Consider the following 55,712-nt stretch of genomic DNA (forward strand, 5'->3'; position numbering starts at 1 on the left):
GTCGACCTGCAGCAGGTCGGTGGTGGTGTCCTGCGGCGCACCCTGGATCACGCCGGTCGCGGCCCCGTCCTGCAGGCCCTTGATCACGTCAGCCGGGGCAGCGCCCTCGTTGGCCTCCAGGTACAGCGCACCCGCGCCGGCCACGTGCGGGCTGGCCATCGAGGTGCCGTCCATCGCCTCGGTGCCGCCGCCCGGGACGGTCGAGGTGATGTCCACGCCCGGGGCGTAGCCCTCGACGGTGGCGCCGAAGTTGGTGAACTCGGCGGAGGTGTCGGTCTCGTCGGAGGCCGCCGTGGTGAACACGCCCTCCGCGCTGGCCGGGGAGACGTTCTCGGCGTCCTGCGACTCGTTGCCCGCGGCGACGGCGAGGAACACGCCCTTGTCCACCAGGCCGGTGGCCGCCTCGTCCAGCGCCGGGTCCTTGCTGCCGCCGAGGGACATGTTCGCGACCGACGGGCCGTCCGCGTTCTCGGCGACCCAGTCCAGACCCGCGATGATGTCGTCGGTGGTACCGCTGCCGTCGTCGCCGAGGACCTTCACGCCGACCAGCTCGGTGCCGGGGGCGACGCCGTAGGTCTTCGAACCGATGGTGCCCGCGGTGTGGGTGCCGTGGCCCTGCACGTCGCCGCCGTCGCCACCGGTGGCGTCGAAACCGATCGAGGCGCGGCCCTCGAAGTCCGGGTGGTTGACGGCGAGTCCGGTGTCGATGACGTACGCGGTGACGCCCGAACCGGTCTGCGCCGGGGCGTAGGTGTCGTCCAGCGGCAGCTCCGGCTGGTCGAGGCGGTCCAGGCCCCAGGATTCGGTCGCCGCGGCGTGCGGGTTCTCGACCTGGATGCGGAAGGACTGCGAGACGCCCTCGACGGCGGGGTTGGCCCGGACGTCGTGCAGCTGCTGCGGGCTCAGCGTCGCCGAGAACCCGTTGAGGGTGTTGTTGTAGACGTGCTTGGTCTGCACGCCGAGCTCCTCGGCGACCTCGGCGGCGTTGACGCCGTCCTTGAGGTTCACCACGAACGAGTCACCCGCACCGGCGGCGTTCGCCGTGTGCATGGTCAGCGGGGCCAGGTCTTCCTGCGGGGCGGCGGCGAGCGCGGGGACCGCGGCGACCACGAGCGCCGCGGCCGACAGACCGGCTCCTGCACCGAACAGCGTTTTCTTCACTGGGATTCCCTCCGTCACGAACCGACACGTTTCCCGGCGGACGAACCGCCTGGCAGCGAAGTCGATCGGTAATTGACTCGGATGCCCCAGAACGTATCGACCGAGTCGACCGCGAACAAAGAGGTGGCTAGAAAACGCCACCCTTCACGACGTGCGCCGACTTCGTCGGAGTCCCCCCATATTGACAGGCTTCATCTGGAGTTTTCCTGAATGCTGGGAGGCTTTCGGGCCGAAGTGCGACATGCCACTCGACGAGACTTTGCCATCATTCCCACGACGCGAATGCCGATGAACCACCCAAGGCGGCAACGCGCGGGAAAAACGTGGAAGAAGTCGTGGTGAACTGACGTTTCGTCAGCTCAGCGCGGGCGCACCGGGTCGCGCGACCGAGGCCGACGCGCGATCACGGCACGATTTCGCCCCGCCCACCGTCCTGGATTGCCGGTCCGCGGCGCGAGTGACGGTGCGCGTCCGGTTCGGCCACCTTGAGTGCCCGAATCCCGCGATGTGGCACAGCGGACCGGCATTCTTCGCATTTCGTCGTGTTCCGGGTATCGAACACCGTCCGGCGCACGGGCGGTTCAATCCCGGCCGCGCCGGAACAGGCGGCGGATCGGATCGTATCTCCGGTCGGCGACCCGCTCCTTCAGGGGGATGAGCGCGTTGTCGGTGATCTGGATGTTCTCGGGGCACACGTCGGTGCAACAACGGGTGATGTTGCACAGCCCGAGGCCGTGCTCGGCGCGGGCCTCGTCGGGCCGGTTCGCGCGGGTCTCGTCGCGGGCGTCCAGCGGGTGCAGCTCCAGCTCGGCGATCCGCATCAGGAACCGGGGCCCGGAGTAGGCCTCCTTGTTCTCGCCGTGGTCGCGGATCACGTGGCAGACGTCCTGGCACAGGAAGCACTCGATGCACTTGCGGAACTCCTGCGAGCGCTGCACGTCCTCCTGCGCCATCCGGTACTCGCCGGGAGCGAGACCGGCGGGTGGCTCGAAGGCGGGGACCTCGCGGGCCTTGGCGTAGTTGAACGACACGTCGCAGACCAGGTCCTTGATCACCGGGAAGGTGCGCATCGGGGTGACGGTGATGATCTCGTCGGTGGCGAACGTCGACATCCGGGTCATGCACATCAGCTTCGGCTTCCCGTTGATCTCCGCCGAGCAGGAGCCGCACTTGCCCGCCTTGCAGTTCCACCGCACCGCCAGGTCGGGGCAGGTGGTCGCCTGCAGCCGGTGCACGAGGTCGAGGACGACCTCCCCCTCCTCCGCTTCGACGACGTGATCGCGCAGCTCGCCGCCACCGGCGTCGCCGTGCCACACTCGCAGGTGCGCCAGGTAGCTCATCCTCGGCCTCCTCAGCCCGCCGCGGCGGCGAGTTCCTCGTCGGTGAAGTACTTGCGCAGCTCCTCGGGCGCGAACAGCGCGAGCAGGTCGGGGCGCACGGGTTGCTGGCGCTGCTCGTCGACCCGAATCCCGTCCCGGCCCAACGAGCAGACCAGCAGGGTGCGCCGCCAGTCCGCGACCATGCCCGGGTGGTCGTCCCGGGTGTGGCCGCCGCGGCTCTCGGTGCGCAGCACCGCCGCTTTCGCCACGCACTCGCTGACCAGCAGCATGTTGCGCAGGTCGAGGGCGAGGTGCCAGCCGGGGTTGAACTGCCGGTTGCCCTCCACGGCCAGGTCGCGGGCCCGCTCCCCGAGCCCGCGCAACCGCCGCAGGGCGTCCTCGACCTGCTCGCCGGTGCGGATGATGCCGACCAGGTCGTTCATCACCTGCTGCAGGTCGGCGTGCACGGCGTAGGGGTTCTCCTCGGCGGTGCCGGACTCGAACGGTCGCGCCGCGCGCGCCGCCGCGGCCGCCACGTCGGTGTCCCGCGGCTCCGGCCGGCCCTCGCGCGCGACGTGCTCGGCGGCGCCGATCCCGGCCCGGCGACCGAACACCAGCAGGTCCGACAGCGAGTTCCCGCCGAGCCGGTTCGAGCCGTGCATCCCGCCAGCGACCTCACCGGCCGCGAACAGGCCCGGCACCCCGGAGGCGGCGGTGTCCGGGTCGACCTCGACGCCGCCCATCACGTAGTGGCAGGTGGGCCCGACCTCCATCATCTCGGCGGTGATGTCCACGTCGGCCAGCTCGCGGAACTGGTGGTGCATCGAGGGCAGTCGCCGGGTGATCTCCTCCGGGGTGAGCCGGGTGGCGATGTCCAGGAAGACCCCGCCGTGCTCGGAGCCGCGGCCCTGCTTGATCTCGTTGTTGATCGCGCGGGCCACCTCGTCCCGGGGCAGCAGCTCGGGGGGCCTGCGGTTGCCCTCCGGATCGGAGTACCAGCGGTCGGCCTCCTCCTCGGAGTCGGCGTAGGAGCCCTTGAACACGTCGGGGACGTAATCGAACATGAACCGCCGCCCGCCCGAATCGCGCAGCACTCCCCCGTCGCCGCGCACGGATTCGGTGACGAGGATGCCCTTCACGCTGGGCGGCCAGACCATGCCGGTCGGGTGGAACTGGACGAACTCCATGTTGATCAACGCGGCCCCCGCGCGCAGCGCCAGCGCGTGCCCGTCGCCGGTGTACTCCCAGGAGTTCGAGGTGACCTTGAAGGACTTGCCGATGCCGCCGGTCGCGAGGACCACGGCGGGCGCGCGGAAGAGCACGTAGCGCCCGCTCTCCCGCCAGTAGGCGAAGGCCCCGGCGATCCGCCCGTCCGGGGCGTCCTTGAGCAGCTCGGTGACCGTGCACTCGGCGAAGACCTTGAGCCGCGCCTCGGGGTCGCCGTGCTCTGCGGCGTCGGCCTGCTGCAACGAGACGATCTTCTGCTGGAGGGTGCGGATGAGCTCCAGCCCGGTGCGGTCGCCGACGTGGGCGAGGCGCGGGTACTCGTGCCCGCCGAAGTTGCGCTGGCTGATCTTCCCGTCGGCGGTGCGGTCGAACAGCGCGCCGTAGGTCTCCAGCTCCCACACCCGTTCGGGGGCCTCCCGGGCGTGCAGCTCCGCCATCCGCCAGTTGTTCAGGAACTTCCCGCCGCGCATGGTGTCCCGGAAGTGCACCTGCCAGTCGTCGTGCGGGTTGGCGTTGCCCATCGAGGCCGCGATGCCTCCCTCGGCCATCACGGTGTGGGCCTTGCCGAACAGCGACTTGCACACCACCGCGGTGCGCAGTCCCCGCTGCCGGGTCTCGATCGCCGCCCGCAGCCCCGCCCCGCCCGCACCGATCACGATCACGTCGTAGTCGTGCTGCTCGATCTGCATCGGCCGCCTCTCAGTTGAACAGTCGGGGATCGGGGAAGGCTCCGGCGGCGACGAGCAGCACGTACAGGTCGACCAGCGCCACCGACAGCAGCGAGGCCCAGGCCAGCTGCATGTGCCGAGCGTTGAGCGCGGTCACCTTGGTCCACGCCCAGTACCGGACGGGGTGCCGGGAGAAGTGCTTGAGCCGACCGCCGACGAGATGCCGGCACGAGTGGCAGGACACCGTGTACGCCCACAGCAGCAGCGCGTTGACGACCATGAGGAGGGTGCCGAGCCCGACGCCGAATCCGCCGTCGGCGCCGCGGAACGCGATCGCGGTGTCGTAGGTGAGCACGGCCGCTACGACCAGCGCGACGTAGAAGAAGTAGCGGTGCAGGTTCTGCAGCACCAGCGGGAAGCGGGCCTCCCCGGTGTAGCCGCGGTGCGGTTCGGTCACGGCGCACGCGGGCGGGGACGCCCAGAACGAGCGGTAGTAGGCCTTGCGGTAGTAGTAGCAGGTCAGCCGGAACCCGAACACGAACGGCAGCACGAACACCGGTGGCGGCACGAACGGCCCGAGGGCCGGGAACCACTGCCCCCAGTGGCTCGCCCCGGGGACGCAGGCGGCGCTCAGGCACGGCGAGTAGAACGGCGCGAGGTAGTGGTGCTCGGGCACCCAGTAGGCCGTGTTCATGAACGTGCGGATCAGGCCGTAGATCAGGAACAGGCCCAGCCCGATCGCGGTGATCAGCGGCGGCAGCCACCACCGGTCGGTGCGCCGGGTCCGCGGCTCCGGGGAGGGCGGCGGGTGCGCGGGTGGGGCGCCGGATGGATCGAAACCGGGGAGTGCGGACATGGCTGACCTCGTCGTCGGTGTCCGGTGCGGCTTGCGGCCCGTCCCTCGTGCTCGCCGGTGCTGCGCGGGCGCACCGTCGCGCCCGCGCGCGGGAGCCCGGCCGGACTCCCGCGCGGCGGCCGGTCAGTGCGGTTGCCTGCCCCCGACCCCCTCGTCGTCGGCATCGCGCCACAGCGCGGGGTCGTAGGGCGTGTCCGGTACGAGGACCGTCTCGCGGCCGGACGGCTCCGAGCGCGGCGCGGGCAGCGCCGAGAGCTCGGCGAGATCGATTTCGAGCCGCTCCACATCGTTGCTCAGGCGGCGCACCGCCGCAGCGTCGCCGTAGCGCGAACGGAGGGTCCCGACGCTGCTGCGCAACTGCCCCAGCACCCGCCGCACGTCGGTCAGTTCGGTCGTCGAAGTCATGGGCGAACACCTCTCGCACGGGTCGTCGCATCGACCTGTCGAGGGTGCCGCGCGACGGCGGAATGTGACAAGGGCCACAAGGCTGACTTCCAGGATTTCCCTCGACCGGGCAGCCGCGAGCGAACCCCCGGTGACAGCGCTCAGGACCTCGGGCCCCGTCCGGCACCGCCGTCCCGGCAGCACCACCGCTCGCGGCGGACGCGCACCGCGATGAGGGCACCCGCGCTCGGCCGGGCCACGAGATCCGGGCGGGCGCGGCGGTGCGGCTCACCGCGATCGCGGTCGGGCGCGCCGCCGGGGCGTCCCGCGTCGAGCAGACCCCGCTCCCGGGCAGCGCACCCGCCGCGGCTACCGGCGGTGGCGCCGTCCGGGGCGGGCGCGCAGCCGCCGGTCAGCAGCCGCCGCCGTCACCGCCGCTGCTGCCGCCGCCGTCGCCGCAGCCGCCGTCGAAGCCGCTGCCGCCGTCGGAGCCGCCGTGGTGGTGCGTGCCGTGGTCGCCGGTCCCGACGAACGGCGCGGCCGAGTAGGAGCCGCGGCGCGCGGCCGACCGCCTCGGCGCGTTGAACGAGATGACCAGCACGACGGCCAGCAAGACAAGTCCGATCACTGCGATGCTCATGACCATCAACCCCCAGCGTGCCGGGTTCGCTGCGCCCCGCCGGGGTCCCGGCGCCCTCGCCAGCAGGTGCTCGGAAGCTATCACCGCGCGTCGGCCCGCAGACCCGGTTCAGCCGGAACCGCCGCACCATCGCGACCTCGGCTCAGCCGGCGCCCTCCCGGTGCGGGCGTCCCACCCAGAGCACGTCCCGCGCCCGGGTGAGCGCGACCAGCTGGGTGCGCTCATCTCGTTCTCGCTGATCGCGACGCCGCTCGTCCACGCCAGGACCGGCGGGGATCTCGGGCACGAGCACGGCGCGGAATTCGAGGCCCTTGGCCCGGTGGACGGTGCCGACCCGGACCTTGCCGTCGCGCTCGCCCTCGTAGTGCTCCAGGTCGCGCGCCGCGAACCCGGCCGCGCGCAGCACCTTCAGCCACCGAGTCGTGCTCACCTTGCCGAACGTCAGCACCGCGACGTCGTCAGGTTCGACGTCCAGCCGGCGCAGCGCCCCGACGAGAGCCTCCTCGTGCTGCTCCGGCGCGCCCGTCCACCAGATCACGTCCCCTCCGCGAAGCGTCGCCACCGCCTCGCGCAACGAGAACCCCGCGGCCCCGTCGAGATCGTCGACCTGGTTCGAGGCGTCGAACCGCTTCGCGCACTCCAGGATCCGGGAGGCGTTGCGGTAGTTGGTGCGCAGCACCTCACCCCTGCCCCGGATCGGGATGCCGGCGTCGGAGAGCCGCCAACCACCCGGGTAGATCTGCTGCTGCCCGTCCCCCACCAGCAGCAGGCGGTTCGGCCCGTCCCCGGCCAGCGCGTGCAGCAGCCGCAAGCCGACGAGCGTGATGTCCTGGACCTCGTCCACGACGACCCCCGCCAGCGGGCGGTCCAGCCCGCGCCGTTCGAGCTCGGCGTGCGCCGCGGTCAGCACGTCGTTGAAGTCGAGCACGCCCTTGTCCGCGCGGATCCGCTCGTAGGTCTCGTACAGCTGCCAGACCAACGCCCGGTCCGCACCGCGCTCGATCCCCATTCCCCGGCCCACCCGGTTGAGGGCCTGGTACCGGGTGAGATCGGCGATCCCCCGCCCCTTGATCACGCGGTCGATCTCGTCCTGCCAGTAGTCGGGACGCGGGTTGAGCTCCGCGAGCCTGGTGTTCTTTCCGAACTGCGACCAGGCCAGCGCGAAGCAGCTCGCCACCGGTCGCACGTCCACCGCCCGGCCGCGCTCGTGGAGGAACTGCTTCGCCCAGCGGTGCACGGTGCTGAACTCGACGCGGTCGCCGATCTCCGGGGCGAGCCGGTGGAACAGCCGCCGCGCGATCGGCGGCAGGTTGCGCGCGTAGGTGGTGAACAGCAGCGGTCCGACGCTCCGGCGCGCCAGGTGCACCAACCGGTGCAGCGCCACCGCGGACTTGCCGGTGCCGGCCGGGCCGCTGATGCGCGCGGGTCCGCTGTAGTCGCGGCGCACCATCGCGGCCTGCTCGTCGTCCAGGAAGGTCAGCCAGGCCTCGAACGGACCGTCCAACGCGGCGTCGAAACGATCCCTGGAGAGGTCGGCGACGTCGAACAACTCCGCGTCGGGCTCCGCGGGGTCCCGAGCCGCACCCGGGGTGAGCGGGGTGAAACCGGCGCGCGCCCCCAGGTGCTCGACGAGCGACTGCGCGTCGCGCCGACCGAGCCTGCGCTCGCCGCGCCGCAGCACCCGGTCCAGCTCGGTGTCCGCGACCGTGAGGTGGTGCCCGATCGACGGGTTCGCCGGTCCCCGACCGGTCGGCAGCACCACGACGGGTCGCACCACCGCTTCGGTGACCGATCCCGCAGGCGCGCGGGCACCGAGGAAGAGTTCGGCGCACCTCCGCACGGCGGCGCGGACGTCCTCCCACTCGGGCTCCTTGTCCCGGAGCGCGATCGCGAGCACGCCCAGCGGTCCGATCAGCAGCACGTCGGGTTCGGCGGCCGGTGCGTCGGGGAAGGCCTCGTGCACGCAGGTGTGCCATCCCCGGCGGCTCTCCACCAGGAACCGGGTCAGCACCCGGCGCTTCCAGCTCGGCAGTTCCGGGTAGGCGGCGACCGCGCGCTCGGCCGCGCGACGGAACCGCTCCTCGCGGTGATCGGTACTCATGCCCGGGCACCTCCGCGTCTCCCGCCGGTCGACTCAAGATCGAACCTAGCGGGCGTGCGCCGGACGGGTCAGCGCCGCGATCGGGGGACCACCCGTTCGCCGCAGCAGCTCGGACCGGTCGGCGCAATCCCGGCTCAGTCGCCGCCGCCTCCGGAGTCGATGCTCTCGCCGACTCCGTGCACGGAGCTGCGGCGCTTCGGGCGCCGCCGGGAGTTCCGGACCACGAGCAGCAGCAACACCACGACCAGGGCTCCGAAGACCAACCACTCCACGGAGATCACCTCTTCCCGCTCGGTTCCACCTCCCCCGAGACGACCACACCGGGCCGGGGCGGGGCGAGGCGCGCCGCGCGGGTCCGGGGGAACCCCCCGGGAAGGATCAGAATCCGTGCACGAGCTGGCGGGCGGTCCGGTAGGCGTGCCGGACCGCGTCGCCCTGGTGGGCGGTCGTCTCCGGGCAGCGCTCGGAGCGCAGCTCCCACTCGGGCGGTTCCGCCGCGCCGGACGCCGCCCAGGCCGCCTGCTTCGCCGCGCCGAGCGCGACGTACTCGGCGTGCTCCGGGATCTCCACCGGGACCCCGAACAGCGAGGGCGCGATCGCACGCACCGCCGCCGACTCGCTCGCCCCGCCGATCAGCAGCACCCGGCGCACCTCCACCCCGACGCGGCGCAGCGCGTCGATGCCGTCGGCGAGGCCGCACAGCATTCCCTCGACGGCGGCGCGGGCCAGGTTCTCCGGAGTGGTGTTGGCGCCGCGCATCCCGGTGAGGGTGCCGGTGGCGTCCGGCAGGTCGGGGGTCCGCTCCCCCTCCAGGTAGGGCAGCAGGGTCAGCCCGCCCGCCCCCGGGGCGGCCTCCAGCGCGAGCCGGTCCAGCCCGGCCAGGTCGGTGCCGAGCATCGTCGCGGCCGCGCTGAGCACGCGGGCCGCGTTGAGCGTGCACACCAGCGGCAGGTAGCGGCCGGTGGCGTCGCAGAAGCCCGCGACCTGCCCGCTCTCGTCCGCGCACGGCTGCTCGGCCACCGCGAACGCGGTTCCGGAAGTGCCGAGGGACACGACCACGTCTCCCGGCCCGGCCCCGATGCCCAGCGCGCCCGCCATGTTGTCGCCGGTCCCGGCGGCCAGCACGGCGCCCTCCAGCGGGGCGAATCCGGTGCCGCGCCCGGCGGAGCCGGCCGGGTCGAGCACCTCGGGAAGGCGCGGGGTGCGTCCGCCCATCGCCTCCGACAGCAGGTCCGGCAGCCAGGAACCGGTTGCCGGGTCGAAGTAGCCGGTGCCGGAGGCGTCCCCCCGGTCGGTGCAGGCGCGCTCGGGGCGCCCGGCGAACAGCCACGTCAGCCAGTCGTGCGGGAGCAGCACCCGGTCGACGCGGTCGGCGTGGTGCGGTTCGTGCTCGGCGAGCCAGGCCAGCTTGGTCAGGGTGAAGCTCGCGACGGGAACCAGCCCGGTGCGCGCGGCGAGCCCGTCGGCGCCGTGCCGCTCGACGAGCGCCCGGGCCTGCGGAGCGGAACGGGTGTCGTTCCACAGCAGCGCGTCCCGCACCGGCTCTCCCCGCGCGTCCAGCGCGACCATGCCGTGCTGCTGGCCGGCGACCGACACCGCCTCGATCGGCCCGGGGGACGCGGCGGCGGCCTGCTCGACGGCCTCGCGGGCCGCGGTCCACCACGACCACGGGTCGACCTCGGTCCCCGCCGGGTGCTGGGCCTTGCCTTCGGCGACGACCCGGCCGGTCTCCGCCTCGGCCACGACCGCCTTGGCGGACTGGGTGGAACTGTCGATGCCGAGAACGAACACGGGGCGGCCCCTCACCTCACGTCGCGAGTGCAACGGCGAAATCTTGCCAGACGGCACCGCGAGCTCAGGGCTTGCGGCCGAGTCCGCAGAGCACGAGGTCGTGCGCGGGCACCCGCGGCCGCATCCGCGGACCGTCCGGCCACCAGTCCACCGGCCGCACGAGGCCGGGTTCGGCGAGCTCGGTGCCGTCGAAGAAGCGGGCGATCTCGTCGTGGTCCCGGAACCACCCGGTGCCGAGTTCGGCGAGCATCAGCTTCTCCAGGTGCGCGGCTACCTCGACCTGCGCGGGATCGGCCGGGCGCACCAGGTGGCTGAGCGCGAGGTAGGACCCGGGCGCGAGCGCGTCGACGTAGCGGGCGACGACCTGGTGCGGAGCCGCGGCGTCACCGACGTGCTGGAGCGTCGCGGCCTGCAGCACCGCCACCGGTCGGGAGAAGTCGATGGCGCGCTCGATCTGCGGCAGCGCCAGCAGATCCGCCGGGCGCGTGAGGTCGCCGAACGCGAAGTGGGTGCGGTCGTTGTCGACCAGCAGGGCCTTGCCGTGGGTGAACACCATCGGGTCGTGGTCGACGTAGACGACGACGGCGTCCGGATTGGCGCGCTGCGCGACCTCGTGGGTGTTCTCGGCGGCGGGCAGCCCGGAGCCGATGTCGAGGAACTGGTCGACTCCCGCGGCGCCGGCCAGGTAGCGCACCACCCGCAGCAGCCACTCCCGGTGGTCCCGGGTCGCGACATCGAGCCCGGGGGAGACTTCGAGCGCGGCGTCCACGACGGCGCGGTCCACGGCGTAGTTGTCCTTGCCGCCCTGCAGCGCGTCGAAGCACCGGGCGACGCTGGGGTTCCGGGTGTTCAGACGCCGCACGTCGAGCGGTCCGGTCTCCGGGTCCGAAGCCGCGATCCCGGACCGGGCCCAGCTGAGCCGGGCGGGATCGGCACCGGAGCGATCGGGCATCGAACACCTCGCAGCAGGATCGCGGCACTTGCGCCGACACGCAGTATAGGCGGCGGGCGGCCACAACTGATCGTCCGGTCGGCCGCCGCGAGGAGATCGAATCGTCCCCGATTCCCGGTAGGCTTCGACCAGCCTTCAGAGGGAGCCCGGGTTGCAGGTCACGATCACGATCAACGGCACCGAGCAGCGGCACGACGTCGAGGACCGCACCCTGCTCGTCCACCTGTTGCGGGAGGACTGCGGCCTCACCGGCACGAACACGGGCTGCGACACCAGTTCCTGCGGCGCGTGCACGGTGCTGCTGGACGGGGAGTCGGTGAAGTCCTGCACCGTGCTGGCCGCGCAGGCCGACGGCCACGAGATCACCACGGTGGAGGGGCTCGACTCCGGCGACGGGCTGCACCCGGTGCAGCGGGCCTTCCAGGAGCGCCACGGCCTGCAGTGCGGGTTCTGCACGCCGGGGATGGTGCTGGCCTCCGTGTCGTTGCTGCGGGAGAACCCCGCTCCGACCGAGCACGAGGCGCGCGAAGGCCTGGCGGGCAACCTGTGCCGCTGCACGGGTTACCAGAACATCGTCGAGTCCGTGCTCGCCGCGTCCCGCGCGGAGGGTGCGCGATGATCCCGGCCGAAGTCCGCTACCACCGGGCCGGATCGGTCGACGAGGCGTTGCGGCTGCTCGCCGAGCACGGCGAGGAGGCGAAGCTGCTGGCGGGCGGGCATTCCCTGCTGCCGCTGATGAAGCTGCGCCTGGCCGTGCCGGAGGTGCTGGTCGACGTGGGCGGGCTGCGGGAGCTCGCGTTCGTCGAGGACGCCGGGGACGCGGTGCGGATCGGGGCGCTCACCCGGCACCACGACCTCGCGACCTCGGCGCTGCTGGCGCGGGAGCTGCCGCTGCTGGCGCGCGCCGCGGGGACCGTCGGCGATCCGCAGGTCCGCCACCGCGGCACCCTCGGCGGCTCGCTCGCGCACGGGGACGCGGCCGGGGACCTGCCCGCGGTGGTGCTGGCGCTGGACGGGGTGCTGGTGCTGACCGGCCCGGGCGGGACGCGGGAGGTGCCCGCCGCCGAGTTCTTCGTGGACTTCTTCGAGACCGCGCTGGCGCCGGACGAGGTCCTCACCGAGGTCCGGGTGCCGAAACGGGCCGGGGGCTGGGACTTCCAGAAGTTCACCCGGCGCGCCTCGGACTGGGCCGTGGTCGGCGTCGCGGTCGCCGGGGACGCGGTGGCGCTGGTGAACATGGGGGCGACTCCGCTGCGCGCTCGCGCCGTCGAGGCCGCGCTGGCCGCCGGCAGCACCCCCGCCGAGGCAGCCGAACGCGCCGCCGAGGGCACCTCGCCCGCGGACGAACCGACGGCCTCGGCCGAGTACCGCAGGCACCTGGCCCGCGTCCTGGTCCGCCGGGCCCTGGAGAACTCCCGCGCCTGAGGGCCGGATGCCCGGCAACTTCCCCGCACGAGCGCGGTCGAGCTCGTGCGGGGTTCGCGATCCGCTGTCGGCGACGTGCGCGCGCCGGGCGAGGTGCACCGGGGCGATCGCCCGCGACGGTTCGGTGGTCCGGTTGGTGAGGCGCGCTGGCCGATCCTCGGTCGTCCCTGGCGGAGGCGCGTTCTTCGGGCGGTTCTGCCGCCGCTGTGCCCGCGCACCGCGAGCCCCGGGAGCGTTCACCGATCCGGGCTCCGGGCTCCATCGCGCAGGACTCGCACCTCGACTTCGGGCGCGGCCCGCGCTTCTGCTCAGCGCGGGAGGAGGCGGAGATCGGGGTCGGCACCTGGGCGGCGGCACCGCGCGGACGAGCGCGCATTCCGGAACCGGAACGGCCAGGATGGCGGTGAACGCGTCCGGGGCTCGGGGTGACCGGCGAATGCGCTCCCCGGCTTCCGAAGAGGGCCGCGGGAGCGGTGCGGCCGAGCGGCCGATCCCGGACTCTCGGAGGCGCCCGGGACCGATGAGGGATACCCCCAAGGTGCGCTTCGAGCGGTTCTCGGAATTCACGAGTCCGAGGCGGTCGAATCACTCCGATTCAGCCGCACCCGTCCGATCGCTTCCGGACATGACCTGCGCTTTCACTCGCCCCGGCGCTGATCGGCCCGATGCCGGGCGGACGAGACGCCGTTCCGGAGCGATGTGCTGGAGCCCGCGTAATGTCGGCCCCGCGCTGCGGATGAGATTTCTGGCGGGAATTCCGCTTCCGGGGAATCCGCGCGCGCTCATCTTCGATGTCAATCCGATTCGTGGAGGATTCATGACCAATCGCCGCACCCGTTTCGCCACCGTGCTCGCCGCCAGCGCCGCCGTGCTCGCCATGCCGCTCACGGCCACCGCCGCCAGCGCTGCCACCACGGCGGCGGTCAGCCCGGGCACGCTCTCGCTGTGCTCCGACGGGTCGTACTCCACCCAGGTCGAATTCCCCGACCGGGGCGGCTTCTCGACCTTCGTCGTGCCCGCCGGGCAGTGCCACGACACCACCGGCCTGAGCAGCGCGGGCATCGAGCCGATCACCGTCGTGGGCCTCACCGACGGCGGCCAGCGGTTCCAGGTGGGCAAGGGCTCGTTCAACGCCAGCAAGGGCGGGATCGTCAAGTCCTACGGCACCCCCGGGGACGCCTGGGCCATGACCCCGCAGGTGTGATCATCACCTGCTGAACGACCCGCGCGGTCGTCTCGGCCGCGGTTGGCGAGCGAACGGACCGTTCGTCCCACTCCGCTGGTCGAAGGAGCCGTTCACTCCGAGAAGTCCGCCGAGCCGAGGGAGCGGGGCGAGCGGACCGTTCACCCCGACCCGCCGGACCAGCGGTCCGCTCACCGGATTCGAGGTCCGGCCAACGGACCGTTCGTCCGATCCTCTTGGTCCAACGGTCCGTTCACCCCGATCCCGGGTTGTGGCGAACGGACCGTTCGTCCAATCCGGACTGGCGAGCCGTTGCCCGGAACCGGCTGCGGGGTGAACGGTCCGTTCGCCCCGGCCCGCCGAGCGGCCCCAGCGCCTCGCTCTCGGTGAACGGACCGTTCGTCCCACGGCGTTGGACGAACGGTCCGTTCACTCACGGGCGGCGAGCGACCAGGAAGGTGCGGGTGGTGCGGACGGTGAGGTCGTCGCGGCGGTGGAGGCCGTCGGCGAGGAGGGTGTCGAGGACGTCGAGGTCCGTCGCGTCGAGGTGGTCGGCGAGGAACGGGCGCATCCGGGTGAGGACGAGCTCGGCGTAGCGGGCGGTGCCCTCGGGAAGCGGGGAGCGCAGGTCGATCTCGACCGCGCGGTTCTCCACCAGCCCGAACCCGGCCCCGGTCAGCAGAGCCGCCCAGTCCGAGCTGATGTGCGGGAGGTCGTCCGCGCGCCGGGCGGCGAGCACCTCGCGGCAGCGCTCCTCCAGGCCCGGGCGGCCGACACCGAAGTCGTCGGGCAGGAAGCGCGGGAACCCGTCCAGCTCGGCCACCGCCACCAGACCGCCGGGCCGCAGCGCACCGAAGACCTCGCCGAGCAGCCGGCCCGGATCGGCCAGGTGGTGCAGCGAGGCGGACGCCCACACCAGGTCGGCCGGGCCCTCGGTGCGCGGGAACGCGGCGTCCAGGTCGACCTGCTCGGTGCGGATCCGCTCGGACAGTCCGCGCCGCGCGCCCTTCGCGGTGAGGTGGTCGAGCATCGCGGGTGAGCTGTCGACGGCGATCGCCGTCGCGTCCTCGAAGCGTTCGAGGAGGGCGAAGGTGCCGGTTCCGGAGCCGCTGCCGAGGTCGAGGATCCGCCGCACCGGTTCCTCGGCCAGCTCGCGCAGCCTGGCGGTGAGGGCGGTGAGGTGGTCGTGCAGGACCTCCGCGTCGAGGTCGAGCATCTCGATCTGGAGGTCCTCGGCGCCGTGGTGCTGGGGTTCGTGAGCCATGGCTCCACGCTAGCGTCGCCTTGCCCCGATGGCATACGTTATTGCGCATGACGCAAGACGGTGAGCTGGACGCCCTCGTCCGGCAGCGGATCAAGAGCCTGCGCACGGCGCGCGGCCTGTCACTGGAGGAGCTGGCAGCGCGCTGCTACCTGAGCACCTCCACGCTCAGTCGCATCGAGACCGGGCACCGGCGCATCAGCCTGGACCAGCTGGCGCCGCTCGCCCGCGCGCTCGGCACGACGCTGGACCAGCTGGTCGAGTCGGCCGCGGACGAGGACGTGGTGATCAGGCCGGTGCACGACGAGCGTCGGGGCGCGACGACCTGGCTGCTGAGCCGGGACTCCGGCCCGCACGGCATGACCGTGGCGAAGATGCGGCTCACGAAGCCCGCCTCGCGCGAGACGACGGAGCTGGGGGTGCACCCGGGCAAGGACTGGTTCATGGTGCTGTCCGGGCGGGTGATGCTGCTGCTGGGCGAACGCTCGATCGTCGTCGAGACCGGGCACGCGGCCCAGTTCTCCACGATGACCCCGCACGCCTTCGGCGCCCACGACGGCCCGGCGGAGATCCTCACCCTCCTCGACCACGACGGGCAGCGCACGCATCTGCACGAGTGAGGGAACAACCGCGCCTCCGGCGGAGGCGTCCGGGCGGGCGACGTCTCACGGCCGGACGCTGGAGCGGAGCGCGCGCACCGGGCCGGGTTGCGCGGCGGCGAGCACGCGGAGCCGCCCTCCTCCAGCAGCGGCCCGGCCCCCGGCCCCTGCGGGACGAGGGCCGTCCGAGGAGAGCCCTCGGGCCAGCGATCCGGCCGAGCGCGCGGACGCCCCCCGGGAGGCCCGGCCACCCCGCGCGACGCGCGGGATGGCCGGTATCGATCTCGCCGCTCGCCCCCTGGCGAAGCGGCCGGAACAGCGCGATCGGTTCGGGATCTCACCCACCAGCGCCCCGGACCGGAGACGGTGAGGGTGGCGGGAGAATCGGACGATCCACCCGAGATCGGCGAATCGCGAATTCTCGTCGCGAATTCCGGCGAAGCCTGACATCACCGACGAGCGCGGCCGATCCCGGAATTCGCGGGAAGTGCGGCGTCGCCGCCGATGCGGGGCGGAACCGATCCCCGGGGATCGGTTCCGCGGCGCCCGCTCCCGGAGCCGCAGGTCAGCTCGCCTGCATGAAGGCGACGACGGGCAGCCCGCCCTCGTAGTCGCAGCTCACGCCGAGGTGCTGGGTGCCCTGCTTGCTGACCAGCGAGCAGTCGTAGTCCCCGTAGACGTCCTCGGCGTAGGCGTCCTCGCCCTGCAGCTGGGAGGGGTCGAGCCGCAGGTAGAGGCCGATCGCGTTGAGCGCGTCCTCGGCACCGGCGTGAGCGCCGTTCACGTCCCTGGAGTAGACGTCGTAGTAGGCGCCGCCCGGCGCCCGCAGCGCCCCGTGGGCCACGTCCGCGGGCTGGGGGCCGGGCACCTCCGGGTGGCTCGCGGCGGGTTGCGCGCCCGCGAAGCTCGCGGCGGATTCCGAGTTCGCGGCACCGGCGAAGCCGGCGAGTCCCACGATCCCGGCGAGGGAAAGGCCGGCGGCGAGAACGGAACCCGTGATGGCGATGCGGCGCATGATTACCTCCGAAATTGTCGCGTGCTCGGTGATCCACCCTGAAGACGCGAGATCGAGCGACCGGTTGCTCGGAGTGACTCGGATCACCCCGGAGGCGGTAATTCGTCCCTTCCGATCAATTCCGCCGGAATCCGCGGCGGAACTCGGAATTCCGCAGCTCAACCGTTGGCCACATTCGCACCGACCGGGCGGAGCCCGTGCTGCTGGCGCCGGTCCCGGTCGGCTCATGTCCGTCGGCGAGGTCGTCGCCCCGCGCCGAGGCCCGAACGCTCGACGGGCCGGGACGAGGGAAGGCGACGACCTTCACGGCCCGCTGCCGCCGCGCGCGGAGGAATTCGCGACCAGCGGCTCACGTTCCGGGCCGCCGCGGCGTCTACTGGGAGTGGTGATGAGACCGTTCGAGCAGATCGTGGAGATCCACGGGCCGGTGGTGCTGCGGGTCTGCCGGGCCGTGCTCGGGCCCGTCGAGGCCGAGGACGCCTGGTCGGAGACCTTCCTGGCGGCGCTGCGCGCCTACCCGGAGCTGGGCGCGGACGCCAACGTGGAGGCATGGCTGGTGACCATCGCGCACCGCAAGGCCCTCGACGCCGCCCGAGCCCGCGCCCGTCGCCCGGCTCCCGTCGAGCAGCTTCCCGAACGGCCCGCGCGGCGGGGCGGGCCCGAGGACTGGGACGGCGACCTGTGGGCCGCGCTCGCCGCGCTGCCGGACAAGCAGCGGATGGCGGTGGCCTACCACCACCTCGGCGGACTGCCCTACGCGGAAGTCGCGGCGATCACGGGCGGCAGCGCTGACGCCGCCCGGCGCGCTGCCGCGGACGGGATCCGCGCGCTGCGCATCACCTACCGGACCGGAGCGGAAGGAGGACCGAGATGAAGGACGAGTTGTTCGACTCGCTGCCCGGGGCCGCCCCCGGGGCGCTCGACCGGCTGCGCTCCCGCCTGGTCGGCGCGGCGCGGCAGGAGGGGCTGGTGGACGTGGCCTACCGGACGCTCCCCACCCCGGTCGGCGAGTTGCTGCTCGCGGCGACCGAGACGGGGCTCGTCCGGGTGGCCTTCACCGACGGCGGAGAGCAGGAGGCGGTGCTGGCGGAGCTGGCCGGAGAGATCAGCCCGCGGGTGCTGCGCGAGCCCGGGCGGCTGGACGAGGTGGCGCGGCAGCTCGACGAGTACTTCGCCGGACGCCGGAGGGCGTTCGCGCTGCCGTTGGACCGGCGGTTGTCCCACGGGTTCCGGCGCGCGGCGCAGGAGCGGCTCTCGGAGATCGATTACGGGCGGACGGCGAGTTACGCCGAGATCGCCGCGGCCGCGGGGAGCCCCCGCGCGGTGCGGGCGGTGGGGACGGCGTGCGCGACGAATCCGCTGCCGGTGGTGGTGCCCTGCCACCGCGTCGTCCGCTCGGACGGCTCCCCCGGCGGCTACGTCGGCGGTACGCGGGCCAAGGCCGCCCTGCTCGCCCTGGAATCGAGCGCGCTGTCCGGGTGAACGGTCCCTTCGTCCCAACTCGCTGGACCAACGGTCCGTTCACTCCTCGCTCCGGGTGCGGGGTGAGCGGGCCGGTCACGCAAGAGCCATCGGGGTGTCGGAGGTGGCGGGTAACTTCGGGGCGCTGGTGGAGAGGGGAGGTGCGCAGGATGGGGACGTCGTTGTTCCCGCTGCCCAAGCGGGTCGTCGCGCCGGGCGCCGTGCACGTGCCCGGCTGGCTGGATCTCGAACGGCAGCGGGAGCTGGTGGAGGCCTGCCGGACGTGGGCTCGGGGGCCGGTGCCGATGCGCTCGGCCGCGCTGCCGAGCGGGCACCGGATGTCGGTGCGGACCGTCTGCCTCGGCTGGCACTGGTACCCCTACGCCTACAGCCGGACCGCCGACGACGTGGACGGCGCCCGCGTCGCACCGTTCCCGTCCTGGCTCGGCGAACTCGGCCGGGCGGCGCTGGCCGATGCCTGGGAGCAGGACGCGACGGACTACCGCCCGGACGCAGCACTGATCAACTTCTACGACGAGCGGGCGCGGATGGGGATGCACCAGGACCGGGACGAACGCGCCCGGGAGCCGGTGGTGTCGCTGAGCATCGGTGACACCTGCACGTTCCGCTTCGGCAACCCGGACTCCCGCGCCCGGCCGCACACCGACGTGGAGCTGGAGTCCGGAGACCTGTTCGTCTTCGGCGGGCCGTCGCGGCTCGCCCACCACGGCGTGCCCGCGGTCCGTCCGGGCACGGCCGACCCGGCCTGCGGACTCGCCTCGGGACGCATCAACATCACCCTGCGGGTGACCGGCCTGGAGAGTGGAGAGCGGACGTGAGCACCACCGAGCAGACCGACGTGATCGTCGGCGAGGACGGCCTGGCCCGCTCGCCGTGGGCGGCCCACGACCCGCTGCTGCGGGAGTACTACGACACCGAGTGGGGAATGTCCGTGCGCGGCGAGCAGCCGCTGTTCGAGCGGATCTCGCTGGAGGCGTTCCAGTCCGGCCTGTCCTGGGCGACGATCTTGCGCAAGCGCCCCGCGTTCCGGGAGGCCTTCGACGGTTTCGCCCCGGACGCGGTCGCCGCCTACGCGGAGCGGGACGTGGCCCGCCTGCTGGCGGACGCGGGAATCGTGCGCAACCAGGCCAAGATCCGAGCCACGATCGGGAACGCCCGGGCCACCCTCGCCCTGCGCGAGGAGGGCGGCCTGGACGAGTTCGTCTGGTCGTTCCAGCCCGGATCCACGCCGCGACCGCGGGGCGTCGCCGAGGTCCCCACCACCTCACCCGAGTCGGTGGCGCTGTCGAAGGCGCTGCGACGCAGGGGTTTCCGCTTCGTCGGCCCCACCACGATGTTCGCGTTGATGGAGGCCGTGGGCATCGTGGACACGCATCTCGTCGGCAGTTACCGGCGCGGCGCCTCCGGGATCTGGCCGGAGTGACCGGCTCGCTGCGGATCGAGCTCACCGGGCCGTTCGCGGTGGAGCCCGCGCTGGCGGCGCTGGCCGCGCACGCGACGCCCGGCGTGGAGCGCGTCGATCGAGGGGGCCGGAGCACGACACGGGTGCTGGCGCTGCCGAGCGGCCCGGTCGAGGTAACGACGGTGCTCGCGGCGGACCACCTGCTGCTCGTCGGCGCCTTCCGCTCGGCCGAGGACCGCGGCGCGGCGGCGGAGCTCGTCCGGCGCTGGCTGGACCTGGACGCCGATCCGGTGCGGATCGAGGCGGTGCTGCGGGCGGATCCGCTGCTGGAGCCGCTGGTCGACGCGCGTCCAGGACTGCGGGTGGTCGGCCGCCCGGACGGTTTCGAGGCCGCCGTGTCGACGGTGCTCGGCCAGCAGGTCAGCCTCGCCGCCGGCCGCACCCTCACCGGACGGCTGGTCGCTGCCCGCGGCGAGCCGGGCCCGGGCGGGTTGCGGCGGTTTCCGGCCCCGGAGGTGCTGGCGGGGTTGCCGGTCGAGGAGCTGCGCGCGGCCATCGGCAGCACCGTCTCGCGGGCCCGGACGGTGCGCGCGCTCGCCTCGGCGGTGGCGGACGGGTTGTCGCTGCTGCCCGGCGGCGACGCCGAGCGGCGGCGCCGGGAGCTGCTGGCGCTGCCGGGCATCGGGCCGTGGACGGTGGAGCACCTGGAGATGCGGGCCTTCGGCGACCGGGACGCCTGCCCGGCGGGGGACCTGGTGCTGCGCCGCGCGCTCGGGATGGCGGAAGCGGAGGTGCGGGAGCACGCGCGCGGGTGGAGGCCGCACCGGGCGCACGCGGTGGCCCACCTGTGGGCGGAGGCCGCCTACCTCCAGCCCTGAACGAGTGAACCGCGGTGCTTCGCGCGCTGCGGGGCAGTTTCCCAGGGTGGCCCTGATCAGCGGCGATCGACGGTTCCGAACATCCCGCCACCCGCGCCAAACTTGACTAACTCCAGAAAAGCTGATTGCCTCGGGACGTGCAGCCGCCGCCACCGCCGCACCCCGAGGGGCGCAGGCCGGTGCGGACGGCCCGTTCCCACCACCCGGCGGCCCGCGCGGCCACCGGTTCCTTCGCCCCGCACGCGGCGAACGATCCGAACAGGAGTGAGCTGTGCCCGAGAACGACCAGAAGCCGCTGACCACCGTCGCCGGCGCACCGGTGCCGGACAACCAGAACTCCCTGACCGCGGGCGCGGGGGGCCCGATGCTGCTGCAGGACGTCTGGTTCCTGGAGAAGCTCGCCCACTTCGACCGCGAGGTCATCCCGGAGCGCCGGATGCACGCCAAGGGCTCCGGCGCCTACGGCACGTTCACGGTGACCAACGACATCACCCGCTACACCGCGGCCTCGATCTTCTCCGAGGTCGGCAAGCGGACCGAGATGTTCGCCCGGTTCTCCACCGTCGCCGGAGAGCGCGGGGCCGCCGACGCCGAGCGCGACATCCGCGGCTTCGCGCTGAAGTTCTACACCGACCAGGGCAACTGGGACCTCGTCGGCAACAACACCCCGGTCTTCTTCTTCCGCGACCCGCTGAAGTTCCCCGACCTCAACCACGCGGTGAAGCGGGACCCGCGCACGAACTTGCGCGACGCCGAGAACAACTGGGACTTCTGGACCAACCTCCCCGAGGCGCTGCACCAGGTCACGATCGTCATGTCGGAGCGCGGCATCCCCGCCTCCTACCGCCACATGCACGGCTTCGGCTCGCACACCTACAGCCTCGTCAACGCCGAGGGCGAGCGGTTCTGGGTGAAGTTCCACCACCGCACCCAGCAGGGCATCAAGAACCTGACCGACGCGGAGGCCGAGGCGCTCATCGGCCAGGACCGCGAGTCGCACCAGCGCGACCTGTTCGACTCGATCGAGAACGGCGACTTCCCGAAGTGGAAGCTGTACGTGCAGGTCATGCCGGAGGCCGAGGCGGAGGGCTACCGCTTCCACCCCTTCGACCTCACGAAGGTGTGGTCGAAGAAGGACTACCCGCTGATCGAGGTCGGCGAGTGGGAGCTCAACCGCAACCCGGCGAACTACCACGCCGAGGTCGAGCAGGCCGCGTTCACGCCGGCGAACGTGGTGCCCGGAATCGGCTTCTCGCCGGACAAGATGCTGCAGGGCCGGTTGTTCTCCTACGGCGACGCGCAGCGCTACCGGCTGGGCGTGAACCACCACCAGATCCCGGTCAATGCCCCGAAGAACCCGACGAACTCCTACCACCGCGACGGCGCCATGCGCGTCGACGGCAACCACGGCGCCACCCCGGGCATCGAGCCGAACTCCTACGGCCGCTGGCAGGAGCAGCCCTCCTACCGGGAGCCGCAGCAGGCGGTGGGTTCCGTCGCCGACCGGTTCGACTTCCGCGCCGACGACGACAACTACTTCGAACAGCCCGGGAACCTGTTCCGGGGCATGTCGCCCGAGCAGCAGCAGGTGCTGTTCGCGAACACCGCCCGCGCCATCGACGGCGCCTCGCGGGCGACCGTGGAGCGGCACATCCACAACTGCACGCAGGCGGATCCCGCCTACGGCGAGGGCGTCCGCAAGGCCGTCGAGGCCCTGGCGGCCGGGACCCTCTGACCCAGGACGTCGACCGGGCCCCGGCGCGGCACCGCGCCGGGGCCCCGCATCGAGGAGCAGCGGTCATGACCGAAGGCGGACTCACCCCGGAGCAGCTCGAGCGGATCGTGGCGATCGCGATGGACCTGGCGCGCGAGGGAGACTCCGGGCAACTGCTCGACTTCGTCGCGCACGGGCTGCCGGTGGACGTCACCGACGCGGGCGGGAACACACCGCTCATGCTCGCCGCCTACCACGGGCACGCGGGAGCGGTGCGCGCGCTGCTCGACCGCGGCGCGGACCCGGACCTGCGCAACGCCCGGGACCAGACCCCGATCGCGGGGGCGCTGTTCAAGGGGGCGGAGGACGTCGTGGCCGTGCTCCGCGACGCGGGCGCGGACCTCGACGCCGGAACCCCCACGGCCCGCGCCGCCGCCGCGATGTTCGGTCGCGAGCACCTGTTGGCGGACTGAGCCCCCGACCGCCTCGCGACTGCCGCGGGCGCGTTCTACGGTCGCGGGCATGGCGCTGAGCGAACGGGACCGCGAGCAGTTCCTGGCCGAACCGCACACCGGTTCGCTGGCCGTGGCCGATGCCGCCGGGCGTGCTCCGCTGGTGGTGCCGATCTGGTACCACTACGCCCCCGGCGAGGAGTTGTGGATCAACACGGGCGCGCGCTCGCGGAAGGCGGACGCGATCCGCGCCGCCGGGCGCTTCGCGCTGCTCGCGCAGCGCACCGCGCCCACCGTCCGCTACGTCTCGGTCGAGGGTCCGGTGATCGGGATCGAGCCGGGCGCGCCCGAGCACTCCCGGCTGATGGCGGCGCGCTACCTGCCCGCGGCCCGGGTCGACGAGTTCGTGGAGTACGAGCGGACCCAGCTGGGTGAACACGTGATCATCCGGATGCGTCCCGAGCGTTGGCTGTCCGCGGACCTCGGCTAGCCCCGGCGGGCGGCGCGGCTCAGCCCCCGGCCAGGACGACCTTGCCGACGTGCGCGCGCGTGGCCAGCTCGGCTTGGGCGCGGTGGACCTCCGCGAGCTCCTGGGTGAGGGCGATGACCGGCCGCACCCGTCCCCCGCGCACGATCTCCGCGAGCGCCCGGAAGTGCGCTGGGGTGTGCATGCTCGATCCGATGAGCGCGATGTTGTGCAGGTACAGCCGCCGGACGTCGAACTCGACGCGGTGTCCCGCGAGCGCGCCCGCGACGACCCACCGCCCGCCCTCGCGCACCAGCGGCAGGCCTTCGCCGACGTGGTCCCCGGCGGCGACGTCGAGGACGGCGTCGACCCCGCCCGGTGCGCGCTCCGCGAGGCGCGCCCACGGGTCGTCGGCGCGATCCACCACCTCGACGGCGCCCGCGGAGCGCACGGCGTCCAGCTTCCCGGCGCTGCTGATCGCGAGCACCCTGGCTCCCCGGGCCGCGGCCAGCTGCACCAGCGCCAGGCCGACTCCGCCGGAGGCCCCGGTGACCACCACGTCCTCGCCCTCCCGCACGTCGCCGCGCTCCAGCATCCCCAGTGCGGTGCCGTACGCGGTGGGGAAGCACGCCGCTTCCACGTCGCTGAGCGGAGATCCGCCGATGTCGTGCAGCCGCGCGGCGGGCGTGGTCACGTAGCGGGCGTAGCCGCCGTCCCGCTCGCTGCCGAGCAGTCCCACGGGGTTCGCGTCCTCGGCGTCCCGGTCGTAGATCGCCGGGTCGATGAGCACCCGGCGGCCGCGCCAGCCCGGATCGACGCCGGCGCCCACCTCGACGACGGTGCCCGCTACGTCGGCGCCCTGGATCCGGGGGAAGTCGATCGGGCCGCGCCAACCCGAGAGCGCGTCGGGCGCCCCCGGCCGCCCGTAAGCGCCCTCGCGGGTCCACAGGTCGGTGTTGTTCAGCGCGGTCGCACCGACTCGGACCAGCGCCTCGCCCTCGGCCGGGGCGGGCACGGGCACCTCCACGAGTTCGAGCACCTCCGGGCCACCGTGCCCCACCAGCCGCGCCGCCAGCATGGTCTGGGGAATCGTCATCACCACGTCCTCCGCTCATGAGTACACTGATCTGTGAAGTACGACGGCGAGCGTAAGGTATACCGATCGGTGAACACAACTGCCCTGGACCCCGATGACCTGACCCCCGGCGCGCGCCGCGTCCTGGACGCGGCGGCGGTCCTGTTCTACGAGCGCGGCATCACCGCCGTCGGCGTCGACCTGATCGCCGAGCGCTCCGGGGTGACCAAGCGGACGCTCTACGACCGCTTCGGCTCCAAGGACGTGCTCGTCGCGACCTACCTCGCGGAGCGGGACCGCCGGTGGCGCCGCGCCGTGCGGGAGGTGCTGGCCGCCCCCGGGCTGACCGCGGTCGAGAAGGTGACGGCGCCGTTCGACGCCTTGGCGGGATGGCTGCGGCAGAGCCCGCGCGGCTGCGCGTTCCTCAACGCGCTGGCCGAACTCCCCGATCCGGAGCACCCCGCGCACCGCATCGCGACGGACGAGAAGCGCTGGCTGCTGGGCCTCTTCGAGCGCCTGGCCGGCGAGGCGGAACTCGCCGATCCCGCGACCTCGGCCCGGGCGCTGCTGTGCCTGCACGAGGGCGCGCTGGCCATGCACGCGGTGGCACCCGAGCTCGACTGCGTCGGCACCGCGACCCGCACCGCCCGGGCGCTCGTCCGCGACGCGCGCACCTGACGCCCCGGCCGATCGCCGAGATTTCTCGAGAAATCGGCCCCGCCCGGCCCGTCGCGATCTCCCGGGAAGCGCACCGCGGCGGGCCTGGGGGCGCGGCGTCGCCGCCCCGGTCGTCCGCGGGACCGGCGACCAGTTGCGGCGGGAGGGCAGAATCGGGGCATGGGCGGAACGTGCGCCGTGCTGGCGCTGCACTGGCAGGTCAACGTGATCTCCCCCGAGGGCTTCTTCGGGGCGATGCTCAGCGGGCCGGTGGCCCGCAGCGGTGCGGTGGCCCGCGCGGAGCGGTTCCACGCGGCGGCGGCCGAGGCGGGAGCCGAGCTGATCTTCACCCGCTTCACGGTTCCCGCCGGGGAGGGCGAGCTGGTCCGCAACACCGCGTTCATGCGCGCCGTCGCCGACGCGCAGGAATCGTTCCGCCCGGAAGCGCCCGGTACCGCGCTGATCCCCGAGCTCGCCGCGCAGCCGGACCTGGTGGTCGACAACCAGAAGCTCTCCGGGCTCGCGGGCAGCGACCTCGCCGACCGGCTGCGCGCCCGCGGGGTCGACACCGTGCTGATCACTGGCGTGGCCACCAACCTGACGGTCGAGCAGACCGCCCGGCACGCCACCGAGCTCGGCTTCCACGCCCACGTCGTCGCGGACTGCGCGGCGGCGGCCGAGGAGGCCGTGCACGAGGCCTCCCTCGCGAACCTCGCCCTGGCCACCGCCGGACCGCTCACCGCCGCCGAGGCCCTGGCGCTGATCGGGAACTGATCGCCGCGATCAGGCGAACGGTTCGATCGGGGACGCCAGCCACGGCAGGTCGAGCCCGAGCCAGCCCGCGCCCAGCGCCAGCGCGCCGAGCAGCCACAGCGTGCCGAGCACGACGGCGCCCGTGGCGGCGAGCAGCAGCAGGCGGACCGCTCCGTGCTGGCGCCGCTGCCAGGCGTTCCAGCGGTCGTACCGGCGGCGGAGGGCGCCGAGCAGGCGGTGGGCGCGCTCGAACTCGGTGCTCAGGACGGCGAGCCCCGCGAACGCCACGACCCACCCCGGACCCGGGTACGGGATCATGATGATCCCCGCGACGAGCACGACCGTGCCGACGATGCCGACACCCGCTCGCCAGCAGAGGTCGGCGGCGCGGTTCCGCCGGGCCCGCTCCCGCCAGCGGCCGTATCCGGCGCGCGGCCCCGGCCGGGCAGGTGCGGTGCGGTCGAGCTGCGTGGTGTCTGCGTCGTTCACGTTCGTCCTCCGGCGTCGAGGTGGTTTTCCGGCGCGGGCGAGCGCGCCTCCGGAAGCAGACCGCGTGACGCAGCGGCATGGTCAAGTCCTGCCCGCCCCGGGCGGCATTCGATTGCCGGAACGGCGCGGTCGCGGTCCGCGAGCGGGGCCGCACCTCCACCCGCGGGGCGTCAGCGGCCCCGTCCGGCCGACCACGCGAGAAAGTTCCTCGGCGCAGGCGGCCCGTCGTCGCGGCCCCGGCCGCGGCACGCGTCGGTCCGGGGCGCGAGCGCACATCGGCCCCGGAGCCGTCGCGGGCTCCGGGGCCGAGGGGGTCGGGACGAGATCACGCCTTGCGGAGGAGGCGCTTGCTGGTGCGGCGGAACGCCCACACGACGACCAGCGCGCCGAGCACGGTCAGCGGCGTGCCCATCGCGACGCGGGCGACGGCCAGCCCGCCGGTGGTGTCCATGACGTACAGCCACTGCTGGACGGCGAACCGGGCTCCGAACACGAGCGCCGCCGCGAGGGTGGCGATGTCGTGGGCGCGCAGGCTCCGCCGGTCCTCCCGCCAGGCGTGCTCACCGCCGTGCATGAGGTTCCAGATCACGCCGGTCAGGGGACGGCGCGCCAGCAGCGAGGCGAAGGTGACCGCGAAGCCCGCCAGCGCGGCCCAGATCCCCAGCGCGAAGAAGTCCTTGGCCGAGCCCGTCCAGGCGGCCAGCCCCGCCGCGACGGCGACACCGATCACCCCACCGATGGCGGAGCTGAACTTCTCCCCCTTCAGCATCCGGAAGATGGCCAGCAGCACCGCCGAGCCCATCGCGACCGCGATGGTCACCGGCAGCGGCAGGAACGAGTTCGCCCCCGCGAAGATGACGACCGGAACGGTGGAGTAGATGAAACCGGACGGCCCGCCCATCTGGTCGAGGACCGAAGGATTCGCCGTCTTCGCGGACGTCTCGATCCGCTCGGTCTGCTGCTCGTCCCTGCGCAGTTCCTGCTGCACGCCCATCGTGACCCCTCGGTTGTTCGCCGTGTGCTGTCCGTGCCGAGAAGGAAAAGGCGTGCCGCTGCGGCACACTCAAGCCCGTGTGATCAGCGTCACCGTTGACCGTGAAGTTCGTGCTGGTATGAGCGCTGCGGACCTCGCCGCAACGGCGAGAGGGATGCCGCCGGGTCCGCGACGGCTGGCTCCGGCACCGGCGCGGTGCGGCAACGGCGGACGCGGAGCGCGCCTGCCACCCCGGGCCCGCGAACGCCGCCGCGGTCGGCGTCGCGGCGCAGGCGGGGCACGCGGAACCGCGTCGCGCCAACCGGAGCGCGCAGCACGCCGGGATCCCACCGCGAGCCGGAGGCCGTGGATCAGCCGCCCGTCAGGCGGTGCCAGGCGTCGGCGCGCCAGTCACCGTCGTCGAGGGACACCCGGTTGCCGTCCTGGTCCCAGTGCACCAGGCCCCAGCCGTCGGCCGCACCGTTCTCGGACCAGCCGACGAGCGGCCAGTAGGCGAAGTTGGCGTCGTTCTCGACCAGGAAGTCGGTGAAGTTCTCGAACCACGCGCGCGCCTTCTCGTCCTGCTCGCCGCGCCCCACGCCGAACTCGCTGATCCACAGCGGCGCGGTGTACGGCTGCCCCTCCTCGGTCACGAAGAACGCCTGCCTGCGCAGCACCTCGTAGAGCTCGTCGCGGGAGAAGTCCTGGTAGCGGGGATCGGTGGTCTCGCCCACGCCGGTCGCGCCGCTGTGGTTGGGGCCGGTGTAGCCGTAGAAGTGCGCCGAGTAGACCAGTTTCCCGGGCTTCGACAGCTCGTGCGAGAGCTCCCGCACCGGCTCCAGCGTCGGCCGCTCGTGCGGGAAGCCGTCGACGGGGATGCCGGTCCAGTTGATGCCCTCGATGATGATCAGCAGGTTCGGGTTGGCCTCGTCGAGGATGCGGTCCCCGGCGCGCTGCGAGGCGGCGAACCAGTCGTGCTCGTCCCCGAGGCCCCAGTTGGGGTCGTCGAGGACGTCGCGGCGCACCTCGTTGTAGAGGTCCGCGCCGACCACCCGCGCGTTGTCCCGGTAGCGACCGGCCATGAACAGCCAGTCCTCTTCCCACTCCTGGTCGCTCTGGTTGCTGTTCCAGCGCTCGTTGCCGTCGGTCCCGCAGCACCAGCGCTCGGTGTTGGTGTGGTTGTTGAGGATGACGGCGAGTCCGCTGCCGGTGAGCGCCTCGACGGCCGCGTCGTAGATCTCCAGCCGCGTCTTGCCGCGCAGCTCCGGGTTCGCGGCGACGGCGGCGTCCGGCACGGGTTCCGCTTCGTCGATCAGGTCGTTCGAGAAGGGCAGCCGGACGCTGTTGAGCCCGAGCTCCTGGAAGCTGTCGACGATCTCCCCCATCGGGGCCCGGTCCAGGCCGAGCGGGATGCCGTTGCTGTTCTCCCCGTCGTGGTGGTTGGCCGCGTCCTCGATGTCCCCGCTGCCGTTCCAGGTGCCGCTGGCGCCGTGCCAGTTGCCCGACTTCAGCTTGAAGGTGTTGCCGTCGGCATCGACGATCTCGCTGCCCTCGGTGTGCAGCGGTCCGGTCCAGGACGCTTCCGGCTCCGCGACCGCTGGCTGCGCCGGCACCAGCAGCGAGAAGGCGAGCGCGGCGGCCAGGGCGTTGGCGATCACGAGTTCATCTCCACGGTCGACTCCCCGTAGTCGGCCGATCCGCGGACCGGCGGCGGAGATCTCATCCTCGCAGTGATCAACGTGCCGGGGTGATCCGGAAAATCCCCGCTTTTCCCGTTCTCCAGCGATGATTCCGCTGGGCGCGGGTGCGCGAGGACATCGTCGCTCCGGCCCGGGCCGGTGCCGTCACCCCAGCGCCGAGGGGTTCAGGAGAGCGGCCACCGCGACGAAGACGGCGACGGCGAGGACCACGAAGGCGAACCAGCGGCGCACGGTCGAGGGGTTCAGCTTCATCGACAGCCGGGCGGCCGCGACGGACACCACCAGGGAGGCGCCGGCGAACAGCAGCAGCACCGGGTAGTCGATGCTGCCCGCCGCGCCCGCGTGGGCGACGAGCCCGGCCACCGAGTTGATCAGCACCACCACCAGCGAGGTGGCGACCGCTTGCTGTGCTCCCAGCCCCAGCAGCAAGGTCAGCGCGGGAACGACGACGAAACCACCACCGACGCCGAACAGGCCGGTGAGCACGCCGACGAGCGCGCCGGCGATCACCGATTTGGGCAGGCAGCTGCGCCAATCGACTCCGCCTTCCCGGGTGCGGCAGGCACCGGTGTGGTTCTCCACCTCGCGCAGCATCCGCACCGCGACGACGACCATGAGCCCCGCGAAGGCCAGCAGCAGCCAGCGCTGCGGGAGCGACCGCCCGAGCGCCGCCCCGGCGAAGGCCGCCGGGGTGCCGGCCGCACCGAAGACCAGCGCGACCGGCCACCGCACCGCCTCGCGCCGTTGGCGAGGGGCCAAGCCGCCCAGCGAGGACAGCGCCACCACCGCCAGCGCGGTGGGGATCGCCGTCTGCAGGGGCTGCCCGGCGCCGTAGACCAGGGCCGGGACGGCGAGGATCGAGCCACCCGCACCGAGCAACCCCAGCGCCAGGCCGATCACGGCGCCGAACACCACTGCCAAGTACACCGAAACCACCTATCCCGGTAGCGGTCTCGCGCGCCACCGCCCGTCGTCGGCTGGGCCCGTGCTCGCGGGAGCTACTGCTGCTGGCCGTTTTCGGCGGTGAGGCCGTCGAGGAGGGTTCGGTCCGCGGGAGACGTGCGGTTGTGCGGCAGCAGCCCGAGAACCCGCGACATGGCGCAGGTGTCGGTCACCGCCGCGAAGGTGAGGCCCGCGCCGACGAACCCGGCGATCCACTTCAGCCGCGGGACGGCCGTGCTGGCCACCACCCCGGTGAGCACGAGCGAGCCCGCGACCAGTCGTACCTGCCGCTCCATCGCCCACGTGCCCCGGCCCCGGGTCAGCTCGCCTCCGTCGCCCTCCCACCCCGCGATGCCACCGCGGAGCACGCCGAGCTGGTCCAGCCCGGCGGTCTCCAGCAGGGTGCGGGCCTGTTCGGCGCGAGCCCCCGATGCGCACACCAGCACCACCGGATCGCCGTGCCGCGCGGTGAGCTCCTCGCGGTGCTCCCGCAGCAGGTCCAGCGGGACGTTGCGGGAGCCGGGGATGTGCGCCGAGGCGAACTCGCCCGGGGTGCGCACGTCGATGAACCGGACCCGGTGGTCGGTCTCCCGGAGATCGCGGGCGTGAGCGGGTTCGACGGTCTGGGGCAGGGTCGTTCGCATTCTTCGCATTCCTCCAACGGGCTCGTGGATCTGGTCTCAGCTTGCGGTTGTCATCGGCACGCCGGCGTCGGCGGCGGCGCCGAACACGTCGTCGATCAGCACGACCTCGCGGTCCGCGGCGTCCAGCAACGAGGCCGCCGCGGCCGCGCGGTAACCGCTGCCGCAGTGCACCCACACCACGCCGTGCGGGATCTCGCCGATCCGGTTCTTCAGCTCGTAGAGCGGGATGTGGACCGCTCCGGTGAGGTGCGCCGCGGCGAACTCGTTGTTGGTGCGCACGTCGAGCAGCACCTCGGGCGCGGGGAGCCCGTCGTGGGCCCCGTCGAGCGCAACGGCGAGGTCTGCGAAGGTGGCGGTCCGGGTGCTGCGCAGCTGGCCGGGGTCGGCCGCCAATTCGTGCGGGGCGCCCACGGCCGCACCGGCGAACTCGTCGATGCCGATGCGGGCGAGCTCCCGCTGGGCCGCGGCGACCTGTTCCCGGGACTCGCCCAGCAGCGTGATGGGCGCGCCCCAGTCGATCATCCATCCGAGCCAGGTCACCATCGGCCCGTCCAACCCCAGGCTGACGGTGCCCGCCAGGTGCGAGACCACGTAAGCCTTGCGGGAGCGCAGGTCGACCACCCACTCCCCGTCGTCCAGGCGGTGCCGCAGCTCCTCCGGTTCGGCGCGCGCGGGCTCGCGCAGGTCGAGCGGCTTCGGGCCGGCGGTGTTCTGCACACCCATGTGCGCGTAGTAGGCCGGATAGGCGTCCAGGCCCGCCAGCGTCCGCTCGACGAAGTCGCGCTCGGCCAGCGTCAGGGCTGGATTGACCTGCTTCTGCTCGCCCACCGTCGCCGAATCACCCGACGCCTGCGTCGCCGAGCAGAAGCTGCCGAAGCCGTGGGTCGGCCAGATCTGGGCACCGTCCGGCAGGATCGCCGCCAGCTTCCGCACCGAGGCGTGCTGGTGGCGGGCGAGCTCGTGGCTGTGCTGCTCGCCCAGCAGATCGGTGCGGCCGGTCGTGCCGAACAGCAGCGACCCGCCGGTGAACACGCCGACCGGCCCCTCCGCGCCCTCCAGCACGTAGGACAGGTGGTGGAAGGTGTGCCCCGGGGTGGCCACCGCCCGCACCCTCATGCGTCGCGACAGCTCCACGACCTCCCCGTCGGAGAGCGAGCGCCGCTCGAACGGCACCTCATCGGCGGCGGCCAAGCCGTACTCGGCGCCCGTCAGGCGGGCCAGTTCCAGGCCGCCGGAGACGTAGTCGTTGTGCACGTGGGTGTCGAGCACCAGGGCGATCCGCACGCCCAACCGTCCCGCGGCCGCGATCATCCGGTCCACGTCCCGCTGCGGGTCCACCACCACTGCCAGCTCACCGTCGCTGGCCAGGTAGCTGCGATCGCCCAGCGAGGAGGTGTCGATCACCTCGACCGACAGGCCACCGGCCAGCCGTCCTTCCTTCGCCACCTCGGTCACCGTCGTCACCGTTGCCCACTCCCCTCGATCTCGTCGCCGGATCCGCTCCGACGCCCCCGGACGTCCGAACTCCGCCGATCCTCCTGGATACCCCCTGGGGTATTCATCCCACCGTGTCCACGCTCAGGCGAGCGCGAGGAACAGCCGCTCCAGCTCCTGCTCCGTCATCGGGGGCTCGTCGCCGTCTTCGCGAGCCTGCTGGCAGTGCCTCATGCCGCTGGCCACGATCTTGAAGCCCGCGCGGTCCAGAGCGCGGGAAACGGCAGCCAGCTGGGTCAACACCTCAGCGCAGTCACGCCCTTCCTCCATCGCCTCGATCACGCCGCCCAACTGCCCCCGCGCCCGGCGCAACCGCGCCAGCGCATCACCCACCATCTCCGGCTTCATCTGCACGACGACCCCTCTCTTCGCTCCTTTCAACCTAACATACCCCCCGGGGTATTCCGAGGAGCGCGCGAAGGTCCGCACCGACGGCGCGAGGAAGAACGCGGGGAGCCCGCGGCAGGGACCTCGGCGCGCCCCGCCCTCCCGCACCAGTAATCTCGGCGGCGTGGAGGTGCGGCGGGGACTCGTCCGGTGGGGGTTGCTGGTCCTCCTCGTGCTCGGGGTGGTTCTCATGCACCACGTCCCGGGTCAGCACTCCGGGACCGGCGCGCCCCCTCCGCCGTCCGCGACGAGCGCGGAGCTGACGGCCACCGCCTCCGACGGCGGGGGCGAAGGCCACCACGCGCCCGAGCTCGGCGGCATGTCGGCTTCCTCCCCGCACCCCCTGCTTCACCTGTGCCTGGCGATCCTGATCGGTTTCGCGGCGTTCCTGCTCGCCCGGACGTGGCGGGACCGGGGCGCCCGAGCCCCCCGGCCGGGACCAGGTGCCCGCGCCCGCCCGAGGTGGACGCGGCCTCCGACACCCACCGCCCGGCGGCTCGCCGCGTTGTGCGTGCTGAGGTGCTGATCAGCGGCGTCAGCAGCTCTGATCAGCGCATTCCTCGCACGCACAGACCATCGAGAGGCAGGGTTCTCCACCATGAAGCGCACGCGATCGCTGAGCGCCGCCGTGGCCGTCACCGCGCTGGCCGCCGTGCTCGCCGGGTGTTCCGGCGGCGGACAGGGGGCGGAGGTGCCGGGTGGTGCGACACCGCCCAGCACCGGCCAGCCGGAACAGCCGGGCCAGGCCCCGCACGACCAGGCGGACGTGACCTTCGCCAGCGGGATGATCCCGCACCACCAGCAGGCCGTCGAGATGTCCCGAGCGGCGGTCGACCGCGCCCGGTCGCAGGAGGTCAGGGACCTGGCCGAGCGGATCCGGGCCGCGCAGGGGCCGGAGATCCAGGAGCTCAGCGGCTGGCTGCGGAGCTGGGGCGTCGAGGTGCCGTCCGGCTCCGCGATGCCGGGCATGGACCACGGCGAGCACGGCGACGGCATGATGTCGCCCGCGGAGATGGAACAGCTCGAGCGGTCTTCGGGCGCGGAGTTCGACGAGGCGTTCCTGACGATGATGATCGAGCATCACGAGGGCGCTGTCGCCATGGCCCGGACCGAGCTCAGCAACGGCCGGTTCCCCGAAGCCAAGCGGCTGGCGCAGCGGATCATCGACACCCAGCAGGCCGAGATCGACACCATGCGGCGGCTGCTCGCCACGGGCTGACGACGGCCTCGTTCCGAGGGGGTGAGCACCGAGATGCTCACCCCCTCGGGTGATCCGGGTCGGCTCTTCCGGTGCGGCGGTCCGCTGCTGGCGCCGCGCGCTCACGCGCACCGGCCCGCGTGGACGCGGCGCCGGGCAGCGTTGACACTCCTCGCGGGAGGCGAAGCCGGTGGAGGACGCACGCACGCGCTTGGCAGACCGCCCCAGCACGGCGGTGCTGGACGTGCGGGGCCTGCTGTGGGCATCGGAGCAGAACGTCGTCGCCGCTCGGCTGGGGCGGGCACCCGGAGTTCGCGCGGTGGAGGTCAACCCGGTGGCCCAGACCGCGACGGTCGTGTTCGACTCCGCTCGCACGAGCGTGGCCGAGCTGCGCCGCTGGGTGCGGGAGTGCGGTTACCACTGCGCTGGGCAGTCGGTGCCCTCGCACGTCTGCGACCCGATGCGGGAACCCGAACGGACCCGCCCAGCAGCAGTCGATCACGAGGCGGGCACCGAGGAACCCGAGCCACCCGGGCCAGCGCCCGCCGCATCGGAACGAGCGCCCTCCCCGCAGGAGGCGGGGGACCACGAGGGGCCCGGGGCGATGTCGATGGCCGGGATGGTCGCCGACATGCGCAACCGGTTCCTGGTAGCGCTGGTGTTCTCCGTTCCGATCGTGATCTGGTCCCCGATCGGCGCCGAGGTCCTCGGCCTGCGCGTGCCCACCCCGTTCGGACTGCGGCAGGACGGGTGGTCGTTGCTGCTGAGTCTGCCGGTGATCTTCTACTCGTGCTGGATCTTCTTCGCCGGCGCGGTGCGCGCCTTGCGCGCCCGCACGCTGGACATGATGGTGCTCGTCGCGGTGGCGGTGGGCTCCGGCTGGCTCTACTCACTGGTGATCACGCTTTCCGGTGGCGGTGAAGTGTTCTACGAGGCCGCCACCGTGCTCGCCGCGTTCGTCCTGCTGGGCCACTGGTTCGAAATGCGCGCCCGCGGAGGCGCCAACGACGCGATCCGCACCCTGCTCGACCTCGCCCCGCCGAAGGCCGTGGTCCTGCGCGAGGGACAGCCGATCGAGATACCGACCGCGGAGGTCGAGGTCGGCGACCTGCTGCTGGTGCGACCCGGCGCCAAGATCGCCGTTGACGGCGTCGTCGAGGACGGGGACAGCGAGGTCGACGAGTCCATGGTCACCGGCGAAAGCCTGCCGGTCCCCAAGGCTCCCGGGGCCGAAGTCGTAGGAGCGACCATCAACACCAACGGCACCCTCCGGGTCCGAGCGACCAAGATCGGCTCGGATACCGCCCTGGCGCGGATCGTCGCACTGGTCCAGGAAGCGCAGAACTCCAAGGCGCCGGGGCAGCGCCTCGCCGACCGGGCCGCGTTCTGGCTCGTCCTCGTCGCCCTCATCGGCGGCGGCGCCACGCTGGCCACCTGGCTGCTGCTCGGGAGCCCGTTCGCCGCGGCGATCTTGTTCGCCATCACCGTCGTGGTCATCACCTGCCCCGATGCGCTCGGCCTGGCCACTCCCACCGCGATCATGGTCGGCAGCGGGCTGGGCGCCTCGCACGGAGTGCTGTTCAAGAACGCCGTCGCGCTCGAGACCGCGGCACGCGTCCAGGTCGTCGTGCTCGACAAGACCGGCACCTTGACCAAGGGCGAGCCCGAGGTCACCGACGTCCTCGCGAACGAGCTCGACCACGACGAACTGCTGCGCCTGGTGGCGGCGGTCGAGCGCGAATCCGAACACCCGCTGGCGCAGGCGATCGTGCGTCGTGCCGAGCAACGGGGCGTGGCCACCGAACCTGCCGAGCGGTTCGAGAACGTGCCCGGCCACGGCGCGATCGGCCGCGTCACCGGGAAGCGCGTTCTGGTGGGCAACCGGCGGCTCATGGAACGCGAAGGCGTCGAGCTGGGCCTGCTCGCCCAGCACCGCGACGACCTGGCCGCACACGGCCGGACCGCCGTGCTCGTCGCGGTGGAGGGGAAGGCGGCGGGTGTGCTCGGGATCGCCGACGCGCCGCGGGAGACCTCGGAAGCCACCGTCGCCGCGCTGCACGACCTCGGCGTTGAGGTCGTCATGCTCACCGGTGACAACCGCGCCACCGCGGCGCGGATCGCCGGACGACTCGGGATCGACATCGTGCTCGCCGAAGTCCTCCCCGGTGACAAAGCCGCCAAAATCGCCGAGCTGCACGGCACCGGCCGCACCGTCGCCATGGTCGGCGACGGCGTCAACGACGCCCCCGCCCTCGCTCAGGCCGATCTCGGGATCGCCATCGGGGCAGGCACGGACGTTGCCATCGACACCGCCGACGTCGTGCTGATGCGCTCCGACCCCCTCGACGTGCCCACCGCGCTGCGCATCGGCCGGGCGACCCGGCGCAAGATGCGGCAGAACCTCGGCTGGGCCATCGGCTACAACACCATCGCCCTGCCCATCGCCGCCGGAGTCTTCGAACCCGCGTTCGGTCTCGTGCTCCGGCCCGAGATCGCGGCCCTGAGCATGTCCGGGTCCAGCGTGATCGTCGCTCTCAACGCCGTCGCCCTGAAGGGCCTGCGGCTACCCCCGCGTTCCCGGAACCGGTGACACTCCGTCCGCATTCGCCAGTTCACGCGGTGATCGTGCTCTTCCAGCCGAGCCCATCGCCTCGGCCGCTCTCGGCACGCGACGGCGGTTCGGGGCCGGCCACCATCGCCCCCGGCCCGCGCGACCCCCGGCGCATCACCGCCGGGCCCGAAGACCCTGGTGGGCGGCCCCACGTGCGGGGACGATGTGATCACAGGTACCCGGGGAAGCGTGAGAGATGATGTACGGCTACGGACCCGGACTCGTCTGGATGATCCTGATTCCCGTGATCTGGATCGGGCTGATCGCGTTGATCATCTGGGCGGTCGTCCGCCTGACCCAGGACTCGCGCTCGCGGCGGGACGGCGGTTCCGCGCACGCGGACGCGCCCGAGGACATCCTCGACCGGCGATTCGCCCGCGGCGAGATCGACGCCGAGGACTACCGGCAACGCCGTGCGGAACTGACCGAACGCCGGAGATCCGGATGACCAGACCGTCGCGGCGCGGGCGGTAGCGGCGGCCGGAACCGCTCGGCGGTCAGCCGACCCGGCGCGCCACGATCGCGCCGTGCGGCCGGGCTCCGGGATCAGCGCGGGTCTCGCGGGCGGCGACGGTGAACCCGGCCTGCTCGATCGCGCGGCTGAGACGGTCGATCGGCCAGAAGTACGCGGTGGTGACCGCGTGGTCGAAGGGTTCGACCTCCGGCCCGCGGCAGAAGCCGACGAGGAGCCCGCCACCGGGCTCGACGACCCGCGCGAACTCGGCGAACGCGTCGGCGATGCGGTCCGGCCGCACGTGGATCAGCGAGTACCAGGCGAGGACTCCGGCCACGCTCGAATCGGCCACGCCGAGTCGTTCGGCGGCGCCCTCCCGGAACCGGACCTCCGGGAAGCGCTCCCGGGCAGCGCCGACGAACTCCGGAGTCGGATCGACGCCCTCGACGTCCACGCCCCGCTCGTGCAGCCAGCTCGTCCAGTGCCCCGGCCCGCAACCGACGTCGAGGATCGGCCCCTCGGATTGCTCGTGCGCCCAGGCGCCGATCAGATCGCGATCCGGGGAGGCGGTCGCGTCGATGTGGCCGAGGAGGCTGATGTACTCCTCCGCCCGCCGCCCGTAGGCCTGGCTCGTGCGCTCGGTCGTCACTCGACGCATCTTCGCAAGGTCCTCCGAGGGGGCACCGCCCAGGGCCGCCCGCGCCCGCGGCGCGCGGAGAACCCGAAGACCGGCCAGCGCGCGGGCGATCCGGCACCACCGCTCACCACGGCGACACCGGTCCCCGGCCAGGCCGAGCACAACTCGTACCGAAGCATGAAAAAACCCCGCTCACCTGGTACTTCTCGGTGGTGAGCGGGGCTTGAAACAGGGTGGAGCTGACGGGATTCGAACCCGTGACCCCTTGACTGCCAGTCAAGTGCGCTACCAACTGCGCCACAGCCCCTGATTCACTTGTGCGGTTCCCGGCTCCGGTGTTCCGTCCCCGTTCATCGCGTGCCTGCATACAGTACAACAGCCCGCCGCCGGCCCCGCGAAGGGGGGTCCCCTTGTTGATCGTCAGCGGTTCGGCGGGGCCGTGCGCTGCGATGACGGGCTCAGCCCGCTCGGCCGTGGCCGCTGGGGAGGCCTCGGGTGTTGGCGGCGCGGACGAACTCGGCTCGGGGGTCGTGGAGCTCGCCCAGCGCCACCGTCTGCCTGCGCAGCGGGAGTTCCAGGAGCCAGTCGCCGAGGACCCGCGCCTTGAGGCGGAACGTGGGGAGCTTGGCCAGGTGGTAGACGCGGTGCAGCAGCCAGGCGGGCAGGCCCTTGAGCTTGATGCCGTAGACCTCCGCCGCGCCCTGGAACAAGCCCAGTCCCGCGACCGAACCGGCGTAGCGGTGCCGGTAGTCGGTCTGCTCCTGGCCCCGCAGGTGCGCCACGACGTTGTCGGCGAGCACCTTGGCCTGGCGGACCGCGTGCTGGGCGGAGGGGCCGCAGAGGGCCTCCGGGTCATCGCTGGTGAGGTCGGGGACGGCGGCGCAGTCCCCGGCGGCGAAGACGTTGGTGGTGCCGCGGACCTGGAGCTTCGGGGTGCACTCGACGCGGCCCTTGGCGTCGCGGGGCAGGTTGGAGTCCTCCAGCATCGGGTGCGGCTTGACCCCGGCGGTCCAGGCGATCGTGTCGGCGTCGAACTCGTCGCCGTCGGAGAGCACCACGTGGCCGTCGGTGAGGGACTTCGCGGTGGTGTCGGTCTTCACCTCGATGCCGCGCTCCTCCAGGCGGCGGCGGGTGTACTCGCCCATGGGCGCGCTGACCTCGGGCATGATGCGGCCGGTGGCCTCGACCATGATCCAGCGCATGTCACCCGCTTCCAGGCTGAGGTAGTTCCGGACGGCCTCGCGGGCCATGCTCTCCAGCTCGGCCATGGCCTCGATGCCCGCGTAGCCGCCGCCGATGAACAGGAACGTGAGCAGCCGCCGACGCAGCTTCAGGTCCGTCGTGCTGGCGGCGATGTCGAGCCGGGACAGCACGTGGTTGCGCAGGTAGATGGCCTCGCCGATGGTCTTGAAACCGACCCCGCGCTCGCCGAGCCCCGGGATCGGCAGCGCGCGGGAGATCGAACCGGGCACGACGACGAGCACGTCGTAGGTCAGGTGCTCCTCGGTGCCGTCGGCGAGGGTCGCGGTGAGCTCCTGGGCGTTCTGGTCGATGCAGGTGACCTGCGCGGTGAGCACCTGGCTGCGACGCAGGGTCGGCCGCAGCGGCACCACGACGTGCCGGGGTTCGAGGGATCCGGCGGCGGCCTCGGGCAGGAACGGCTGATACGTCATGTGCGACTGCGGATCGATGACGGTGATCCGCGCTTCGCCCGGCTCCAGCCGCTTCTGCAACCGCATCGCGATCGTCAGCCCCGCGTGCCCGCCACCGATGATGACGATCCGGGGCATCGGGCGGCTGGGCCGCGGTCCGGTGGCGGGCGTCGGGGCGGCGGGCTGATCAGTGGCCATGAACCGGTTCTCCTCTCGCGCCCTCCCGGGTCCGCCTCGGATCGACCTGGCGGTCGGGGTTCCGGCGCAGGTACTCCTGTTCGAGCTCGAAGGAGCGCGCGGTGTGCTCGCGGAGCGCGTCCTCGGAACCGTGCAGGAACGTCTCGTTGCGGGTCAGGTGCAGCTGCTCCAGCTCGCGCAGCAGGTCCTGCTCGGTGAGCCTCCCCGCGGGCACCCCGGCGCTCATCCCGGTCTCCTCTCCGGACGCCGGGTCAGGCCGCGGAGCGCTGCTTCGGGACCCGGCGGCGCGCCAGCAGCTCCTGGCGCTCGCGTTCGCCGAGCCCGCCCCACACCCCGTACGGCTCCTGCACGGCCAGCGCGTGCTCGCGGCAGGCCAGCATCACCGGGCACCGGTGGCAGATCTGCTTCGCCTGCTGCTCCCGGTTGCTCCGGGCGCTCCCCCGCTCGTTCTCGGGGTGGAAGAACGCGGCGGTGCTCAGGTCCCGGCAGGCAGCCCGAAGCTGCCACTCCCAGGTCTCGGCCACAGGTTTGGGCAGCCTCATGGTCGCCGTCATCGTGCTCACCACCTCGCCACGTCCGTCCAGCACACTCCGCGCCACAGACGACATACCCCGGGGTCGTGGCGGGAACACATCGCTTCAGCGGGACCGAGGAGGACCGCACCGCCGGTGCGGGGCCCGCGGGCGGTTCGGCGGAGCCGCCGAGGCGCCGTCGGGTACCGCGCCACGGAACAACCGGACGCGAACGCGGAAAGAAACCAACGCCCGCGCGCTCAATCCAGCAATTCGTCAACCCGGCGGGCGTAAGCGGTCACCGGATAAACCCCTTCGAATCCGCAAGATTCGGCGAACCGCTCCCCTGCGCTCCCCTCGTCGCCGTACCCGACCACCATCCGGGCACCGCCTCCGCGAAGCGCCGACACCGCGGCGGCCACCAAGGACCCGCCGACACCCCGCCGGCGGCGACCGGCGCGCACCACGACGTGCTCGACCAGCCCGACGCCGTTCTCGACGAATCCCTGGCAGAACCCGGAGATCCGGGAGAACTCCGGATCGTCCACGACGCGCAGCACGCAGCGCGGGTCCTCGGCGCGGTGCGCGAGCACGCGCACGACCCGGCGCTCACCCGCGTCGGAAAGCCCGGCGTCGTCCCCGATGAGCTCGGCGATCCCGGGCAGGTCCGCGTCCTCGGCGGGCCGCGTGGTGACGGCGGGTGAGCGCGGAATCCGGTGCAGCAGCGCCATCTTCTCCTCGACGGCCCGCCACCCGGAGTCGTCGGCGATGCCCTCGATCTCGTCGACGGTGGTGGGCGACGCGTACACGACGGCCTCGGGACGCCCGGCGTCGGCGAAGGAGCGCTCCAGGGTGAGCAGGGTGGTGGCGACCTCGGCGAGCGTGCCCCAGAGCCCGCAGGCGTGGTTCCCGCTGGGCAGCGGGTCGTCCCGGTTGAGCACGACCGTCGCCGCGCCGACCCGGGCGATCCGGCCGTAGCGGATCGCCCCGGAGGCGAGGCGGGCGTTCTCCACCAGCCCGGCGAGTTCCCGCGCCTGGCGCGGATCGAGCAGGGCTTCGTCGTCGGGATCGTGCAGCGGGTCCACCCGTCCATTGTGGGAGGTCGCCACCGCTGGTTCCCAGCGGCCTGCGACATTGAGGTGATCCGGGTTCGCAGGTCTCGTAATCGCGCGCGAAGACCGTAATGTCTACGGGGAACCTGTGTGCGAATCCAGGAGTCGCCGTGACAGGGACACACGACCACCACCGCGAGCGGCTGCGGCGCCAGGCCGACGAACAGCTCCGCGCACGACCCCCGCTGCCGACCTGGCAGAAACGGGTGGTGGAGCGATTCGCGGTGGAGCGCGGCGCCGGCTGGTACACGCTGCTGAACCAGTTCGCCCCGCACACCCCGGAGGACCGGCCGGACGCCGTGCTCATCGGGCCGGGCGGGGTCCTGGTGGTGCTGCTGAGCGACGAGGAGCCACCCGCGGAGGCGGCCCGTGCGGCGTTCGTGTGGACGGCGGAGCTGCTGGCGGGCGTGGCGACGCCGCACGGGATGCTCACGGAGGCGGCGCTGCGCGCGGTCGTGGTGGTCCCGGCGGGCGTGCGCGCGGCGGCCGGGGACGGCGAGCACCTGGTGGTCCCCGAGTCCGAGCTGGACCGGGTGCTGGTGGGCGCCGAACCGGTGCTGGACCCGGCGGACGCGCTGGCGGCGGCGCGGCACCTGGACAACCGGACCTTCGACCTGGTGCCGATCGCGTGGAACCCGCACCGGATCCCGCGCCAGCGGGGCGCGGGCGAGGTCGGTTCCTCGGACCGCTCCTCGGGCCTGTTCGAGGTGCGGCGGTTGCGGGAGGAGCGGGCCGAGCACGCGCCGGAGGACGCGGTGCTGGACCGGCGGGTGTTCCTGGACGACGCGCAGCTGGGCGCGGTGCGCAGGCAGTACGGCGGCCCGGCGCGGATCTCGGGCCCGGCGGGCACCGGGAAGTCGACGCTGGCGCTGCACCGGCTGGCGCACCTGGCGCGGCGCAGCCCGGGTCGGCTGCTGTTCACCTCGCACCTGGAGACCTTGCCGCACCTGGCCCGGGAGCAGTTCCGCGCGCTGGCCCCGCAGGTGGCGCACCGGGTGGAGTTCCGGAACCTGCACGAGTGGGCGGCGGAGCTGCTGCGGGAGCGCGGCCGGGACACGGACGTGGACGACCGGCTGGTGGACGAGGCGTTCGCGGCGGTGTGGGAGCGCTCCGGGCGTTCGGGGCCGCTGGCGAACGCGCGACCTTCGCGGCACTACTGGAAGGACGAGATCGACCGGGTGATCAAGGGGCGCGGCCTGGGCACCTTCGAGTCGTACCGCGCGGCGCCCCGCCGCGGGCGCGGCGGGCAGCTGAGCCCCGCGTTCCGCGCGCACGTCTGGGAGTTCTACTGCGAGTACGAGCGGGAGCTGTGCGAGCGCGGCATCTACGACCGCAACGACGTGCTGGTCCGCGCGCTGGACGAGCTGGGCCGCAAGCCGCTGGGCCGCTCCTACTCGGCGGTGGCGGTGGACGAGGTTCAGGACCTGACGCTGGTGGGCTTGCGCCTGGTGCACGCGGTGAGCGGGGACGGACCGAACCGGTTGCTGCTGATCGGGGACGGTCAGCAGCAGGTGTTCGCGGGCGGCTGGCGGTTGTCGGAGGCGGGGATCTCGTTGCGCGGCCGCGGCGAGGTGCTGCGGCGCAACTACCGGAACCGGCTGGCGGTCGTGGAGGCCGCCGGGGAGCTGGACGCGGTGAACCGGTTCGACGACATCGACGGCGGTCCGGTGCCGGTGCGCTCGGTGCTGCCGGTGCTCAGCGGCGGGACCGTGGTGCGCTGGAACGGCGCGGCGCAGCGGGAGGCGCTGCTGGCGGCGCTGCGGGCTCTCGGCGAGGTGGGCGGCGCGGCGGTGCTGACGCGCACCTCGGCGGCGGCGCGGGACTGGGTGGCGGCGTTGCGGCGCGCCGGTTTTCCGGCGGAGCGCCTGGCACCGTGGTCTCCGGACGCGGCGGGGGTCCGGGTCGGAACGTTGCGGGAGGCGAAGGGCTTCGAGTTCCACGCGGTGTTCCTCCCCGACGAGCACCACCCGGTCGGCTTCCACCGCGACGAGCTCGAAACGCTCCAGCGGCAGCTCCTGGTCGCCACGACCCGGGCGCGCGACTACCTGTGGATCGGCGCGCTGGAGCAGGCGGAGGAGTGAGCGCGGGCGCTCACCGGTCGATCAGGTCCCGCAGCTGGTGCCGCGTGCTGACGCCGAGCTTCGGGAACGCGCGGTGGAGGTGCGAGCCGACGGTGCGCGGGGACAGGAACAGCCGGTCCCCGATCTCGCGGTTGGTGAGGCCGCGCGCGGCGAGCCGGATGATCTCCTGCTGCTGCGGGCTGAGCCCTTCCAGCACGCCGGGGGCGGCGGGTGCGGGGGCGCCGCCACCGGAGGCGCGCAGTTCCGCTTCGGCGCGAGCGGCCCACGGGCGGGCGCCGAGCCTGCGGAAGGTCTCCAGGGCCGCGGCGAGCGGGGCGCGGGCCTCGGCGATGCGGCGGGAGCGGCGCAACCACTCGGCCTGGTGCAGCTGGGCTCGGGCGCGGTCGAACGGCCACTGCTCGGTGGCGGGGTCGGCGAGGGCGGCGGTGAAGTGCGGCCCGGGGTCCTCGGCGAGCATCGCGCGGGCGTGCTCGACGAGGGCGCGGGTGCGGGGCGAGCCGTCGTGGCGCAACCGCTCGCCGGCGTGGCGAACGGCGGGCGCGGCCACGTCCGGGGTGCCGAGGCGGGCCGCGGCGGCGGCGAACTCGGGCAGCGCCGCCCAGGACTGGTGGTGGTGCGCGGGTGCACCGTCGGCGGTGAAGGCGCGGCCGAACTGCGCGAGGGCTTCGGCGTGGTCGCCCCCGGCGGCCGCGGCCATGCCGAGCGCGTAGCGGGCGCGCACGGCCACCATCACGCTCTCCGCCGGGTCCACCCGGGACAACGCCTCGGTGGCGAGCCGGGTGGCGGTGCCGGTGTCGCCGCGCAGCGCGAGGACGGCGGCGTCCATGGCTTCCGCCCCGGCGAGCACGTGGGGGAGCCCGGCGCGGACCGCGTTGCTGGCGGACTCGGCGGCGACGGCCTGGGCCCGCGACCAGGAGCCCTGGTCGACGAGGGCCCAGCCGTGCGCGCAGCCGAGCCCGTCGGGCAGCGGCCCGCGCACCCGCCACTGGTCGAAGGCCCGCTCGAACAGCCGCACCGCGAGCGCGGTCTCGTCGAGCAGCCAGGCGACGGTTCCGGCGGCGACGGCCTGCGCGGGCCCGAGTTCGGTGGCGTCGAGCGCGGCCAGCGCCGCCAGCAGCTCCGCCCGGTTGCCCTCCGGGTCGGCGACGGCCAGGACCCAGCAGCGGCGCACCGGGTCCTGCGGACCGGGGATGCCGTCGAGCGCGGCGAGCACCTGCTCCCGCCTGCCTGGCCGGGGCGCGTAGTAGCCGACGACGGCGGCGGTGCCCAGCGCCTCCAGCGCGGTGACCGGGTCGCGCCGGGCCTGGTCGGTGCCGGTGCGCAGCAGCTGGGCGAACGCGGCGGCGTGCCGGGTGGTGACGGCGAGCGCCTGGCCGGTGCGCAGCGCGGCGACGGCGAGCAGGGCGGGGTCCTCGGTGCACTCGGCGGCCCGCTCGGCGAGGTCGCGCACCCACCCGGCCTGGGCGGTGAACAGCGCGGAGTCCGCGGCCAGCACCAGGCGGCGACCCCGCTCGGCACGATCGGGGCTGAGTTCGGCGGCGCGTTCCAGGGCCCGCGCGGCGGCCGCGTAGCCACCCCGGGTGCGGGCCCGGTCGGCGGTGGCCTCCAGCTGGGCGGCCACGTCCGCGTCGGGGCCGGTCGCGGCGGCGGCGAGGTGCCAGGCGCGGCGATCCGGTTCCTCGCGCGCGGCCTCGGCGAGCAGGAGGTGCGCCCGGCGGCGGTGCCCGAAGGGCGCGGAGTGGTACAGCGCGGAGCGCACCAGCGGGTGCCGGAACCGGACGCGGGAGCCGGTTCGGCGCACCAGACCGGCCCGCTCAGCCGGTTCCCACCCGCCGCCGGGCAGCGGTGCCCGGTCGGTGCTCTCGGCGGCGGCCAGCACCAGCAGCCGGTCCCGGACCTCGGCGGGCAGGCCGTCGGCGCGAGCGGCGAAGATCGCCTCCAACCGCGCGGTCGCCATGAGCGGCCCCGGTTCGGGCTCCTGCGCGGTGGTGGCGAACTCGGTCAGCGCCAACGGGTTCCCGGCCGCCTCGGCCAGCACCCGCAACCGCCGCGCCCCGGTGGGCGGCTGCGGCAGCGCGTCCAGCAGGCGGTTCGCGGCGAGGTCGTCGAGCGGTTCCAGCCGCAGCACCGGCAGGCCGTCCAGGCCGGGAGGCGGCTGGTCGTCCCGGGCGCCGATGAGCAGCGAGATCGGTTCCTCGCCGAGCCTGCGGGCGAGGAAGCCGAGCACGTCCAGGCTGGCGCGGTCGAACCACTGCGCGTCGTCGACGACGAGCACCGCGCCGTCGGCGGACAGCAGCCCGAGCACGTCGAGGCCGAGTCGCATCACATCGGGTTCGCCGCGCTGCTCGACGAGTCCGAAGGCGGCGAGCAGCCGCGCCGGTACCTCGGTGCGGCGCAGCAGCGGGGCGAGCAGCTGGTGCAGCCCGGCGAAGGCCAGCTCCGCCTCGCTCTCGCTCCCGGTGGCGCGCAGCGCGCCCGGCCCGGCCACCGCGTCCAGCAACGTGGTCTTGCCCGCCCCGGGGTCGCCGGTGACGATGAGTGCCCGCCCGCCGTCGCCGACGAGCCGCCGCAGGTCCGCGAGTTTCGCCTCCCGGCCGATGATCTCCTGCACAGCCGCCTCCCGTTCGCCGACTGTAGTCGCCGGGTGCGCGGGTGCGGTCACGTGACGGATACCGGCGAGCGGCCTCGGGGTGCATGGTCGGTGTCATGCGGAGCATCACCTTGGGAGACGTCGAGATCACCCGCGTGCTGGAGTTCCACGGCCGCGCGACGGGGATGGACGAGTTCTTCCCCGACATCCCGGCCGGCCTGGTCGAGGCCGAGCGTTCCTGGCTGGCCCCGGACTTCTGGTCGCCCACCGACAACGGCTTCGTCGCCGCCGTGCAGACCTGGGTGCTGCGCAGCGCGGGGCGGACGATCCTGGTCGACACGGGCGTCGGCAATCACAAGGAGCGCCCGTACTCGCCGCAGTGGCGCCACCTGGACACCGATTACCTGGGTGAGCTGGAGCGAGCCGGGGTGCGGCCGGAGGACGTGGACCTCGTGATCAACACGCACCTGCACGTGGATCACGTCGGGTGGAACACGACGCTGGTGGGCCGGGACTGGGTGCCGACGTTCCCGAACGCCACCTACCTGCTGCCGCGCGCGGACTTCGAGTACTGGAACCCGCTGGGCGAGCACCGGCCGCGGCGCGCGCGCAGCCACCAGAACGTCTTCGAGGACAGCGTGGCGCCGGTGCGCGAGGCGGGGCTGGCCGAGCTGTGGGAGGGCGAGCGGGTCATCGACGAGAACTTGCGCCTGCTGCCCGCTCCCGGGCACACCCCGGGTTCCTCGGTGCTGCACCTGGACTCCGGCGGGGACCGGGCGGTGTTCCTCGGCGACCTGCTGCACACCCCGCTCCAGCTGCGGGAACCCGCGCACAACTGCGGCTTCGAAGAGGATCCGGCGCAGGCCAGGGCGTCGCGACGGCGGCTGCTCGAATTCGCCGCCGACCGCACGGCGCTGGTGGTGCCCGCGCACTTCGGCGGGCACGGCGCGGCGGAGGTCCGCCGGGACGGGAGCGGGTTCGAGATCACCGGGTGGGCCGCGTTCGACCGGGCGGCGGGGTGGGACCGGTGACGGTGCTGCGGATCTCGACGGGCCGGCTGCGCGGCAGGCGGCACGACGCGGGCCTGGTGTTCTCCGGCGTCCCCTACGCCGCCCCGCCGGTCGGGCCCGCGCGCTTCGCCGAGCCGCGCCCGGCCCCGGCGTGGGACGGGGTGCGGGACGCGAGCCGGCCGGGTCCCACCGCGCCGTCGCCGGAGCGGGATTTCGGCGCGCTGGACATGAGGCCGTTCTTCGGTCAGCGGGTTCCCGGGGACGACTACCTGGCGGTGGACGTGTGGACGCCGGACGTGGCGGGTGGGCTTCCGGTGCTGGTGTTCGTGCACGGCGGGGGTTTCGTCTCGGGCTCGGCGCACGCCTCGCTCCACGACGGCACGGGGTTCTCCCGGGACGGCGTGGTGCTGGTGTCGGTGCAGTACCGGCTGGGCGCGCCGGGGTGGCTCCGGCTGCCCGGGGTTCCGGACAACCGGGGCCTGCTCGACGTGCTGGCCGCGCTGCGCTGGGTGCGCGCGGAGATCGCCGCGTTCGGCGGGGACCCGGACGACGTCACCCTGGCCGGGCAGTCGGCGGGGGCGACGATCGTGAACGCGGCGCTGGTGGATCCGGCCGGGGCCGGGTTGTTCCGGCGCGCGATCAGCCAGAGCGGCAACGGCCTCGGCGCCTTCGCGCCCGCTCAGGGCGACCTGGTGACCGAGCGCCTCGCCGCGGCGCTGGGCGTGCCGCCACCCGAGCTGGTGGAGGTGTCGGACGAGCGGTTGCTCGCCGGAGTCGCGGGGCTGGCGGGGACGGACCTCGCGGTGGACGGGCACCGCGATCCGCTGCTGGGGCTCAGCCCGCTCGGGCCGGTGCTGGAGCGCCAGCCCGTGGACTCGCGCGCGGCGGGCGCGGGGGCGGACGTGCCGCTGCTGATCGGGCACAACGCGGAGGAGGGCAACCTCTACCTCGCACCCGGAGGTGCGCTGAGCTCGTCCACGGACGACGAGGTGCGGGAGCTGGCGGGCCGGGCGCACCCCGAACCGGAGCGGCTGCTCGCCGCCTACCGCGCGCAGCGGCCCGGGATCGGGGCCGGGCGGCTGCGGTCGGCTGTGCTCGGGGACGCCCTGTTCGGCGCGGGGACCCGGGCGCTCGCCGACGCGCACGCCGGGCGGGGCGCGCCGACCTACCGCTACGAGTTCGCCTGGCGCTCCGACGCCCTCGGCGGTCAGCTCGGGGCGGCGCACGGGGTGGAGCTGCCGTTCGTCTTCGACTCCGCCGGCGGTCCCGGGCTGCGCGGTCCGCGGGCGCTGCTGGGCGAGCGGACGGCTCCGGAGCTCGTCCGCGAGGTGCACGGCGCCTGGGTCCGCTTCGCGACCACCGGCGATCCCGGCTGGGAGCGCTGCACCGTCCCGGACCGCCGCACCCGTCGCTTCGCGACGCCCTCGGCCACGGTCACCGACCCCCGCCCGCTGGAACGGGCGGCCTGGTGATCTCCCGTTCGCCGGACCGGTCGCGTTCGGTTCCGGGCAGCGGCGCGGCCGCCGAGCGGAGATCGGCTCGGGCGACCGGCGCCGCGCGTCCCAGCGGCCGCCGCGCGGAGCGACGAGGAGGCCGCTCCTCCGCCACCGGCAGCGGTCCGGTTCCGGGGAACCGGAACGGGGTCACCAGTCCACGGGCAGGGAGTACAGGCCGTAGATGACCGCGTCGTCCTTGAACGGCAGCTCGGCGCGCGGAGCCGCCAGCCGGAGCCCGGGGATCCGGCGGAACAGCGCGTCGAAGACGATCTCCAGTTCCAGCCGGGCCAGGTTCTGCCCGAGGCACTGGTGCGGCCCGTAGCCGAAGGCGACGTGGTTGCGGGCGCCGCGCTCGATGTCGAACCGGTCCGGTTCGGGGAAGGTGCCGGGGTCGTGGTTGGCGGTGTGCCCGAGTGCGATCACGCCCTCCCCGGCGCGGATGAGGGTGCCGCCGACCTCGACGTCCTCCGTCGCCACCCGGGAGGTGACGGTCTCGACGATGGTCAGGTAGCGCAGCAGCTCCTCGACCATCGCGGGCGTGCGCGCCGGGTCCTGCCGGATCGCCGCGAGCTCCTCGGGGTTCTCCAGCAGCGTGAGGGTGCCGAGCGAGATCATGTTCGCGGTGGTCTCGTGCCCGGCGACCAGCAGCAGGGTGGCGGTCGCGACCAGGTCCTCGTGCTCGTCGGGCTCTGGTTTCGCGAGCTGCCTGCTGAGCAGGTCGTCACCGGGATCGGACCGCTTCGCGGTGATCAGGTCTCCGAGGTAGCCCCGGATCTCGCCCGCGGCGCGCACCCGCTCGGGGGTGGGCGTGGTGCGGCGCAGCATGGCGGAGGCGCGGTCCTGGAAGAACTCGTGGTCGGCGTAGGGCACGCCCAGCAGCTCGCAGATGACCAGCGAGGGCACCGGCAGCGCCAGCGCGCTCACCAGGTCCGCCGGCCGGGGCCCGGCGAGGATCTCGTCGAGGCAGCCGTCGACGATCGCCTGGACGCGCGGACGCAGCGCCTGCATCCGCCGCACGGTGAACTCGCCGAGCACGCCTCGGCGCGCCGGGCCGTGCTCGGGCGCGTCCATGGACAGCATGTTCGGCCGGAAGGAGCTGATCGACTCCTGCTGGCCCTCGACCAGGAACGGGAAGTCGGGGTTGCGGCGGTCCGCGCTGAACCGCGGGTCGGCGAGCATGAAGCGCACGTCCTCGTGCCTGGTCAGCACCCACGCTTCGCGGCCGGTGGGGATGGTGACGCGGGATATCGGCTCCGAGTCGCGCAGCCGCGCGTACTCGTCCGGTGGTTCGTACGGGCACCGCCTGGCGACCGGGAAGCTGGCGACGGGCTGGTCGGTGACGTCGGTCATGGAGCTGCCTCCCCTGGACTAAGCGGAAGAAGATCTTCCGTTTAATTCCTCACGGTACTGACGCGGAACAGGTCAGTCCACCTCCGTTCGGGGGGATGCGAGGATGCACCTCGTGACCGACGAGTTCCCCGATTCCGCCGGAGAACCACCACTTCGCGCCGACGCGCGCCGCAACCGGGACCAGATCATCGGCGCGGCCAAGGAGCTGTTCTCCACGGACGGGCCGGAGGTGCCGATGGACGAGATCGCCCGTCGCGCCTCGGTCGGCGTCGGCACGCTCTACCGGCGCTTCCCCGACCGCGAGTCGCTGATCCGCGCGGTGGCGCGGGACAACTTCGGCAACGTCCTCGCGCACGCCCGCGAGGCGGACGCGGAACCGACGGCCTGGGACTCCCTGGTGCGCCTGCTGAAGAGCTCCGACGAGCTGCACCTGAGCGTTCAGCTCGGGATGGCCTCGCCGCGCGCCTGGGAGATCATCAAGTCCGACCAGGTCGTCCAGGACCTGCGGGACGCGGTGCTGGCCGAGCTGGACCGCGTGGTGCGCGCGGCCCAGAGCGAGGGCTCGCTGCGCCACGACGTCAGCACGGGGGACGTCGCGGCCACCTACTCGCTGCTGCTGCGCCGCCACACCGGCGCGGCGGTGGCCGAGCGCGCGCTGCACATCATGCTCGACGGCCTGCGCGCCGACCCCGGCGGCACCAGGCGCGAGCTGCCCGGGGACCCGACACCGCTGTCCGGGGTGCACCCCACCTGATCACCGCCTGCGGCCGGAGCGCCCGGAGGCGCCCCGGCCGTTCGCTCACTCGACGTCGAACCTCGCCGACAGCTGCGGCAGCAGCGGCCGCCGCTCGTCGACGGGCACCTCCGGGTCCACCGGGGCCCGCTCCGCGCTCCCGCAGTTCGGATCGGACGGCTTCCCGGCCAGGCGGTCGTCGAGCCACCCGAACGCGCGCGGGAAGGAGGCGATCGCGCCGCCGATGTGCGTCGGACCGAGGTTCGGCGCGAACCGCACGTCGCCACCCGCGGCGCACCAGTCGTCAGCGAGGGTCTTCGACTGCTCGAACGGGATCACGTCGTCCAGCCTGCTCTGCGAGACCAGCACGGGGAACGCGGGCGCGGTGCGCCCGATCCGCTGCTCGGCGACCACGTCGGCGAACGGCTCCTCCCGCAGGTAATCGGTCAGCGGCCTGCCGTCCTCGGTGAAGTCCTCGGAGTGCGCGAAGGCGAACCGAGCGACCCCGTCCACGGTGCACGAGTCCTCGACGTCGGCGCGGTACCGCTCCCCGTTCTCGTTGAGGTACGGCGCCAGGTCGATGTCGTACCCGGCGGCCAGGCCGGCCAGCGCGTAGCCGAGGAACGCCGCGTAGGGGCCGCCGTCGAGGTTCACCCCGACCCCGCCGAGCTCGGCGGGCACCGCACCGGCGGCCGCACCGCGGATGTCGAGCTCCGGGGCGTAGCTCGCGGCCAGCTCGGCCGCCGAGGCCGTCGCACCACCGCCCTGGGAGTAGCCGAACAGCGCCACCGGGCCGTCGTCCGGCACGTCCGCCCCGGGCAGCCGCTGCGCGGCGCGCACGGCGTCGAGCACCGCGGTGCCGCTGACCTCCCGGTTGACGTAGGTGTGCACGCCGGGCGTCCCGAGCCCCTGGTAGTCGGTCATCACGACCGCGTAGCCCCGGCTCAGCATCGCCTTGACGAAGAAGCCCTCGTACTCGGTGCCGTTGGCGAGCTGCCGGGACGGCGCGCAGCGGTCGGCCATGCCCTGCGTACCCGCCGCGTAGCCGATGACGGGGCGGTCCCCCTCCCCGGTCCACTCGCCGCGCGGCGTGATCACCGTGCCGGTCACCGCGATCGGCGCACCGCCGCGATCGCTGGACCGGTACATCACGCGCTGGACGTCGGCGTCGGCCCGGACCACCTTCAGCGGGTCGAGGAAGTACTCGGACGGTTCGGAGCGCACGAGGTCGCCGTTGCGCGCGGGCAGGTCGGCGGGCGGCTCGTAGAACGGCGGGCGCTCCTCGGCGGAGGCGGCGGCGGTCGCGACGGCGAACGAGACCCCGACCGCGGTGGTCAGCATCATCGCGGCGGCGCGCTGGAAGGGGCGGAGGTTCACGGGCAACTCCTCGTCGAGTGCGAACCGGAACTACCTACTGTTCAGTAGGACATCCTCGGCAGGGTGACCCGCGACACGGGGCCCTGGCAATCACCCGCGAATCCGACGATGACTTCGCAACTGTTTCGTGAGCATTCCGACACGCGACGTGACCTCCGATCACCCCGCGCGCAGGGGCTCAGGGGCGTCCGGGAACCCGGAAAACCGCTCTCCTCCCCCTACCTGGCCTGCTAGGTTGACCGCCGCCGAACCGAGGAGCCGGGGGACATGACCGACGGACTCCCGCCCAAGGCGACCTACGGCCAGGTGTTCGCGGTCCCGCAGTTCCGCGCCGTGTTCGCGGCCAGGCTGCTCGGCGTCATGTCCGACACGCTGCGGTCGGTCGCGCTGGCGGTCCTGGTGTTCAGCCGCACCGACTCCCCGCTGCTGACGGCGACGGCGTTCACGATCGGCTTCCTGCCGCAGGCAGTGGGCGGCCTGTTCCTCTGCCCGAGCGCCCAGCGCGGCGGGCCGAACGCGCTCCCCGCCCACCACCGGCCAGCCGTGGGCACGCGCCCGGCGCACGACCAACGGGGATCGAAAAACGCGGAAGGCGTGCCCGCCGAGCGGGCACGCCTTCCGTCGAGTGGAGGTGCCGGGAATCGAACCCGGGTCCTCCGTCGCTTCACCAAGACTTCTCCGTGCGCAGTCCGCTGTGCCTCTGCTTGGCTCCCCCGGTCTCACGGACCAGCCGGGGTGACGAGCCCAGCCGCTGTTCGATGTCCCACCAGGTCCCGCGGCCGGACCTGGCGGTAAGAGCCTCCTAGTCGATGCCGGATTCCGGGACGGAGGCGTTCCCGGTCCGACAGAGTCGCTCCTCGCTCAGGCGGCGAGGGCGAACTCGCGCTGACTCTTGTCGGCGCTTATCAATGTGCGGCGACGCTTTCGGTGGTCTTCCGCCTGCACCGGCACGCTTCCCTTGGATCAACGTACGGAGTCGAAACCGTTCACCCCCTCTGCGGCCGTTCCTTCCGACCGCGCTTCACGTACAGCATAACGTCCGAGCCCCGGCGGATCATTCCACTATCCGCTAGCCGATCCTTCGCCGGTCAGACGCCCAGCAGCCGCTTCGGCGCGTCGTGCAGCGCGCTGCGCAGGAAGGCGGCCCCGAGGCGCTCATCGGCGGCGGCCCAGCCCGCGATGGCGTCCAGCTGCTCGGCGTAGGGGTACGGGATGTTCGGGTAGTCGCTGCCCAGCACGATCCGCTCGCGCACCGGCACCAGCCGGGCGGGCCAGTCCGCGGGCAGCGGGGCGAACCGCTCGCTGAACGCGACCCCCACCATCGTGGTGTCCAGGTGCACGCGGTCGTAGCGCTCCACCAGCCGCAGCGCCCGGTCGAACTCGGGCATCCCCGCGTGGGCCAGCACCGCGGTCAGCAGCGGGTGCCTGCGCAACACCTCGCCGAACACGTCGATCCCGGTGTGCTCCCCGGGGATCGGACCGTTCCCGCAGTGCACGACGACCGGCACGCCCGCCTCCGCGAGCACGCCCCAGGCCTCGTCGAGCAGCGGATCCCTCGGGTCGAACGCGCCGACCTGGACGTGCACCTTGACGCAGCGCGCCCCGGCCGCCAGCGCCTCCCGCAGGGAGCGGGCCGCGCCCCGCTCCGGGAAGAGGGTCGCGGTGGGCACCGCACCCGGCGTGCGGTGCCCGAACTCCAGCGCCCACGAGTTCAGCCACGCCGCCATGCCCGGCTTGTGCGGGTAGACCAGCGGCGCGAACGTCGTCACGCCCAGCTCGCCGAGCACCCGCAGCCGGGTCGGTTCGTCGTAGCGGTAGCGCACCGGCCAATCCGTGCCGTAGTGCGCGCGGGCCTGGTCGAAGTACGCCCAGACCTTGCGCAGCACCCGCTCCGGCAGGAAGTGCGTGTGCAGGTCGACCAGGCCGGGAAGGCCGAGCTCCGCCAGCCAGCCGCGCACCCGGTCGTCGGAACCGGGCCCGGCCGGCGAGCTCACACCCGTCCCTTGCGGACCCGTCCGATGTGTCGCTGCATCTCGCGGTCGGCGTCCCGCTTGGCGATGTCGTGGCGCTTGTCGTGCGCCTTCTTGCCCCGGGCCAGGGCCAGCTCCACCTTGGCCTTGCCGTCGGAGAAGTACATCGACAGCGGGACCAGGCTCAGCCCGGTCTCCTTGATCTTGCCGACCAGCCGGAGGATCTCACCCCGGTGCAGCAGCAGCTTCCGGGAGCGCCGCGGCTCGTGGTTGGTCCAGGTGCCCTCGGTGTACTCGGGGATGTGGGCGTTGCGCAGCCACACCTCGCCGTGGTCCACGGTGGCGAACGCGTCGACCAGCGATGCCTTGCCCTGCCGCAGGCTCTTCACCTCGGTACCGGTCAGCACGATGCCGGTCTCGTAGACGTCCAGCACGGACCAGTCGTGCCGCGCCTTGCGGTTCTGGGCGATCGGCTTGCGCCCGCGTTCCTTCACCATGCCTGCACCTTACGACTCGCGGTCAACCAGCTTTCCCGGCGACCGGTCTGGAGACGACGAAGCGGCTGCCCCCGCGCGACCGGCGCGGGCGCAGCCGCTCGGAGCGGCCGGACGACGGCTAGAGCCGCACGTACAACCGCAGCGTGACGTAGCCGGTGGTCGCCGAGATCGCGGCCGCCACCAGCAGCATGATCGGCGCGACGGCGGCGATGTCGCCGTAGCCGATCTCCGGGATGATGCCGGTGCCGAAGACCGGGGACATGACCCTGTCGATGAACGTCGCCTTCGAGATCAGCAGGCCGACGATCGCCAGCAGCGCACCGATCAGGCCGGAGACCATGGCTTCCAGGAGGAACGGGAGCTGGGTGTACCAGCGCGTCGCCCCCACCAGCCGCATGATGCCGGTCTCGGTCCGCCGCGTGAACGCGGAGAGCTGGATGGTGTTGGAGATCAGCAGCAGCGCCGCCATCGCCTGCACCAGGGCGATCGAGAACGTCGCGTTGCGCACCCCGTTGAGCACGCCGAACAGCCGGTCCAGGTAGTCGGCCTGGTCCACGACGCTGTCCACGCCGGGCTGCTCCTGGAACTTCTCCTGGATCGCGCCGAACCGCTCCTGGTCGGTGAGCTTGACCCGCAGCGAGGCGGGCATGGCCTCGATGCGGGCCACGTCGCGCAGCTCCGGCATGGTCTCGAAGACCTTGTTGAAGTTCGCGAAGGCCTCTTCCCGGTTCTCGAACTTCACCGACTCCACGCCGGACGCGCGGGTCAGCTCGGACTTGAGGTTCGCGCAGGGCTGCTGCGTGCAGTCCGAGTCGTTGGCGCTGACGTCGTCGGTCATGAACACCACGACCTCGACCCGGTCCTGGTAGACCTCCTGCATCCGGTCGATCAACCGGACGACCAGGAGACCGCCACCGAGCAGGCCGACCGAGATGGCCGTGGTGAGGATCATGGCGATGGTCATCGTCACGTTGCGCCGAAGGCCGTTGACGACCTCGCTGAATACGAAGCTCGCGCGCATCTTGGTGTGTGCTTCCTGGCTGGGTTCGGGGGTGCGGGGCTGCTCAGCGACCGACGCCGTAGACGCCGCGGGCGTCGTCGCGGATCACTCGGCCGAGGCTGAGCTCCACGACGCGGCGCCGCATCGAGTCGACGATCGAGTGGTCGTGCGTCGCCATGACCACCGTGGTGCCGGTGCGATTGATCCGCTCCAGCAGCAGCATGATGTCCTGGCTGGTGTCGGGGTCGAGGTTGCCCGTGGGCTCGTCGCACAGCAGCACGAGCGGCCGGTTCACGAACGCGCGAGCGATCGCGACCCGCTGCTGCTCACCACCGGAGAGCTCGTGCGGCATCCGGTCCGCCTTGCCGTCGAGCCCCACCAGCTGCAGGACCTCCGGGACCACCTTGCGGATGGTGTGCCGAGGCTTGCCGATGACCTCCAGCGCGAAGGCGACGTTCTCGGCCACGGTCTTGTTGTTGAGCAGCCGGAAGTCCTGGAAGACGCACCCGATCCGCTGCCGCAGCCGCGGCACCCGGCGCCGGGGGAGCTTCGCGACGTTCCAGTCGGCCACGAAGACCCGGCCGCGGGTGGGCACGTCCTCGCGGAGCAGTAGTCGCAGGAACGTGGACTTCCCGGAGCCGGAAGGGCCGATGAGGAACACGAACTCACCCTTGCCGACGTTCACCGAGACGTCGTCGAGCGCGGGGCGAGTCGAGGTCTTGTATCCCTTGGACACGTGCTCAAGCCGGATCACGGGGCGTGAGTTTACCTGCGACCTTTCGGGGGATGACGGCTCACCCGGGCCAGCCGCGACACCGACCGCGACCGGCCCCTCCCGCGCAGGTCACCTCGTGCGCGTGACACAACGGGGGGGAACCCGCGCCCGCGGCACGCGACTCACCCGAGCGGGCGGTTCGCGGTCTCGGTCGGGGCCGCCTCGGCTCAGGCCGCGCCGTCCTGCTGGCGGCGCCAGCGGATGCCGGCCTCCAGGAAGCCGTCGATCTGACCGTCGAGCACCGCGTCCGGGTTGCCGACCTCGTGCTCGGTGCGCAGGTCCTTGACCATCTGGTACGGGTGCAGCACGTAGGAGCGCATCTGGTTGCCCCAGCTGGAACCGCTGTCCTTGAGCGCGTTCAGCTCGGCG

Annotated in this window: 56 protein-coding genes, 1 tRNA gene and 1 other RNA gene (1 of these 58 running past the window's edge); 22 read left to right on the plus strand and 36 right to left on the minus strand. The window is 73.1% G+C overall.

The genetic code is table 11. From position 1 onward, the window contains the following. The 10 genes from ACL03H_RS22525 to ACL03H_RS22570 all read right to left on the minus strand — a co-directional run. Nucleotides 1-1,161 (minus strand): S8 family peptidase (locus tag ACL03H_RS22525; protein WP_412813295.1); only part of this gene is annotated, 1,161 nt, incomplete at its 3' end. Nucleotides 1,162-1,742: 581 nt separating this feature from the next. Next, the gene (locus ACL03H_RS22530) at nucleotides 1,743-2,501 is read right to left on the minus strand and encodes a succinate dehydrogenase/fumarate reductase iron-sulfur subunit (RefSeq protein ID WP_412813296.1); all 759 of its coding nucleotides are present in this window, start codon (nucleotides 2,499-2,501) and stop codon (nucleotides 1,743-1,745) included. 11 nt (nucleotides 2,502-2,512) lie between these two features. After that, nucleotides 2,513-4,396: a fumarate reductase/succinate dehydrogenase flavoprotein subunit gene (locus ACL03H_RS22535; protein WP_412813297.1), complete on the minus strand. Its 1,884-nt coding sequence runs from the start codon at nucleotides 4,394-4,396 to the stop codon at nucleotides 2,513-2,515. 10 nt (nucleotides 4,397-4,406) lie between these two features. Beyond that, a complete protein-coding gene (locus tag ACL03H_RS22540; protein ID WP_412813298.1) occupies nucleotides 4,407-5,231 on the minus strand; it encodes a hypothetical protein in 825 nt (274 codons plus the stop codon). Nucleotides 5,232-5,354: 123 nt separating this feature from the next. Continuing rightward, a complete protein-coding gene (locus tag ACL03H_RS22545; RefSeq protein ID WP_412813299.1) occupies nucleotides 5,355-5,636 on the minus strand; it encodes a hypothetical protein in 282 nt (93 codons plus the stop codon). A gap of 391 nt (nucleotides 5,637-6,027) precedes the next feature. Beyond that, nucleotides 6,028-6,255 (minus strand): hypothetical protein, encoded by a 228-nt coding sequence (locus tag ACL03H_RS22550; RefSeq protein ID WP_412813300.1) that lies wholly within the window; start codon nucleotides 6,253-6,255, stop codon nucleotides 6,028-6,030. Nucleotides 6,256-6,397: 142 nt separating this feature from the next. Then, nucleotides 6,398-8,356, minus strand: coding sequence for a UvrD-helicase domain-containing protein (locus ACL03H_RS22555; protein ID WP_412813301.1), 1,959 nt, complete (start codon nucleotides 8,354-8,356; stop codon nucleotides 6,398-6,400). A 134-nt stretch (nucleotides 8,357-8,490) separates the two neighbouring features. Then, nucleotides 8,491-8,628, minus strand: coding sequence for a hypothetical protein (locus ACL03H_RS22560; RefSeq protein ID WP_412813302.1), 138 nt, complete (start codon nucleotides 8,626-8,628; stop codon nucleotides 8,491-8,493). 106 nt (nucleotides 8,629-8,734) lie between these two features. Beyond that, nucleotides 8,735-10,147, minus strand: coding sequence for a xylulokinase (gene xylB / locus ACL03H_RS22565; protein ID WP_412813303.1), 1,413 nt, complete (start codon nucleotides 10,145-10,147; stop codon nucleotides 8,735-8,737). 64 nt (nucleotides 10,148-10,211) lie between these two features. Next, nucleotides 10,212-11,099, minus strand: coding sequence for an SAM-dependent methyltransferase (locus ACL03H_RS22570; protein ID WP_412813304.1), 888 nt, complete (start codon nucleotides 11,097-11,099; stop codon nucleotides 10,212-10,214). Nucleotides 11,100-11,250: 151 nt separating this feature from the next. Between ACL03H_RS22570 and ACL03H_RS22575 the strand changes: the two genes are divergently transcribed. The 3 genes from ACL03H_RS22575 to ACL03H_RS22585 all read left to right on the plus strand — a co-directional run bounded on the left by ACL03H_RS22575 (nucleotide 11,251) and on the right by ACL03H_RS22585 (nucleotide 13,728). Then, nucleotides 11,251-11,718, plus strand: a complete 468-nt coding sequence (locus tag ACL03H_RS22575; RefSeq protein WP_412813305.1) for a (2Fe-2S)-binding protein — start codon at nucleotides 11,251-11,253, stop codon at nucleotides 11,716-11,718. After that, the gene (locus tag ACL03H_RS22580; RefSeq protein ID WP_412813306.1) at nucleotides 11,715-12,524 is read left to right on the plus strand and encodes an FAD binding domain-containing protein; all 810 of its coding nucleotides are present in this window, start codon (nucleotides 11,715-11,717) and stop codon (nucleotides 12,522-12,524) included. The genes ACL03H_RS22575 and ACL03H_RS22580 overlap by 4 nt, the downstream gene beginning before the upstream one ends. 817 nt (nucleotides 12,525-13,341) lie before the next feature. Then, a complete protein-coding gene (locus ACL03H_RS22585) occupies nucleotides 13,342-13,728 on the plus strand; it encodes a hypothetical protein (protein ID WP_412813307.1) in 387 nt (128 codons plus the stop codon). Between the two features lie 412 nt (nucleotides 13,729-14,140). Here ACL03H_RS22585 and ACL03H_RS22590 read toward each other — a convergent pair whose 3' ends face one another. Further along, complete coding sequence (locus ACL03H_RS22590; protein WP_412813308.1) at nucleotides 14,141-14,971, minus strand: class I SAM-dependent methyltransferase; 831 nt, start codon at nucleotides 14,969-14,971, stop codon at nucleotides 14,141-14,143. Between the two features lie 47 nt (nucleotides 14,972-15,018). Between ACL03H_RS22590 and ACL03H_RS22595 the strand changes: the two genes are divergently transcribed. Continuing rightward, the gene (locus ACL03H_RS22595) at nucleotides 15,019-15,588 is read left to right on the plus strand and encodes a helix-turn-helix domain-containing protein (RefSeq protein WP_412813309.1); all 570 of its coding nucleotides are present in this window, start codon (nucleotides 15,019-15,021) and stop codon (nucleotides 15,586-15,588) included. 544 nt (nucleotides 15,589-16,132) lie between these two features. On the opposite strand, the gene ACL03H_RS22600 is transcribed toward ACL03H_RS22595, so the two are convergent. After that, nucleotides 16,133-16,582, minus strand: coding sequence for a hypothetical protein (locus tag ACL03H_RS22600; RefSeq protein WP_412813310.1), 450 nt, complete (start codon nucleotides 16,580-16,582; stop codon nucleotides 16,133-16,135). Between the two features lie 388 nt (nucleotides 16,583-16,970). Between ACL03H_RS22600 and ACL03H_RS22605 the strand changes: the two genes are divergently transcribed. The 8 genes from ACL03H_RS22605 (at nucleotide 16,971) to ACL03H_RS22640 (ending at nucleotide 23,000) form a co-directional block, all read left to right on the plus strand. Further along, nucleotides 16,971-17,456 carry an RNA polymerase sigma factor gene (locus tag ACL03H_RS22605; RefSeq protein WP_412813311.1) on the plus strand — a complete coding sequence of 162 codons (486 nt, stop codon included), beginning with the start codon at nucleotides 16,971-16,973 and terminating at the stop codon, nucleotides 17,454-17,456. Beyond that, nucleotides 17,453-18,064: a methylated-DNA--[protein]-cysteine S-methyltransferase gene (locus tag ACL03H_RS22610; protein WP_412813312.1), complete on the plus strand. Its 612-nt coding sequence runs from the start codon at nucleotides 17,453-17,455 to the stop codon at nucleotides 18,062-18,064. Before ACL03H_RS22605 ends, ACL03H_RS22610 begins: the two co-directional genes overlap by 4 nt. 149 nt (nucleotides 18,065-18,213) lie before the next feature. Then, nucleotides 18,214-18,882, plus strand: coding sequence for an alpha-ketoglutarate-dependent dioxygenase AlkB family protein (locus ACL03H_RS22615; protein WP_412813313.1), 669 nt, complete (start codon nucleotides 18,214-18,216; stop codon nucleotides 18,880-18,882). Continuing rightward, nucleotides 18,879-19,487: a DNA-3-methyladenine glycosylase I gene (locus ACL03H_RS22620; protein ID WP_412813314.1), complete on the plus strand. Its 609-nt coding sequence runs from the start codon at nucleotides 18,879-18,881 to the stop codon at nucleotides 19,485-19,487. The genes ACL03H_RS22615 and ACL03H_RS22620 overlap by 4 nt, the downstream gene beginning before the upstream one ends. After that, entirely contained in the window at nucleotides 19,484-20,344 is an 861-nt protein-coding gene (locus ACL03H_RS22625) for a DNA-3-methyladenine glycosylase family protein (protein WP_412813315.1), read from the plus strand. Before ACL03H_RS22620 ends, ACL03H_RS22625 begins: the two co-directional genes overlap by 4 nt. Before the next feature lie 271 nt (nucleotides 20,345-20,615). Then, on the plus strand, nucleotides 20,616-22,079 hold the full coding sequence (locus tag ACL03H_RS22630; protein ID WP_412813316.1) for a catalase: 1,464 nt from the start codon (nucleotides 20,616-20,618) through the stop codon (nucleotides 22,077-22,079). 65 nt (nucleotides 22,080-22,144) lie between these two features. Further along, nucleotides 22,145-22,531 carry an ankyrin repeat domain-containing protein gene (locus ACL03H_RS22635; protein ID WP_412813317.1) on the plus strand — a complete coding sequence of 129 codons (387 nt, stop codon included), beginning with the start codon at nucleotides 22,145-22,147 and terminating at the stop codon, nucleotides 22,529-22,531. Nucleotides 22,532-22,580: 49 nt separating this feature from the next. Then, nucleotides 22,581-23,000 carry a pyridoxamine 5'-phosphate oxidase family protein gene (locus ACL03H_RS22640; RefSeq protein WP_412813318.1) on the plus strand — a complete coding sequence of 140 codons (420 nt, stop codon included), beginning with the start codon at nucleotides 22,581-22,583 and terminating at the stop codon, nucleotides 22,998-23,000. A gap of 19 nt (nucleotides 23,001-23,019) precedes the next feature. On the opposite strand, the gene ACL03H_RS22645 is transcribed toward ACL03H_RS22640, so the two are convergent. Continuing rightward, nucleotides 23,020-24,072 carry a zinc-binding dehydrogenase gene (locus tag ACL03H_RS22645; RefSeq protein ID WP_412813319.1) on the minus strand — a complete coding sequence of 351 codons (1,053 nt, stop codon included), beginning with the start codon at nucleotides 24,070-24,072 and terminating at the stop codon, nucleotides 23,020-23,022. 69 nt (nucleotides 24,073-24,141) lie between these two features. Here ACL03H_RS22645 and ACL03H_RS22650 point away from each other — a divergent pair, with 69 nt between their 5' ends. Beyond that, on the plus strand, nucleotides 24,142-24,729 hold the full coding sequence (locus ACL03H_RS22650; protein ID WP_412813320.1) for a TetR/AcrR family transcriptional regulator: 588 nt from the start codon (nucleotides 24,142-24,144) through the stop codon (nucleotides 24,727-24,729). Between the two features lie 159 nt (nucleotides 24,730-24,888). Further along, nucleotides 24,889-25,482 carry a cysteine hydrolase family protein gene (locus tag ACL03H_RS22655; protein WP_412813321.1) on the plus strand — a complete coding sequence of 198 codons (594 nt, stop codon included), beginning with the start codon at nucleotides 24,889-24,891 and terminating at the stop codon, nucleotides 25,480-25,482. Nucleotides 25,483-25,491: 9 nt separating this feature from the next. Here ACL03H_RS22655 and ACL03H_RS22660 read toward each other — a convergent pair whose 3' ends face one another. From ACL03H_RS22660 to ACL03H_RS22690, 7 genes are all read right to left on the minus strand, one after another. Next, nucleotides 25,492-25,950 (minus strand): TIGR02611 family protein, encoded by a 459-nt coding sequence (locus ACL03H_RS22660; RefSeq protein ID WP_412813322.1) that lies wholly within the window; start codon nucleotides 25,948-25,950, stop codon nucleotides 25,492-25,494. Between the two features lie 325 nt (nucleotides 25,951-26,275). Then, a complete protein-coding gene (locus ACL03H_RS22665) occupies nucleotides 26,276-26,944 on the minus strand; it encodes a DUF3159 domain-containing protein (RefSeq protein WP_412813323.1) in 669 nt (222 codons plus the stop codon). A gap of 350 nt (nucleotides 26,945-27,294) precedes the next feature. Continuing rightward, entirely contained in the window at nucleotides 27,295-28,581 is a 1,287-nt protein-coding gene (locus ACL03H_RS22670) for a glycoside hydrolase family 5 protein (protein WP_412813324.1), read from the minus strand. Between the two features lie 186 nt (nucleotides 28,582-28,767). Beyond that, on the minus strand, nucleotides 28,768-29,550 hold the full coding sequence (locus ACL03H_RS22675) for a sulfite exporter TauE/SafE family protein (protein ID WP_412813325.1): 783 nt from the start codon (nucleotides 29,548-29,550) through the stop codon (nucleotides 28,768-28,770). A 71-nt stretch (nucleotides 29,551-29,621) separates the two neighbouring features. After that, on the minus strand, nucleotides 29,622-30,209 hold the full coding sequence (locus tag ACL03H_RS22680; protein WP_412813326.1) for a rhodanese-like domain-containing protein: 588 nt from the start codon (nucleotides 30,207-30,209) through the stop codon (nucleotides 29,622-29,624). Between the two features lie 36 nt (nucleotides 30,210-30,245). Next, a complete protein-coding gene (locus ACL03H_RS22685; RefSeq protein WP_412813327.1) occupies nucleotides 30,246-31,673 on the minus strand; it encodes an MBL fold metallo-hydrolase in 1,428 nt (475 codons plus the stop codon). A gap of 114 nt (nucleotides 31,674-31,787) precedes the next feature. Further along, a complete protein-coding gene (locus tag ACL03H_RS22690) occupies nucleotides 31,788-32,057 on the minus strand; it encodes a metal-sensitive transcriptional regulator (RefSeq protein ID WP_459561782.1) in 270 nt (89 codons plus the stop codon). Between the two features lie 157 nt (nucleotides 32,058-32,214). On the opposite strand from ACL03H_RS22690, the gene ACL03H_RS22695 reads away from it, so the two are divergent. The 4 genes from ACL03H_RS22695 (at nucleotide 32,215) to ACL03H_RS22710 (ending at nucleotide 36,347) form a co-directional block, all read left to right on the plus strand. After that, nucleotides 32,215-32,616 carry a hypothetical protein gene (locus ACL03H_RS22695; RefSeq protein ID WP_412813328.1) on the plus strand — a complete coding sequence of 134 codons (402 nt, stop codon included), beginning with the start codon at nucleotides 32,215-32,217 and terminating at the stop codon, nucleotides 32,614-32,616. Nucleotides 32,617-32,688: 72 nt separating this feature from the next. After that, nucleotides 32,689-33,309, plus strand: coding sequence for a DUF305 domain-containing protein (locus ACL03H_RS22700; protein WP_412813329.1), 621 nt, complete (start codon nucleotides 32,689-32,691; stop codon nucleotides 33,307-33,309). Between the two features lie 190 nt (nucleotides 33,310-33,499). Next, nucleotides 33,500-35,878, plus strand: coding sequence for a heavy metal translocating P-type ATPase (locus ACL03H_RS22705; RefSeq protein WP_412813330.1), 2,379 nt, complete (start codon nucleotides 33,500-33,502; stop codon nucleotides 35,876-35,878). Nucleotides 35,879-36,143: 265 nt separating this feature from the next. Further along, nucleotides 36,144-36,347, plus strand: coding sequence for an SHOCT domain-containing protein (locus ACL03H_RS22710; protein WP_412813331.1), 204 nt, complete (start codon nucleotides 36,144-36,146; stop codon nucleotides 36,345-36,347). A gap of 49 nt (nucleotides 36,348-36,396) precedes the next feature. Here ACL03H_RS22710 and ACL03H_RS22715 read toward each other — a convergent pair whose 3' ends face one another. From ACL03H_RS22715 to ACL03H_RS22740, 6 genes are all read right to left on the minus strand, one after another. Next, nucleotides 36,397-37,002: a class I SAM-dependent methyltransferase gene (locus tag ACL03H_RS22715; RefSeq protein WP_412813332.1), complete on the minus strand. Its 606-nt coding sequence runs from the start codon at nucleotides 37,000-37,002 to the stop codon at nucleotides 36,397-36,399. A 222-nt stretch (nucleotides 37,003-37,224) separates the two neighbouring features. Then, nucleotides 37,225-37,297, minus strand: a tRNA-Ala gene (locus tag ACL03H_RS22720). 151 nt (nucleotides 37,298-37,448) lie between these two features. Next, nucleotides 37,449-38,780 (minus strand): NAD(P)/FAD-dependent oxidoreductase, encoded by a 1,332-nt coding sequence (locus ACL03H_RS22725; RefSeq protein ID WP_412813350.1) that lies wholly within the window; start codon nucleotides 38,778-38,780, stop codon nucleotides 37,449-37,451. 49 nt (nucleotides 38,781-38,829) lie between these two features. Further along, nucleotides 38,830-39,066, minus strand: a complete 237-nt coding sequence (locus ACL03H_RS22730) for a DUF6158 family protein (RefSeq protein ID WP_412813333.1) — start codon at nucleotides 39,064-39,066, stop codon at nucleotides 38,830-38,832. Nucleotides 39,067-39,091: 25 nt separating this feature from the next. Continuing rightward, complete coding sequence (locus tag ACL03H_RS22735; protein WP_412813334.1) at nucleotides 39,092-39,394, minus strand: WhiB family transcriptional regulator; 303 nt, start codon at nucleotides 39,392-39,394, stop codon at nucleotides 39,092-39,094. A 218-nt stretch (nucleotides 39,395-39,612) separates the two neighbouring features. Next, nucleotides 39,613-40,437, minus strand: coding sequence for a GNAT family N-acetyltransferase (locus ACL03H_RS22740; RefSeq protein ID WP_412813335.1), 825 nt, complete (start codon nucleotides 40,435-40,437; stop codon nucleotides 39,613-39,615). A 137-nt stretch (nucleotides 40,438-40,574) separates the two neighbouring features. Between ACL03H_RS22740 and ACL03H_RS22745 the strand changes: the two genes are divergently transcribed. Beyond that, entirely contained in the window at nucleotides 40,575-42,545 is a 1,971-nt protein-coding gene (locus tag ACL03H_RS22745) for a UvrD-helicase domain-containing protein (protein WP_412813336.1), read from the plus strand. 10 nt (nucleotides 42,546-42,555) lie between these two features. On the opposite strand, the gene ACL03H_RS22750 is transcribed toward ACL03H_RS22745, so the two are convergent. Continuing rightward, the gene (locus tag ACL03H_RS22750; protein ID WP_412813337.1) at nucleotides 42,556-45,156 is read right to left on the minus strand and encodes an AAA family ATPase; all 2,601 of its coding nucleotides are present in this window, start codon (nucleotides 45,154-45,156) and stop codon (nucleotides 42,556-42,558) included. A gap of 95 nt (nucleotides 45,157-45,251) precedes the next feature. Here ACL03H_RS22750 and ACL03H_RS22755 point away from each other — a divergent pair, with 95 nt between their 5' ends. Next, nucleotides 45,252-46,166, plus strand: a complete 915-nt coding sequence (locus ACL03H_RS22755) for an MBL fold metallo-hydrolase (protein WP_412813338.1) — start codon at nucleotides 45,252-45,254, stop codon at nucleotides 46,164-46,166. Then, nucleotides 46,163-47,617 carry a carboxylesterase/lipase family protein gene (locus tag ACL03H_RS22760; RefSeq protein ID WP_412813339.1) on the plus strand — a complete coding sequence of 485 codons (1,455 nt, stop codon included), beginning with the start codon at nucleotides 46,163-46,165 and terminating at the stop codon, nucleotides 47,615-47,617. The genes ACL03H_RS22755 and ACL03H_RS22760 overlap by 4 nt, the downstream gene beginning before the upstream one ends. Nucleotides 47,618-47,788: 171 nt before the next feature. Here the strand turns inward: ACL03H_RS22760 and ACL03H_RS22765 are convergent, their stop codons facing one another. Beyond that, on the minus strand, nucleotides 47,789-48,991 hold the full coding sequence (locus ACL03H_RS22765; protein ID WP_412813340.1) for a cytochrome P450: 1,203 nt from the start codon (nucleotides 48,989-48,991) through the stop codon (nucleotides 47,789-47,791). Between the two features lie 112 nt (nucleotides 48,992-49,103). Between ACL03H_RS22765 and ACL03H_RS22770 the strand changes: the two genes are divergently transcribed. Beyond that, nucleotides 49,104-49,745, plus strand: a complete 642-nt coding sequence (locus tag ACL03H_RS22770; RefSeq protein ID WP_412813341.1) for a TetR/AcrR family transcriptional regulator — start codon at nucleotides 49,104-49,106, stop codon at nucleotides 49,743-49,745. Between the two features lie 45 nt (nucleotides 49,746-49,790). On the opposite strand, the gene ACL03H_RS22775 is transcribed toward ACL03H_RS22770, so the two are convergent. The 8 genes from ACL03H_RS22775 to prfB all read right to left on the minus strand — a co-directional run. Next, complete coding sequence (locus tag ACL03H_RS22775; RefSeq protein ID WP_412813351.1) at nucleotides 49,791-51,068, minus strand: lipase family protein; 1,278 nt, start codon at nucleotides 51,066-51,068, stop codon at nucleotides 49,791-49,793. 329 nt (nucleotides 51,069-51,397) lie between these two features. Next, the gene (locus ACL03H_RS22780; RefSeq protein ID WP_412813342.1) at nucleotides 51,398-51,547 is read right to left on the minus strand and encodes a hypothetical protein; all 150 of its coding nucleotides are present in this window, start codon (nucleotides 51,545-51,547) and stop codon (nucleotides 51,398-51,400) included. A gap of 177 nt (nucleotides 51,548-51,724) precedes the next feature. Then, nucleotides 51,725-52,095: a transfer-messenger RNA gene (gene ssrA / locus ACL03H_RS22785) on the minus strand. A gap of 94 nt (nucleotides 52,096-52,189) precedes the next feature. Beyond that, on the minus strand, nucleotides 52,190-53,095 hold the full coding sequence (locus ACL03H_RS22790; RefSeq protein ID WP_412813343.1) for an amidohydrolase family protein: 906 nt from the start codon (nucleotides 53,093-53,095) through the stop codon (nucleotides 52,190-52,192). Next, nucleotides 53,092-53,568, minus strand: a complete 477-nt coding sequence (gene smpB, locus ACL03H_RS22795; protein WP_412813344.1) for an SsrA-binding protein SmpB — start codon at nucleotides 53,566-53,568, stop codon at nucleotides 53,092-53,094. Before smpB ends, ACL03H_RS22790 begins: the two co-directional genes overlap by 4 nt. 118 nt (nucleotides 53,569-53,686) lie before the next feature. Further along, complete coding sequence (ftsX, locus tag ACL03H_RS22800; RefSeq protein ID WP_412813345.1) at nucleotides 53,687-54,589, minus strand: permease-like cell division protein FtsX; 903 nt, start codon at nucleotides 54,587-54,589, stop codon at nucleotides 53,687-53,689. 43 nt (nucleotides 54,590-54,632) lie between these two features. Next, entirely contained in the window at nucleotides 54,633-55,322 is a 690-nt protein-coding gene (ftsE, locus tag ACL03H_RS22805; protein WP_412813346.1) for a cell division ATP-binding protein FtsE, read from the minus strand. Nucleotides 55,323-55,510: 188 nt separating this feature from the next. Beyond that, nucleotides 55,511-55,712: the final stretch of a peptide chain release factor 2 gene (gene prfB / locus ACL03H_RS22810; RefSeq protein ID WP_412813347.1), read on the minus strand. It continues 905 nt past the right edge of the window; the window shows 202 of its 1,107 coding nt (coding positions 906-1,107); its start codon lies beyond the right edge, outside the window; it ends in the stop codon at nucleotides 55,511-55,513.

This window comes from Saccharopolyspora antibiotica, assembly GCF_047200635.1.
Classification (GTDB): Bacteria; Actinomycetota; Actinomycetes; order Mycobacteriales; family Pseudonocardiaceae; genus Saccharopolyspora_C.

What these genes read in the sequence shown, in the direction of transcription:
- ftsX (WP_412813345.1), bottom strand. Translation starts at nt 54,589, where the DNA reads ATGCGCGCGAGCTTCGTATTCAGCGAGGTCGTCAACGGCCTTCGGCGC.
- ACL03H_RS22655 (WP_412813321.1), top strand. Translation starts at nt 24,889, where the DNA reads ATGGGCGGAACGTGCGCCGTGCTGGCGCTGCACTGGCAGGTCAACGTG.
- ACL03H_RS22610 (WP_412813312.1), top strand. Translation starts at nt 17,453, where the DNA reads ATGAAGGACGAGTTGTTCGACTCGCTGCCCGGGGCCGCCCCCGGGGCG.
- ACL03H_RS22665 (WP_412813323.1), bottom strand. Translation starts at nt 26,944, where the DNA reads ATGGGCGTGCAGCAGGAACTGCGCAGGGACGAGCAGCAGACCGAGCGG.
- ACL03H_RS22570 (WP_412813304.1), bottom strand. Translation starts at nt 11,099, where the DNA reads ATGCCCGATCGCTCCGGTGCCGATCCCGCCCGGCTCAGCTGGGCCCGG.
- ACL03H_RS22600 (WP_412813310.1), bottom strand. Translation starts at nt 16,582, where the DNA reads ATGCGCCGCATCGCCATCACGGGTTCCGTTCTCGCCGCCGGCCTTTCC.
- ACL03H_RS22700 (WP_412813329.1), top strand. Translation starts at nt 32,689, where the DNA reads ATGAAGCGCACGCGATCGCTGAGCGCCGCCGTGGCCGTCACCGCGCTG.
- ACL03H_RS22755 (WP_412813338.1), top strand. Translation starts at nt 45,252, where the DNA reads ATGCGGAGCATCACCTTGGGAGACGTCGAGATCACCCGCGTGCTGGAG.
- ACL03H_RS22635 (WP_412813317.1), top strand. Translation starts at nt 22,145, where the DNA reads ATGACCGAAGGCGGACTCACCCCGGAGCAGCTCGAGCGGATCGTGGCG.
- ACL03H_RS22555 (WP_412813301.1), bottom strand. Translation starts at nt 8,356, where the DNA reads ATGAGTACCGATCACCGCGAGGAGCGGTTCCGTCGCGCGGCCGAGCGC.
- ACL03H_RS22775 (WP_412813351.1), bottom strand. Translation starts at nt 51,068, where the DNA reads ATGATGCTGACCACCGCGGTCGGGGTCTCGTTCGCCGTCGCGACCGCC.
- ACL03H_RS22735 (WP_412813334.1), bottom strand. Translation starts at nt 39,394, where the DNA reads ATGACGGCGACCATGAGGCTGCCCAAACCTGTGGCCGAGACCTGGGAG.
- smpB (WP_412813344.1), bottom strand. Translation starts at nt 53,568, where the DNA reads ATGGTGAAGGAACGCGGGCGCAAGCCGATCGCCCAGAACCGCAAGGCG.
- ACL03H_RS22605 (WP_412813311.1), top strand. Translation starts at nt 16,971, where the DNA reads ATGAGACCGTTCGAGCAGATCGTGGAGATCCACGGGCCGGTGGTGCTG.
- ACL03H_RS22640 (WP_412813318.1), top strand. Translation starts at nt 22,581, where the DNA reads ATGGCGCTGAGCGAACGGGACCGCGAGCAGTTCCTGGCCGAACCGCAC.
- ACL03H_RS22765 (WP_412813340.1), bottom strand. Translation starts at nt 48,991, where the DNA reads ATGACCGACGTCACCGACCAGCCCGTCGCCAGCTTCCCGGTCGCCAGG.
- ACL03H_RS22730 (WP_412813333.1), bottom strand. Translation starts at nt 39,066, where the DNA reads ATGAGCGCCGGGGTGCCCGCGGGGAGGCTCACCGAGCAGGACCTGCTG.
- ACL03H_RS22540 (WP_412813298.1), bottom strand. Translation starts at nt 5,231, where the DNA reads ATGTCCGCACTCCCCGGTTTCGATCCATCCGGCGCCCCACCCGCGCAC.
- ACL03H_RS22590 (WP_412813308.1), bottom strand. Translation starts at nt 14,971, where the DNA reads ATGGCTCACGAACCCCAGCACCACGGCGCCGAGGACCTCCAGATCGAG.
- ACL03H_RS22615 (WP_412813313.1), top strand. Translation starts at nt 18,214, where the DNA reads ATGGGGACGTCGTTGTTCCCGCTGCCCAAGCGGGTCGTCGCGCCGGGC.
- ACL03H_RS22725 (WP_412813350.1), bottom strand. Translation starts at nt 38,780, where the DNA reads ATGCCCCGGATCGTCATCATCGGTGGCGGGCACGCGGGGCTGACGATC.
- ACL03H_RS22680 (WP_412813326.1), bottom strand. Translation starts at nt 30,209, where the DNA reads ATGCGAACGACCCTGCCCCAGACCGTCGAACCCGCTCACGCCCGCGAT.
- ACL03H_RS22530 (WP_412813296.1), bottom strand. Translation starts at nt 2,501, where the DNA reads ATGAGCTACCTGGCGCACCTGCGAGTGTGGCACGGCGACGCCGGTGGC.
- ACL03H_RS22550 (WP_412813300.1), bottom strand. Translation starts at nt 6,255, where the DNA reads ATGAGCATCGCAGTGATCGGACTTGTCTTGCTGGCCGTCGTGCTGGTC.
- ACL03H_RS22535 (WP_412813297.1), bottom strand. Translation starts at nt 4,396, where the DNA reads ATGCAGATCGAGCAGCACGACTACGACGTGATCGTGATCGGTGCGGGC.
- ACL03H_RS22580 (WP_412813306.1), top strand. Translation starts at nt 11,715, where the DNA reads ATGATCCCGGCCGAAGTCCGCTACCACCGGGCCGGATCGGTCGACGAG.
- ACL03H_RS22645 (WP_412813319.1), bottom strand. Translation starts at nt 24,072, where the DNA reads ATGACGATTCCCCAGACCATGCTGGCGGCGCGGCTGGTGGGGCACGGT.
- ACL03H_RS22585 (WP_412813307.1), top strand. Translation starts at nt 13,342, where the DNA reads ATGACCAATCGCCGCACCCGTTTCGCCACCGTGCTCGCCGCCAGCGCC.
- ACL03H_RS22595 (WP_412813309.1), top strand. Translation starts at nt 15,019, where the DNA reads ATGACGCAAGACGGTGAGCTGGACGCCCTCGTCCGGCAGCGGATCAAG.
- ACL03H_RS22545 (WP_412813299.1), bottom strand. Translation starts at nt 5,636, where the DNA reads ATGACTTCGACGACCGAACTGACCGACGTGCGGCGGGTGCTGGGGCAG.